Source organism: Francisella sp. SYW-9, from assembly GCF_008711465.1.
Taxonomy (GTDB): Bacteria; Pseudomonadota; Gammaproteobacteria; order Francisellales; family Francisellaceae; genus Francisella.
In genome coordinates this window covers 1-57,671 of record NZ_VXKQ01000032.1, presented here as the reverse complement: position 1 = coordinate 57,671, position 57,671 = coordinate 1, and the positions used below count along the sequence as shown (strand labels likewise).

Below are 57,671 nucleotides of genomic sequence, written 5' to 3'. Positions count from 1 at the left end.
TACTTCTAGTAGTATCGCAACATTTGCTCCTACGATGGGAACTACTTTAGGTATGAATGGTTGTGCTGGCGTATTCCCTGCAGTATTGGCAATTATGGCAATGAATGCTACAGGCATGGATATAACTTTCTCAACAGTTCTGCTAATTTCTGTCATTTGTATGCTTGCTTCATTAGGAGTTTCAGGGATTCCTGGTACAGCATTTGTTGCCGCGGGTGTAGTCTTCTCTTACTTTGGCTTACCTTGGCAGATGATTGCCTTAATAATAGGTGTAGATGCAATTATAGATAGTTTTAGAACACCTCTAAATATTCACGGAACAATGACTACTGCAATTATTGTTGATAGAACTACGAAAGCTACTAAAATTTAACTAAGTTCCACAAAAAGTAAACTGTACTTTTTCTTTACCTATTGGCTCAACCATATATTTACTTTTTATCTCACTAAACTTATAAGGATTTTTTGTAACTTCTAATAAGCTATAGATATTGCCCAAATTTCCTTCTTCAGCTGATTTTATGGCTTTTTCTACTTGGTGATTCCTTGGAATAATAACAGGATTAGTTTTTTGCATAATTGAATAATCCAAATCTAGAGTTTTTAATGACTCTAGCCAGTATTCCAACCCTTTTGCTTTTAAATTCTCAAAGTTCCCATATGCTAAATCATAAAATGTATTTGTATAATCAAGCTTATTTTTAAACATCTCTACAAGTAAATTTGAAATAGTTTCATCATAACTATCAGACTGATTATCCAAACCTAATTTATTAAGAAACATTTTCTTCCATTTAGTTTTATAAATTTCTGAGTAGCCTTGTAATTTTTGTTGAGCTAACTCAATAGCTTCTTCCTGATTTGAGCTAATCAATTTCAATAAACTCTCTGCAAGTCTCGCAATATTCCACCCAGCTATAGATGCCTGATTTGCAAATGCATAGCGACCATTTCTATCAATAGAGCTAAACACAGTTTCAGGATCATAAATATCCATAAAAGCACATGGTCCATAATCAATAGTCTCACCTGAAATAGTCATATTATCTGTATTCATAACGCCATGAATAAAACCTACTCTTTCCCACTCCGTTATCAAGCTAGTTTGTTTATCTATAACATAGTCAAGCAAACTCAAAGCCTCATTACCATTATAAGGAATCTTGTGTCTATTAATAGTATAATCAAGTAACTCTTGCGAATATGTTTCTCCTAAAATTGCAGCGTATTGAAAAGTTCCAACTCTTATATGACTACTTGCAACTCTTACAGCAATCGCACCCTGCTCAAGATTATTCCTTTGGATATTTTCACCTGTAGTTATCAAAGCTAAAATACGACTAGTTGGTATACCTAGGTTATACATCGCTTCACTAACTATATATTCTCTAAGCATAGGTCCCAAGGCAGCCTTACCATCACCTCCTCTTGAGAATTTAGTCAAGCCTGCTCCTTTAAGGTGAAAATCTAATAGCTCTCCTTTTGGTTTTTGGTATTCTCCTATTAATGTAGCTCTACCATCACCAAGCATTGTAAAATTACCAAACTGATGACCAGCATAAGCTTGAGCGATAGGTTTCTCACTGCTATAGCCTAATAATAAACTTAATAATTTCTCTTGAGAATATTTAGAAAAATCTAATCCTAAATCATTTACGAAGTCTTCATTTAAGAGTAATAACTTTGCATCTGGGTACCTATATATAGATTGTTCTGAAAAAAACTCCTCAGATAGCTGAGAGTATGTATATTTAAAGTTTAGCATACTAATAAAGTACTTTACTATTTTAGTATCATTTTAACAAAATATCACAATTTACATAGCTTTTAAGGTAAAATTAAATATAAAGATACATAAATGGTAAAATCATGGAATATCTTAAATTAGCAATAGTTGATTCAGAAAACTATAATAACTTTTCACATATATCTGAAAATAACTTTGATAGAGTTATAATCTTTACCAATAGTCAAGAATTAGAGTCAAACTTCAAAAAGACTGAAATCTATAAAAACTTTGAACTTGTGCCAATAATTTATGGTGAGGGCAACAAGGATAATATGGATGGTTATATTTGCGCTAAAGTTGGAGAATATGTAGAAAGATATCGAGATTTTCGTACTTATCTTAGTATTACAATATATAGTAATGATCGGATATTTAAAGGCATTGCTTCTTATTATACTCGTAAAGGATTCAATATAGCCACAACAGCTCCAACACAGTGCGATACTGGTACAAGCAATACAGACCCTAAAGTGCGTATTAAGAAATTTTTAGCTTGCTATGATAGTGTAGTTAATAGATCCTTTAAAAAACACTTTAATGAAACAAATCAAGATGCCTTTTACCGCCTAATAAGAAGACACTTAGATAAAGATATTCCTAGAGAAATAGCTGACCAATTTATTGATCAAAATATTGTATATTTCTCAAATAAATCAAGAAAAATTGGTGTCGATGACTCAAAAATATAGTATTTCGAAAACTCTGTGTAGCGAGTCTAGATATCCCACTTTTATAATGATAAAATAGCTCAACTTTTATACTTAACTCTTTATAAAATTATGGAATATAGAAAATATATTTGTATCGTTTGTGGATTGATTTATGATGAAGCTGAAGGCTGGCCAGAAGATGGTATTGAACCAGGTACAAAATGGGAAGATGTTCCTGAAGATTGGGAATGTCCTGACTGTGGTGTTGGCAAAGATGAATTTGAACTTTTAGAAGAATAATAATCAAAATGTCATCATCTCTATTTCAAAAGATCTCTTTTGAAAATAAAGATTTCATAATAATGAGAGATGAGCTTAATCACCCTATCTTTTCAGGTAATAAAGCTAGAAAACTTGCTTATATCTTAAATAACCCTAATAACTACACACAGATTAGAACCATTGTTTCTTTTGGTGGTAACCAATCTAATTTTATGTTGGCATTATCTCAACTTGCTAAAATTAAAAATTGGAATTTTCACTATTGGATAAAGCCTCTACCAAAATTTCTTAGACAAAATAAAAATGGTAATTTAAAACTCGCTTTAGAAAATGGTATGCAACTTTTTGAAACTAGCGGATCATTAAAATTAGAAAATATAAAAATTAAATACGAAAATACCAAAGATTTATATTTTTTTGACCAGGGAGGTAGGAACCCTTATGCTGAAGAAGGTATTGCTAATTGCGCATTAGAAATCAAAAACTTCTGTAATGAAAACAAAATCGAAGATTATAGTGTAGTAGTTGCTTCAGGGACTGGCACAACAGCTTTATATTTAGAGAAATATTTAAATCAAAAAGTTTTTACAGTACCTTGTGTAGGAGACTCACAATATTTAAAACAACAATTTAACTATATTGATAAATATCTAAAACACCCTCAAATTTTAGAACCTCAATTCCAAACGAACTTCGGCCAACTAGATATAGAAAACTATAATATTTATAAAAAACTTTTACAGCAAACCTCTATAAAGTTTGATCTACTCTACGATCCTGTAACTTGGAGAGCTCTTTTAGAAAATTATAATAACTTAACTAAACCAATTATATATATCCATTGTGGTGGTACATCAGGAAATATCACAATGATAAATAGATATAGAAGACTCTTAAAGGAATCATCACAAATACTGTGCAACTAAGACTCTATTTATTCTACGTCTTATTTCAACTATATTTGTCTTCACAGATCTGCATAAATTATATGTTGTATTAAGTTTTTGTGCAGTTGAGTTAGTTAATTTTATACTACTCAAATTTGCTCTATTAGACATTTCTATGGCTGTTAAAACTGGTGCTTCTTCTAAACATAGAGGCTCCTGTAAAACTTTTATGATCTGTCTTGCATATGCTTTTATTTGTTCTGTTTTTGTTGAAAAGTCATGCTCATGGTTCATATATTCAAACATCTCATAAGCTATCGACATTCTTATTTTCTCCTCAAGAAATACATAAGCTAATTCGTGTTCAACATTTTTACTTAGTCTTTCATCTTTATCAAAATCTAGTGATCGCCATTGATTTAATAAGACAGTTAATCTCTTAAGCAAAGTTCTAATTATACGAATATTTTGATTAAACCTATTTCTATTTTGCTGGATTTGTCTTTTAATATCTTTTGGTAATCTTTTTGTATGAAGTTGAACTATTGAGCTTTCTAACTGAGAAATATTATCCTCAACATCTTCAGTTATATTTATAATATCTCTAAGCTCTAAGTTTGGAGCTACTTCAGACATAACTAGGAAACATTGTTTATATATCCCCAAAATATGATTATATTTTTGAGTTATCTTGCTCCTTAATTTTTCTATTGATGTAAATAAGTAATCTTTTTTTACATCTTCAAATTTAGAAATAGTTCTAAAGTAATAAATTTTTCTACCTGATAACAGCTCTATAAAAAGAGTAATTGCATTACTAGCATCATCTAAATCAAAAAGATTATATTGTCCTGCACTATTATAAATTTTTGTTAAGAACCCTGCTTTTCTTTCAAGACCTTGTTTTAAGTCTGAATACTCTCCAATCAGTGCTTTTAAAAACTTCTGTTTTAAGTCATTTGGAATATTCTGACTACTTGATATTTGTTTATAAAATCTTCTTAATTTACGTTTATTATCATGATTATCAATAGGAAAACCATTTTCTTGATGTAAATAAATAATCTCTGCAAACTCTGCCATTTCTTTACTAAAGTGAAGATTAAAAATATAAAATATCTCTTTACTTGTTGGATGTGATTTTGCAAGAATTTCATAAGCTACTCTATTATCTCTAACTTGGTCAGTCAGATTAGCTAAACTCATTTTCTTTGATAGATAGAGATTTTGATAAGATTCTTCCATTACACTTAAGAACCTATCTTGCATTTTTTCTTGTTCTCGATGTTTTATCGAATCAAAAATTATCTTACTGATAAAACCAACTAAACCAACAAAAAAAACATAAAATGAGAAGTACATTACAGTCACTAAAGGAACCCCTCTACCATGACTTAAATAATATCCTAATGTAATAGCTATAATTGTCACGGGCCCTGCTGCCCATATTATTGAAAGTATAGTAGCTTTAATATCTGCTCTATGAATAGACGATATTAATTCACTGGAATATGAGTTATTATATGAGTTTCTTTTTTTTAATTTTGTTTTTAACCTTCTATATATATTTAGCATCTGCCTCACTTTTTACTAATACTTTCACTTATATTCTAACAAACAAAATTTATAAGCTTCAAGCAATTATCTCTAATCGATTAAAATGTATTTAAAAAAGTAGCTAACTTTATATATAAATACTTCAAAAACCATTTTTATAAAAGTATATTTAATTTAAAGTAACATAGAAAATATAGGAATATTATGAGTGTTAGCTTTTACATGATACAAATACTGGTATCAATATTTGGAGTATTATTTGCAATCAAAATTACTTCTTTCAAGAAAGAGGCTTGGTACTATTATTTCTTGGGAACATTTATTGGGTTTATCAGTTTTTATAACTTTACTGAATTTAGCATTCTTGACTTTATAAAAAGCTTAGCACCCTTTAGCCATGACTTAGGACTATCTCTACTAGCAATAATTATTCTCAAGAAGTACAGTTTCAAACCACAAATGCTAACAAGGAGCAATATATTACCCGCAGGCATTATTACTATACTTACAACACTATTTATGCTGATATTTAATTACCTAACCTTACCTATGTCACCATTTTATAGTGTTAGTATGTTTATTTCAGACTTATTCGGCATTATAGTGTTTATTGGTTCTGCTCTTTTAATATTTGGATATATTGTAGGCTTACTCATAAATTCTATCTATTGTGTGCAAATGATAATAATGAGCATATACTACCAAATAATATATCCTCAAAGTATTACGATGTTTCTTATAAGTAGTATTTTTAATATAATAAATCTATTTATATTCTCATACGCTTACATCAAGAATAAAAAGGCTCTCAAGAATTAAAGTAGCTAAATTATAGGTGCTTTTGATAATTACTAGTCTATAATTATCTTGTAAAAATAAGTGCATTTAAGATAATTTATGCAAACATATTTTCTTTTATTGACTGTTCAAATATTCACATTAGCATTCGCTATAAGAATTTCTTCTTTCAAAAAAGATGCATGGTATTTTTATTTTCTAGCAACATTTGTAAACTTTATTAGTTTTTATAATTTTAATGACTTTAGCATTTTTGACTTTATCAAAAATCTCAAGCCTTTCTTTAATGATCTAATACTACCTGTATTAGCAATACTCATAGCTTATAAAACCAAGATAACTCCTCAAAGAATCACAAAAAACAATATCTTACAAGCTAGTGCTATAATAATACTATCAACGATATTTATGATCTTTTATAGCTATATAAACCTAAACACACATCTGTCTTATAGCATAATTATAGTTATCACCTATTTCTTTGGATTTTTAGTATTCATAGGTAGTGTTTTGTTAGCTTATGGCTATATCTTAGGACTTCTAATAAGTGCTATTTGTTCACTCCAAGTAGCTTGTATGAATTTATACTTTAGTATTAGTTTTGGATTTTTCCCCTCTGCATATTACCTGATAATAACAACAACTTTTAATATTTTATGTTTTATTACTTTTCTTTACGGTTATAACAAAAACAAAAAACTACTCAAAGATTCAAAGTAGCCAAGTTTTTCGGTACTTTTGATCATTATTAGTCTATAATTGTTGTGATTTTATAAAAATAGGTAAAATTAAATGATTGAAAATTTAAGAAATATTGCGATTATCGCACACGTTGACCATGGTAAAACTACTTTGGTTGATAAGTTATTACAACAATCTGGTACTCTAAATACTCGTGGTCCAGAAGTTGAAAGAGTCATGGACTCAAATGATATTGAAAAAGAAAGAGGAATTACAATCCTTGCAAAAAATACTGCTCTAAAATGGAATGATTATAGAATTAATATCGTAGACACTCCAGGCCATGCTGACTTCGGTGGTGAAGTTGAGCGTGTACTATCTATGGTTGACTCAGTATTGTTATTAGTTGATGCTGTTGATGGTCCTATGCCTCAAACAAGATTTGTAACAGAAAAAGCTTTTGCTCAAGGTTTAAAGCCTATTGTTGTTATCAATAAAATTGATAGAGATGGTGCGCGCCCTGATTGGGTTGTTGATCAAGTATTTGATCTTTTTGATAGGCTTGGCGCTACAGATGAGCAATTAGATTTCCCTATTATTTATGCTTCTGCTATTAATGGTTGGGCTACAAATGAGTTAGGTGAGCAAAAAGAAGATATGACAGATCTTTTTAAAGCTATTGTTGAAAATGTTGAGCATCCGGCTGTTGATGAAGATGGTCCATTCCAAATGCAAATATCTTCATTAGATTACTCTAACTTTACAGGAACTATTGGTATTGGTCGTATCCAAAGGGGTAAAGTTAAAACAAATACTCCTGTAACTATTGTTGGTAAAGATGGTAAAACTCGTAATGGTAGAATCTTACAAATATTAGGTTATATGGGTCTAGATAGAGTTGAAGTACCTGAAGCACAGGCTGGTGATATTGTATGTGTAACAGGAATGGAAGGTTTGAATATATCAGATACATTATGTAGCCCTGATAAAGTAGAAGCATTACCTGAACTTTCTGTAGATGAGCCAACTATTAGCATGACTTTCCAAGTTAACAACTCTCCATTTGCTGGTAAAGAAGGTAAGTATGTAACTTCTCGTCAGATCAAAGATCGTTTAGATAAAGAACTACTTACAAACGTAGCCTTAAGAGTTGAACAGCTTGATGATCCTGATAAGTTCAAAGTCTCTGGTCGTGGTGAGCTTCACCTTTCAATCTTACTAGAAAATATGCGTCGTGAAGGTTATGAAATAGCAGTTTCTCGTCCGCACGTAATCTTTAGGGAAGTTGACGGTGAAAAGCATGAGCCATATGAACAAGCAATTATAGATATCGAAGAAGAACATCAAGGTACTGTAATGGAGAGAATGGGCTTGCGTCAAGGTGAGCTTAAAAATATGGAGCCAGATGGAAAAGGTCGTGTAAAACTTGAATTTATAATACCATCTCGTGGTTTGATTGGTTTTTATACAGAGTTCTTAACTATCACATCTGGGTCTGGAATTTTAAATAAAGTATTTGATCATTATGGACCGATGAAAAAGCAAACTCTTGAGACTCGTCAGAATGGTACTCTAGTTTCTATGCTAGCAGGTAAAGCAGTAGCTTTCGCTCTTTGGAACCTGCAGGAAAGAGGTAAAATGTTTATTTCTCATGGTACAGATGTTTATGAAGGTATGATTATAGGGATTCATAGTAGAGATAATGATCTAGCTGTAAACCCTTGTAAAGGTAAGCAGCTAACTAACGTCCGTGCCTCTGGTAAAGATGATGCTCTTACTTTAGTTACTCCAATTAAGCTTACTCTTGAATATGCTTTAGAGTTTATTGAAGATGATGAGCTTGTTGAGATCACTCCTGAATCTATTAGATTAAGAAAAAAACATCTAACTGAATCTGATCGTAAAAAAGCAGCTCGTGGGGCTCTTTAATTCTTCCTTAAAATATTCCATTCTAAATCTAATTGCTAGATCATTTTAATATAAAAAAATAAAACACTAAACTAACCTATAATTTATAAGTTACAGGATTTTTATGAAAAGATTAGAAAATAAAATTGTCTTAATAACAGGTGGTGCCAGAGGTATTGGAAAAGCAATAACAGAGCTATTCATTAATGAAGGAGCTATAGTTATTTGCTCTGATATAAATGATACCTTAGGGAATGAAACTGTCAAAGATCTTAATTCTACAAACATCGAATATAAGCATTTAGATGTTAGCCTTGAGGATAACTGGATAGATATCACCAGATATATTAAATCTAAATTTGGTAAGTTAGATATTTTAGTAAATAATGCTGGTATTACAGGTTTTATAGAAAGTCCTGGCCCTCATAATCCTGAAGATTTAGATATGGATTCTTGGCATAAGATTCACTCTATAAATTCTGATGGAGTAGCATTAGGATGTAAATATGCTATCAAGCTTATGAAGGAAAGTGGCGGGACTATAGTAAATATTTCTTCTCGCTCTGGAATCGTAGGAATACCTCAAGCTGTAGCTTATGCTTCTAGTAAAGCATCTGTCAGAAATCACACAAAATCAGTTGCCTTATATTGTGCTGATATGCAATATGGTATCCGTTGTAACTCTATCCACCCTGGAGCAATACTAACACCAATGTGGGATGAGATGCTACCCAAAGATAAAGCTCAAAAACAAGCAGCTATTAAAACTATTGCTCAAGATATTCCTTTGAAAGTTATGGGAGAAGCTAAAGATGTAGCTTATGCTGCTTTATATCTAGCATCTGATGAGTCAAAATATGTCACAGGTATAGAGCTAAATGTTGATGGAGGAATTCTTGCTGGAAGTTCAGCTCCACCAAAACAAAATGATTAATTGAAATTAGTTTTATATTTTATAAAGGGAACATTATGATTAATACTAAGCCAACATTCAATTCAGAACCTTATAAAAAAGCTAGACCTTCAGCTCCTACTGAAATTATTGATTATTTAAAGAGTAATACTATAACTCATAAAAAAGCTTGGGACTGTGGCACTGGTAATGGACAAACTGCTATTAAATTAGCTGAATTTATAGATGATATTCATGCTACAGATATCAGTAAAGCACAGTTATCTAAAGCTTTTACTAATCCAAATATCAAATATTTTCAAGCTCCAGAAAATAAAAGCATGTTTGAAAATGAAAGCGTTGATTTAATAACATCTTCTCAAGCAGCTCATTGGTTTGATATACAAAAATTTGAACAAGAATGCTTAAGAATACTTAAGCCCAAAGGCATAGTTGCTATTTGGGCATATCATTATGATATTACTATAAATAAACAAATAGAAATAATATACCAAGATTTCCTTAAGCTAATTTGGCCATATGTTCCTATAGGTGGTAATCATATTACTAACCACTATAGAAATATAAACCTTAGTCTAACTAAACTAAGTACTCCTCAGTTTAAACTAATAAAACAAATGAACCTTTGTGATTTTATAGAACTTTTAAAATCATTCTCTGCATATAAAGAATATGTTGAAAAGTTTGAAGAATGCCCAATTACAAAATTCGGATTTTACGATAAACTTAAGAAATCATGGGGCGAGGCATCTAAAACATATAACGTAACTTGGCCAGTTATTTTTAAATGTTATATGAAGTCCAGCTAAAAAATCTAACTAATACCCTATTGCTAAAGCACCTGCTCGACGCGGATCTGCAGCGCCATATACATATTTACCATCAGACCCTACAGATTCAGCAGCTCCCATGGCTGCATATGGTACTACATTATTACCCATTTTCTTAAGTAGATTGATTGTATCTACAGATATACCTTGCTCTACACCTAACTCTTCTGGCCATAATTGACTATGTACTCTAGGATTATTAACAGCTGATTGCAAATTCATATTATAATCAACCATGTTTAAAATCACTTGAAGAACTGTTGTAATAATGCGACTACCACCTGGCGAGCCTGTCGCTAAGAATGGATTACCTTTTTTATCTAGCACTATAGTTGGTGTCATTGAGCTTAAAGGTCGCTTATTAGGAGCTACAGTATTAGCTTCACCTTGAACTAACCCAAAAACATTTGCTACGCCAACTTTAGCGGCAAAATCATCCATTTCATTATTTAAAAATATCCCTGTACCTGGTGCAATAATACCACTACCATAAGAGTAATTTAGGGTATATGTATTTGAGACCATATTGCCATCTTTATCTATAACACTAAATTGTGTAGTTTGTAGCTTCTCATGATCATCAGGATCAACAGTGCTAATATCTTTACTAGGAATATGTTTATCAGTATCTATTTTTTTAGCTATCTGTTTAGCATATTTTTTAGATAAAAACTTAGCTAAATCCATTTTCACAAAATCTGGATCACCAAGATCTGCATTACGATCATTATAAGCATAGCTCATAGCATTACTCATAAGGTTGATAGTTTTGGCACTATTATTTCCATAATCAGCTAATGGAAAGTTTTCTAAAATATTTAGAAGCTCAATTAAAACTACTCCCCCAGAGCTTGGAGGAGGCATAGAGTAGATAGTATAACCTCTATAGGTACCTTTAACCGGTTTCATCTCTTCAACATTATAATTCTTAAGATCTTTTAAAGTAATTAGTCCACCATTTTTTGCCATACTTTCAGCTATCTTGTGGGCTATTTCACCTTGGTAAAAAGCTTTTTTACCATTCTTTGCAATCAGCTCTAAACTATGAGCAAGCTCTGGCTGCTTTAGTGTCTCTCCAACTTTATAGGCAGATCCATTTTTCTTATAAAAAATTCTCATTGCATCAGGGGACTTTTCTAACCATGGTTTAGCTGTTACTAGTGATTGATGTAAATCATAACTTACAGGAATACCATATTTTGCAAGTTTAATAGCTGGAGCAATTACTTGAGCAAGTTTTAATTTACCGTACTTCTGCTGTGCATCTATCAACCCTGCCACTGTACCAGGAACTCCTGACGCACTATAAGATCCAGAAACTTTACTATAATCAACCTCTCCTTTTTTATTAAGGAACATATCTTTAGTAGCCTTAGAAGGAGCTTTTTCACGATAATTTATAGCTATAGTTTTATTTTTATCTTTTAGATGTATTAGCATAAAGCCGCCACCACCAAGATTACCAGCTCTAGGTAAAGTCACAGCCAAAGCAAAACCAACAGCAACTGCAGCATCTACAGCGTTACCACCCTGCTTAAGTATTTGTAATCCTACCACACTTGCCAAGGCTTCTTGTGATGAAACCATTCCATGTTTTTGTACAACCGGTTGAGCAATCTGCATTTCCTCTTGAATAGGAATAAAATCATAACCGCTAGGTACAGGAGCAGCAATGGTTGATAAGCTTGGTAATAACATTACCAAAGACATAAAAGCTACGAATATTTTTTTCATTAGAAATTATACAGTTGAACGACACGTATATTTACTATAGCAAAAACTTTTTGATTTAAGAAACTCTTGTGAATATTTTAATATTGATTCTATGTTTATATATCTAAATTTTCTCTATTTAATTGACTAATATTGGTTACTCCTGTTAACGTCATTGCAACCTTCATTTCCTGAGCATATATTTTTAACAAGTTTTCAACACCATACTGACCTTTTGCAGCTAAGGCATAAGTTGCAGAACGCCCAAGTAATACCCCTTTTGCTCCTAATGCCAACATACGTACCACATCTAAACCTGAACGCACTCCAGAATCCACTAATATTGTTAAGTCATCTCCTATAGTATCAGCTATCTTTGGTAAAGCTTCAACTGATGAAGCCACCCCATCAAGTTGACGACCTCCATGATTTGAAACAACAATTCCATCAGCACCTAACTTCACAGCACTTTTTGCATCTTCAGGATCTAAGATTCCTTTTATAATTAATGATCCTTTCCAAAAATCTCTTATCCACTCCAAATCATCCCAACAAATCGAAGGATCAAAGTTTTTGGTCAACCAACCAATATAATCTTTAAGATTTATTTTCTTACCAAAATATGTTGATATATTTCCTAAATCATGAGGCCTACCTAATAGCCCGACATCAAAAGCCCATGAAGGATGCATACAAGCTTGTAATATTCTCTTTTGAGAAGAAAACTTACCTGACATACCAGAGTGTGCATCACGATACCGTGTCCCAGGTGTTGGCATATCTACAGTAAAAACTAACTTTGTAATGCCTAGATCCTGTGCTCGCTGTAACATATTTTTCATAAAAGCACGATCTTTAAGTACATAAAGCTGAAACCAGGCAGGCTCTGTTAATGCTGAAGTTACTTCCTCAATTGAACATACCGAGACTGTAGATTGTATTAAATCAATACCACTATTTTTAGCTGCTTTCGCTAGTTGAATCTCACCCCTACGCGCATACATCCCACTTAATCCTACAGGAGCTAATATAATTGGCATAGAAAAATCCTGACCAAACAAAGAGGTTTTTAAACTCAAGTCCTTAACATTCTTTAAGACTCTTTGCCTTAGTTTAACCTTAGATAAATCTGACACATTAGATCGTAATGTTTGCTCTATATTTGCACCACCATCAATATAATCAAAAAGGAAACGTGGAAGTCTTTTTTTAGCTGCTTCTCGATAGTCAGTAGGAGAAGAAATAATCATAAAATTCACCTTATTTTAATATGATTCTCTAGTAGTTAATTAAGTCATTAAACATTATTTCTTTCAAAAAAGAAATATACTATTCTCCATAGCGCTCTTCCTCTAAGGATCTTAATGAGCGACCTCTTGTTTTTGGAATCATAACAGCACCTATAGCGAAACTAACAGCTAAGAAGAAAATCATTATGGTTCCTGATACTTCAAACCCTAAATCAGATATCATTAAAGGTACTACAAATGAAATCAATCCAACCCCTGCTCGTACAACACAAAACATCACTCCCTGAGCTTGTGCACGGTATTTAGTATGAAAAAGCTCATTCGCAAATAAAGCATAAAATGCTTGTGCACTAAATCCAGCAGCGATACCCCAGAAAACTATGAATAATATTAACTCACTTGTCCCCATTCCACCATAAGTTAATATTGCCCAAGCTATAATTCCCATAACTGAACTAATAGTGAATAATAGTTTACGTTTTATTTTATCTCCTAAGCGAATAAAAATCACATAAGTTGAAATAACAGTAAAAATCCACAAGCCTCCCTGAAGTAGATTTGCATACCCATTAGAAAGCCCTCCTATTTTTTGATATATATAAGGCATAAAATACCCCATTGTACCTGCAACTAAATTCCAAAAGAAATAGATACCTATAAGAAAAAAGAATGCCTTAATATTAACCATTAATGTAAATAGCTCTCTAAACGATGCCACAAAAGATAAATGATTTTCTTTAGATTGCTGCTTAAGCTGTTGATCTGACCATATTTTTGATTCTGCTAACTGTTGCTGTAATATCCAAGTAATTATAGCTATAACAAATAGATGGGCAAAAACAATTCGACTACCAAGTAGTCCTAGTGGGGCTAATAATACTGATAAAAATAGAGTAATAGCCGGTCCAGCTGACCAAGCAAATTGACTCCATCCGACTTGAGCTGCTCTTTTATCATTAGGCGCTTCTTCAGCAATATATGTCCAACCTGCAGGTATTAACGCTCCAACAGAAATACCAACAATAATATAACCTGTTAATAACATTGCAAATGAATGAGCAAACATAATCAACAAGATACCCAACATATATATAAGCAAATCATATTTATATATAAATTTGCGACCAAAGTGATCAATCAAATAACCACTAAAAAGTGCCCCAATAGCTGCCCCAAAACCATTTGCACTTAAAGCACCAAGTAAACCGGTCCAAATATCACTAATATGTAAATAATTTACCCATAGAGATAATCCCGCAGCCCCTGCTACAATTGCTCCTGACTCCAAATAGTTAGATGCTACTATTGCAATAGTAGCTTTTTTAAGATTACTTTTATTTTCCATTTTAACCCCTTATGCCTCACATGCTTTTATTTTCCATTCTGAATAATACTCTGATAACCCATTCAAACTAGTTGGTTCACTGATATATGTTTTAACTAAATGACGGCTATTTTGATCCTTTTTAGAAATACATAGACTTACTGCGCCTGATATAGCGCCTGTTACATCCGTAGAAACAGAAACTTTAACATTTTTTTGAAGTTGTGATAGCATTCTACAAAGTAGTGAGTTCCTAGCAAAAGCTCCTTCTATAATAACGTCACTTTTATTCTCAAGAAGCTCTAACTCATAGTTAATCATCATTGCAATATATAGAATTGCTAATGCAGTACCATTCTTTGGTGAGCCTATAATTTCTGATGCTCTTTTTGGAAAAGGTCCACTGCCTCTGCTGAAATTTGGTAAAGCCATAATATTTTGATTAATAATTGCTTGAATATCTGCTTGAGTTACATCCGCATTAGGAGATGCTGATAAAATCTTGCATATTTGTTCAAACTCTCTCCCCCCCATAAATCTAGCACAACATATAGCTTTACCGTGTATATCAATATTTACCAAAGTATCACGTTCTTCACAAATTTGATCAACTGATGAAAATGGTGAAAAACTAACTATCCAAGTACCTGTAGAAATAACTGTTTCTTTTACTTTGCCCGATGTATCCATATATCTTAGATAACTTGCATTGCTATCATGTAGACCTGAAAAAACTAAGCACTCTTGACTAATTCCTGTTTCATTTGAAAATTCTTTAGATATATAGCCCAAAGGTTCATCTGCCTTATGTAGTTTAGGAAAGTACTCTTCCCACCCCATTTTTTTTACAAGACTTGAAAAATCATTTGCTTGAATATCCCATAAGTCAGTATGACATCCTAATGATGTAATCTCAGATATTAGCTTACCTGTCATACGCCATGCCCAATATTGCGGATATAATAAAATAGCAGTATTACTATTTAATTTTTTGGAATACTTTCTCTGCAAAAAAAATAGTTGTTTACCTAAATTTAGTCCTGCTGGTAAATGAGGACTATATGTTTTATTAAAAGCTGGTCTAATTTGATTATACTCTTTATCATAAACACATACTCCTTCCCACTCATAATCCATTATGGGTAATAGTAGTCCTGAAGTACCATATTCACTATCTCTATCTACGACCGCCGCTGTTGCTCCATGTGCCGAGATATTTATTGCTGAAATCTTATATAAAGTAGATATTTGCTTTAGCTGAATAACAAACCATGACCATATACTTTCAATATCTGTATGAGGATAGAGCTCTTGTTGTATTATTTTATTTTTTCTACTTACATCAAAAACCGTATCATATAAATCATTAAGAACTTGAAATTTGACATGTGTTTTACCAATATCTAAAATAGCATAATATTTCATACTTTAAAGACCACCTAAAGATTAAACAATTCCACTACCTGCTTGAGCAGATAATGGTGGACGTTTTGATGCTATAGAACTTTTATAATTTTTAGCTCTATATGCTTGTATAAGATTGATAGCACCATTTTTCTCTAATCTGGATTTTTGTAAAATAGGTGTCACATCTATATTAAAAGCTGACTTAAGTGTTTGACTTGCCATCATTGCATCATTATTTTCTTGGTAATGGTATAAGGCATCACGATCAATTAATAAAGCCTGTAAATATGATCTCTGAACACTATCAGCAGATATCATCAAACTCTCAATAGGATCTGTTACATTATGCGACTGATCAAGCATATAACTAGGATGATTAGCATTACCATTTAAATACTCTGAATCTATTAATTCATTAAATATTAAAAACTGCTGATACGGGTGTAATGAACCACTATCTAAATCATCATCACCATATTTACTATCATTAAAATGAAATCCTCCTAATTTATTAAACTGAGCTAAGCGAGATACAATCATCTCAATATTAACATTAGGTGCATGGTGACCTAAATCAACCAGACATTTTGCCTTGTCTCCTAGTGTCTGAGCACAAAGTATACTAGTTCCCCAGTCTTGTATTACTGTAGAATAAAAGGAAGGTTCAAACATTTTATGCTCAATAAGCATATGCCAATCTTTAGGAAGTGCTTGATATATCTGCTTAGCACTATCTAGATATCGAGATAAAGACCTCGAAAAATGCTGCTGACCTGGAAAGTTAGATCCATCACCTACCCAAACTGTTAAAGCATCACTACCTAATGTTTTACCATACTCTATACATTTTATATTAAAAGCTACTGCAGCATCTCTTACTTCTTTACTAGTATGAGTTAAACTACCATATTTATACGAAACTTTATTTCCTGTAGCATAGTCTTGAAAGGTGTTTGAATTTACTGAATCAAAACCAAGACCCAAACTATTAGCATATTCTTTTAAAGCTTTCATATCATCAACAACATCCCAAGGGAAATGTGGAGATACTTTACTTGTACACTGCGTTAACTGGTTAATAACACTACAATCTTCAAGTTTCTCAAAGATATTACGAGGCTCTGCTATTCCTGGGAAACGAGCAAAACGTGTCCCTCCGGTACCAACCCCCCAACTTGGAACAGCAATAGAAAACGACTTAGCTTTTTCTAAAATAGCATTAATATCGATATTTTGTTTTACTAAATGTGCTCCTAGCTCATTAAATCTCTGCTCTAAATCTTCTAGAAAAGGCTTATTCTGCTCTTGGATAAAATTTTGATTAAATAAATTACTCATACTAATCACCTATGAAAATTAATTAAGTTAATAAATAAATAGATAGCTATCTTGTAAATGAAGGTGCATGCCCAGCATCTACATTTAAGATATTCCCTGTTGACTTAGCTGATAAATCAGAAACTAAAAAGTAAGTTGCTTCTGCAATATCTTCAGGAAAAACATTACGCTTTAATAAGCTACGGTTTCTATAATGCTCTTCTAACTCCTCATCCTTTAAATGATAAGCTGAAGCACGCTCTTCTCTCCATTTACCATTCCAAATTTTTGATCCTCTTAATACAGCATCTGGATTAACTACATTACAACGTATACCAAGCGGTGCCCCTTCTAATGCAACAGCTCTTGAAAGCTGTATTTCAGCTGCTTTAGCCGTGCAATAAGCAGATGCATTAGGCGATGCTACTAAACCATTCTTACTTGCAATAAATACAACTGAACCTCCAACACCTTGATTTTTAAGCACTTTGAAACCTTCTCTCACCGTCAGAAAATATCCTGTATTTAGAATATTCATATTGTGATTCCACATATCTAAAGTTGTATCTTCAAGTGCTGATGAGCTAGCAATTCCTGCATTACAAACTAGAATATCTAACCCACCATACTCCTTCACAGCATATTTATTAGCATTGACAATATCAGACTCTTTTGTAACATCACATACTACAGATCTTACCTGATCATGTCCGTACTGTAGTGAAAGACTTTCTTGAACTTTTTTAAGTGAATTTTCATCAATATCAGCTAAAACTACACAAGCACCTTCTTTCAAAAGTCGCTCAGTGGTCGCGCGCCCAATACCTCCCGCGCCACCAGTAATAAATGCAATTTTACCAGAAAGCATTTTAGGTGGAGGCATACGCTTTAGCTTTGCTTCTTCTAATAACCAATACTCAATATCAAAAGCTTCTTGTTCATCTAGTCCTTGATACTCGCTAACGCCATTAGCCTCTCTAATAACATTTATTGCATTTACATAGAACTCCCCTGCAATACGTGCCGTTGCTTTATCTTTAGCAAAAGTGATCATACCAACACCTGGTATTAAATAAACTACCGCATTAGGATCTCTCATTGCTGGAGAGTTTTCATGTTTGCATCGATTATAGTAGGCTTGATAATTCTCACGATATGCATCCAACTGAGCATCTAATTTTTTAGTAGTTTTTATTAGAGCTTTATCCAAATCATCTGATGGATCAAAATCTACTACTAAAGGACATATCTTAGTACGTAGAAAATGATCTGGACAAGATGTCCCCAAAGCGGCTAACTTATCTAAATCTCTAGAATTAACAAATTCTAATACTTCTTGTGAGCTATTATAGTGGCCTATCTTAGACTGATTTCCTGTAATTTTACCCCTCAATAAAGGCATAATCGTAGTAACAATACTTTCTCTCTCTGATATCGAAAGATTTTTATTATATTTAGCTCCACCAAAGGCTGGTTTAGTATTATTCTTAGCTAACCAATCTGCAGATTTTTGTATAATATCAAGAGTATTTAAATAGCATGACTTAGAAGTATCTCCCCAAGTAAATAATCCATGCCCTTCAAGCACAATCCCTTTTAAATGTGGTTGTGCTTTAGCTAACGCTTCTAGCTTTAGGCCTAAATCAAACCCAGGACGTTGCCAAGGTAACCAGCCAAGTTCTCCATCAAATATCTTTTGCGTGAGTTCTTCACTATTAACCGTGCAAGCTATAGAAATAACTGCATCAGGATGCATATGATCTACATGTTTATATGGAATAAACGCATGTAATGGAGTGTCAATACTAGCTGCGCGAGGATTTAAATTAAAAGTACAATGTGATAAATACCCAACCATTTCATCTTCATACTCTAAACCTCGATAAAGTTTTTTTAACTGCTCTAATTTATCTAAGTATAAAGTTGAAAATCCATCAAGTTTAATTGATCCAAGATCTCCACCTGAGCCTTTTACCCATAAGACACTTTCATTTTTCTGAGTCAAAGGATCTTTCTGTACTATCTTTGTAGAAGTGTTCCCGCCACCATAGTTTGTAATGCGTAAATCAGAACCCAATAAGTTTGATCTGTATTGTAATAATTCTGGTTCAGATAAAGTATTAGCAAATTTATCATCCCATAAGTTTTTTAAGTTGTTTCCCATAAAATTATTTAAAAAATTAATCTTAAATAAATATTATTTTAAATAACCACCTATCTTCAATCTTTTTCATAGCGATATTTTATGAACTAAAGAAAAATTATTTTTTTAAAAAAGTAGCTAGATTCAAATCACTTATATAATTTTATTATATTTTTAGAAAATAGATAATTGATGGAGATGTCTTTATAAGCCTCAAAAGAAATTATTCTAAATTTGATTTAAAAATAATCTCAGCCCCAATAATTTGATGTATTATATCACCATTATTGTTACCTATATTCTCATGCAATAAAGAAAACATTTTCCTCATAGCCAAGTAACTTTGTCTAGTATGGTTTTCTCTAACTGTAGCAAGTATTTTTCCTTTAGATATAAGGTTATAAATATTTGTATTCATCCCTCTTGTAACAGCAAATAATTTAATATCAGGTAGTCGATTATTTATAGCTTCTATAATTTTTGATAAATAACGATTACTATAGATCGCTATAACACCTTCCTTAAGATATTTACTTATAATTAAATCTATATTTTCTAAAATATTTTCAATAAAAATAGGCCCTACCATATTTAAATTCTGAGCTTTTGCTTCTAAATAAAAACCCAATAAATAGTCGTTAGAGGATATCTCGTCACTCTTTGTTTTTAAAATAAGAACTTTTTCATTACTTCTAAGCAACGGAGCAAGAATATTAGCAGAGATTTTACCTGTTTTAATATAATCACTACCAATACTAACAATATTTTCATTAATCGCAGTATCTAATGCTATAAATTTTATTTTTGGATTGGACTCTATTATTTGTTCAATTTGTTTCTTTAATTGAGGTATTATTATAATCCCATCAGGTGATGCTCGCTCTATTACTTTTCTAAGTTGATTAACCTGCTCTTCAGGCTCATCTATATTGGTTTCAATAATATTAATTGAAATATTATAGATTTTAAGCTCTTCATAACCATTCATCAAACCTTTTTTAATATCTGCACAATAATCTTCATTATGTGACTTTATAATAAAAGCATATATTTTCTTGGCTTTTTTTCTAGCCAAAGAGCTTCCTATTATATTTTTATTATAGCCTAGCTCTTTTATTAAATTTAAAACCTTTTGTTTAGTTTCTGGATTGATATTCCTATCATCTCGTAATGCCCTATATACCGTTGCTCTAGATATATTAAGTCTATTAGCTATATCATTTTGAGTTATCATAAAAATTTGATCTAATTATATTAGCTATACACTAAAATAAAAAATATCAATACTCAATATAATCATCAGCAAAAAAACTCTTATAATTTATTGGAGAAGTATACTTATGCTTATATTTTTAACCTAAAATTATCAATAACTCATTAGATAGTTAACTTGTAACTTCTTCATTTTCAGAACTGTTTTGCTTGAAGTCTCGAAGCCATTCTTTCCACCCGTAATATACCAATACCAAAAATATAGCATATTGAAGAGCTGTAATATTATATCCTTTGTATATGAATAAAGGCACTGAAATAATATCTGCTAATGCCCATAAATACCAATTCTCGATTACCCTTTTTATTAATAAATAAATCCCAGCAAAAGAGATTGCTGTTACAAATGAGTCAACATAAGAGTAGGCTGGCAAATTAAGTACCGATACTTGTTTTTGTAAAGCATAAAGAAAAGGAGTAACAATAAGTGTAGCCACACCTATATAAATCGAGATTTTAATCTGATGTTTAGTTGCTTTAGTAACATATACTTGTACTTTACTATCTCCTTCAAGATGTCGCATCCATAAATAGAACCCTATTATAGCAGTAATTAAATAATAAAGATTGAGCAACATATCTCCAAACAATTGCCAAGTATATAGCAAACAAACATAAATTATGGAAGAAATAAAACTAGCCACATAAACTAATATATTTCTTTTATAAGAGAAATATACACTTAACACTCCACAAATAGCCGCTACTGTTTCTAAAGGTGTTTGATAATCTTTTAATAAGGTAACAAGTAACTGATAAATATAATGCATGTTAAATAATCTCTTTTGTTGTTATTATTCTATCTGGACCTATAGCCATTTTCATAGTTGCAAAAGCAACATTATGCACACCGTCTATAGAGTTTGATCTACTCAAGTCTTTTATAATGTATGGTACTATTCCATCATCAAACATATCCATTGCTAGCTTAATTAAACATACATTAGAAAATAACCCAGCAATATATATATCTGGATTATTCAGTTTCAAAATTAATTGTTTTAGCTCTTTAGTATAAACAGTATATGTGGAGTGCCAAATAAACTTTGCTCTTTCTGGCACGTCAATACCATTAATTAAAGATCTATCTTCTTCATTCTGAAAGTTTCTCCATTTCAATTTAGTTTCAAATAGAGATCCTTGTTGATTTTCAAACATAGCAAAACAAATGTCATCAAAAGTTTCGCTAATATTGTTAAAAGTTTTTACCATATTGTTTGGATTTATATCATCAAATCCTTTTTGCATATCTACAATAATTAATAATTTGGACATTACAATTAAATTCACTTGTGAGTTGTTTAATAAAAGCTATCTACTAAGCTATCAAATATCTTTAGCTAGTATAACTTGACCTTCTCCTAATGCTTCTTCCATAGTAGCTAAAGCTACGTCATTAGCAGCATTTCCATGAGGAGACCCACTTAAGTCCCTTACAATATATGGTACTATTCCATCGTCGAACATATCCATAGAAGTTTTAAGCAAACACACATCTGAGAATAAACCGGCTAAATAAATCTTTGTCGGTTTTAATTTTTTAATTATATTTTTCAGTTCATCATTATAAACAGTGTAATTATGATGATTAGAAAAATGAGCATTTTCAGGGACTTCTATACCATCAATAAGCTTTTTATCTTCCTCATTTTGAAAATCCAACCATTTTAACTGTGTTTCAAATAAAGAATTTTTTCTATTTTCAAACATCGCAAAACATACATCATCAAAAGAAAAAGAACATTTATTAAATTTTTTTATTAAATCTCTTGCTTCAGTGCAGTCAAAACCATTCTGTACATCTATAAGAATCAATAATTTAGACATATTCAATCATTCACTTTTTTATTAAAATAATATTAATTATTATAGAGTAATAAATAAAGAAAATCTTTAGCAATTTTTAATATTTTTTTATACTACTAGGCCATGTATAAGATTATTTACCTTCTTTTAAGAAAGTTTACAATTCATTAAATTGCTAAAAATTATAAGGTTTACACTACATTTTAGTTTAGAACTATTTCACTACAGCAGTTTTATATGATAAAAATTACTATTAGTTAAAAGTAATCCTAGATAATTATAAATGATTAGAAAAGCAATAATAATGAATGTTTTCCCTGAAGCATTTGATGAATATATAAAACGCCATAATGAGATATGGCCTGAACTCAAAGATGCTATAAAAGCGCATGGAGGACAAAATTATTCTATTTTTCTCTGTCGCGAAACTAGTCAGTTATTTGGCTATATCGAAGTCAAAAATGAAGCTCATTGGCAAAAAATAGCTCAGACAAAAATAATGCAAAAATGGTGGAAATACATGGATCCTTTAATGGAAACACAAGAAAATAATCAGCCGATTACGAAAGATCTTGAAGAAGTATTTTATTTAGAATAAATCTAATAACTAAAACGCATATTTTTAATATTAAAAACCTAAACTTTAGCAGCATCGTTTACAGTTGATAAACTACTCTTAAGTACAGGTACATTTTGAGAGTTTGTTATAAAACTTTCCCCACTTGAAGCAACTTCTGTACTAGCATTTTTGCTATTAACTCCCAATATATTTAATACTGCCTGGTCATTTTGTTGAGAAGACTCTGACTGAGGGAGTTTCTGCTTTAATATTTTTGCCATACTATAGTCATAATTCTGTAAATATGCATTTCTTAATGCTGTATATGGATCTAATGTAGATTGCTGAAGATTTGTATATGCTGGTAAATATGACACTCCTTGATTTGTATAGTACACACCATACACCGTATAATTTACAGCATATGCTGTAAGTGTGCCAACTCCTGGGGCTAAGAATAAATATGAAAGAGGATTAAATGCAGCATCAACCCCATCAGATAAACCTTCTACTGTTCCAGGACCAAAGATTGGCCATACAATATATGGAGATGCATAACCGGTTTTATATACATCCCATTTATGCAAAGTAACTGCAAAATCTTGATGATAACGTATCGGTAAATCAAACCAACTATTTGCAACATCAAAAATCCCTACAATTCCAAGGGTAGTATTTGATAAGAATCTCAGGCTATCATCTCCAGCATATCCCCACTGGTCTTGAAATATATCATTTACTACCCTACTAGGTTCAAAAAGATTTTGAAAAACATTAAATATACCATTTTGAACAATATTAGGCATAACAAAAGCATAAGCATTAGCTACTGGAGTTAAAACTTTATAAACTTTATTATTAAAATTATATATTTTTCTATTATATTTCTCATATGGATCTCTTTTATTAATAGGGACTTCCCATTTAAAAGAACACCCTGCAAGAGTCGTAGCTAAGACACCCCACAGCAATATTAAACTTATCTTTCTTTTCATAATAAAATAAACTTTTCAATACTAACCTTTTGAAGTAAGCAATTATAAATGATTATTGCTAAATATAAACCCTAAGTTAGAGTCTTAAACTTTTCTTAAAGTTTCTAACCCAAAATCTTTGTGGTGATGCAGCTTCTAATAACTTATCAGATACGATACTTTTTTGATTTAATATTTTCGAAGAAATAATTTTTGCAGCGATTAAAGATGAGCACATCCCTTTAGAGCCAAATCCAGATGAAACATACAATCCTGCTTCATAGCTAACTTTTGGCATCTTAGATTTAGGGTACCCTTTTGATAAAGGTTGATAAAAATCTTGTTCAAACTTATCGTAATCTACCAACTGCCCAATAATAGGCAAATGATCAGATGTTACACATCGCATAGCAACTCTTGAGTCAACAATATTTATACCAGTATCATGATTATTTAATGATATTTGTTTTATTTGAGAGATATTAAACTCATCATCCACATTTCGAAGCTCACCACTAGTATCTGAATTATCCCTAAATGTTGCTCCAATAACTTGGAGATTATCTTTATAGCCTGGAATAATATATCCTTTATCAACTATAGTTTTATCTATATCAAAATATTTTTCTATAACCGTAAGCTGGCCATAAGAAGGATACACAGGAATTTTTTGTAAATAAGAAATATTCTTAAATAGTTGATATCCACCTGCAAAAATTACTATATCAAAATTTCCTTTAAATTTACTAAACTCTAATTGCCAAAGGTTTTCTTCTAATTTTTTAATACCTAATACTTCAGTTCCTAATTCTAACTTAGCATCTGATAATTTAAACCATAGCTGGCAAATACTTTTAGGCACTACAGATAAAGCATTAGGATAGTAAACTGCTTGTTTTGAAATATCTTTATTAATAAATCTGACTAACTCTTGATCAGAAAGCAATTGAGCTAGATTAGAATCCATATCTCTTTTGGCGAATATTTTTTGATATCGTTTTAGATCCTTCTCATCACTTAATATCTGTAATACTCCTTGGTTACATATATCTATTTGATCTTTATGTTTATTTATAAAGTCCAATAATAAACTATAGCCTAAAGTATGAAACTGATCTGAGAAATTATTATCTGAAGTTAAATATGGTTCTAAAATACCAGCAAAATTACCTGATGCTTCACTGGCTACCTCAGAATTTTTATCAAATATAGTTATATCAAAATTATTTGATTTACTAAGCTCATACGCTAATGAGCACCCTGCTAATCCAGCTCCAATGATAGCTACTTTTTTAGTACTCATTTTGATTCTCACAGTTATATTTGTCTAAATGCCATTTAGCTGGATTATCTTTTATATACTCTCTGATCTTTAATAAGGATTGCTCGTCTATTATTATATGATCATAAAAGGATCTCTGCCATTCAAAATCTGATAATCCAAGATTATTTCTGATTTGTTTAGTACATATATTTTTATAAGATTTAATGATCTGAGATAAATTAACCCTATTTGTAGTGGTAGCAAATTGTTCTACCATAGATTCTTCATCTAAATTAGAGAGGACAGAACACTGTTCTGTCCCTACATTAACATTATCTTTTTGCATTATAATTATTGCATGAATATGATTAGGCATAACTACAAACTCATCCAATAAAACTTGCTCATAGAATTTAGAAATATTTTCTAACGCAGCATAAACTATCTTTCCACAGTCATTCAAAGTCATCTGACCATCCGATAATATATCACCAAAATAATTAACCCTTTCCTTGGTACAAATAGTCACATAATAATAACCATTTTGAGAATAATCAAAATTTTCTAGACGATGATTTTTGCATTGAAAAGCTCTTTTACGCTCCAAAGCCTCTTATGCCTTCTCTTTTACGCTTTTGTTCAGCTCTAAGCATACGAGCTTGTTTAGGATCGATAGTTAGATTTCTATATATCTCAACTCTATCTTTATCTTTTACAGGATGATCTAAGTCAACAATTTCACTATATATGCCGACCTTTAGCTCTTCTAAGTTCTCTAGCTCTGGATATTTATGAACTATTTTTGATTGGTCAATAACTTGTCTAATCGTCATAGATTCTTCAGATTCAACAAAAAAAGATTTTTGTTCATTTGGTAAAGCATAAATAACTTCTACTTTCACTATTTATAAACCTCTTCTGCACGTTTACAAAAAGCTCCTAACATCTTATCTGCTAAACCACGAAATACTGGTCCAAGAGCCATTTCTACAAATTTATTTTCAAAAGTAAATTCCATATCTAATGTAACTTTACACGAGCTTTCATCTTGAGGTTCAAATCTCCAGTCACCAATTAAGCTTTTAAAAGGTCCATTCATAAGGTTTAAATGGATATGCTCATTTTTTACCATTGTATTATGTGTAGCAAAGTCTAGCTTAACAAAACCAGATTTAATTTTTAAAGATGCTTTTGCCTCTGTTTCAGTATGCTCAAAAACTTCAATGTCATAGCACATTGGTAAAAATTCAGGGTAGCTGTCAATATCATTTACAAGATTATACATCTGTGCAGCACTATAATTTACAATTGCAGATTTATTAACTTTATTCATTTATTTAATCTTTTGTGTTTTGCTGATAATATATAGCCCTACATTGTATATCTTTTACAAAAAATAATAAAGTTATGAGTAAACATAAGGTCTCTCCAGCAACTATTGCTAGGAATAAAAGAGCCTTCCATGATTATACTATTTTAGAAAAATTTGAAGCTGGAATAGTACTACAAGGATGGGAGGTCAAAAGTATCAGAGCTGGTAAAGTTCAGATGATAGATAGTCATGTGCATATCAAACGTGGTGAAGCATGGCTATTTAACTGCCTAATCACACCGCTACTATCTGCATCTACACATATAATACCAGATGCTTCAGCTACACGTAAGCTACTACTTAATCGTCGTGAAATAGACAAGATCATGGGTAGAGTTGAACAAAAAGGTCTAACATGCGTACCACTTGCCATGTATTGGAAAGGCCCTCGCGTAAAAGTTGAGATAGCTCTAGCTCAAGGTAAGAAAACACATGATAAGCGTCAAGCTCAAAAAGATAAAGATTGGGCTCGTGAGAAAGATAGAATCTTTAAAAAGGCGCATAGATAAATGACCGACATCAAAATAAGCAAGACTGAGAAAAAATTACGTCACTATATTACTAAAGCTATTGCTGATTATAAGCTTCTCAATAAAGGCGATAAAGTTATGCTCTGTCTATCTGGTGGTAAGGATTCTTTTGGACTTCTGAAAGTTCTACATGGTCTTATTAAGGATGGAACTTATGATATAGATCTTCATGTATATACATTAGATCAGTCTCAACCTGGTTGGGATGATAGCAAACTTAGAAAATACCTTGATGATCTAGGTGTAGCTTATGAAATTGAGACAAAAAATACTTACGGCGTAGTGATAGATAAAGTTCCAGAAGGTAAAACTTATTGTTCTTTATGTTCAAGACTTCGCCGTGGTAATATCTATAGATATGCAAAAGAGCATAAAATGGACAAGATCATTCTAGGGCATCATCGTGATGACTTAATTGAATCTTTACTAATGTCTATCTTATATCAAGGACAAATCAAATCTATGCCACCTAAGTTTATTACTAAAGATGGTGAAAATACTGTAATCCGCCCAATGGTATTAGTCCAAGAGCGTGACTTGATAGAATTTGCTAAAGAACAAGATTTTCCAATAATTCCATGTAATTTATGTGGCTCTCAAGAGAATCTTAAAAGAAAAAAGGTTAAAAAGCTTATCCAAGATTTAGCACATGAGAATCCAAAAGTACCAAGTAATATTTTAAATTCACTTTCAAATGTATTACCAAGTCATCTAATGGATAAAAACTTGATCAAACAATAGTTTATTGACTTAATGGTATGGTTTTAATTTACTTTTGATTATTGGTAATCATACTTTAAAGTTTAATGTATAAAATACTTTTTCCAACGATTTTAATATTCTTATTCTGTAATTTTGCTTTAGCTACGGAAAATAATAATATTAAAAAATTTATTAGAAATTCTGATAATACCTATTATAAGGTTAAAACTAAGCATACAGATATTAGTAATCCAGCAAAAGATAAAGCTATTTATACTGTATATTTCTGTAAAGAACATTTTTGGGGAAATGAGCAAGATTGCTATTATACAAATTTAGAGGCTGGTAATAAAAATAAAGAAGTTTCTTCTGAAGACTTCTTGAACTTAAACTTTAAGAAATTACATATAATATCTCTCACCAAAGTAGATAAAATTACTGATAATATTCATTATGAATACATAGCAAAAACTCAAAAACAAAATAATATTTTGCTAAATACTACAAATAATACTCGTTATAATTATTATTACAATAAACCCTATAGTGTAACTCTAGCTAATTTAGAAAAAAATGAAAGCATTAAAGCATACTTAGTTACCTCTGCACCAAAGCTAAATAACACTATAATTAAAGTAAAATCTCTTTATCAAACTAAGTATATGTTTTATACCTTCAATGAATTAAATAATGAATCAGCATCTTTTTCTTATAAATTAAAGCGAATTGGAACAAGAATCATTCTAGTACCCTTTTTTGCACTTTTAATATTAAAGGAAATTACTGTTGGCTTATAACACTGTTCTTTTGAGAAGAAATATAATTATAACCTGACTTCAGAAAAACTTAACACTTGATTTTATTTATTAATTATTTAAACATATCTATTATTCTTAGGCACCCACAAATCAGCTAGCTGTGATGCATCGACTTGTGTAGTAATTTGATTACTACCATCTACACTACCTCCATCAATATCTTCGTCACTTGATGTATTTGCTGCTAATATCTCTGCCATTTTATTTGCATTTGCTCCTAACAACATCTGAAATTCATCATTAGTGTCTATAATAAGTGAATCATTATTAAACTGTGATTCAAAATAGTCATCTACAATCAATGAGGATAACTGATCATGAAAATTAATCTCAAGGTCATTATCTGATCTTGAGATTAATATATCATCTTTTGAAATATCATTTAGCTTTAGTGTATCTGTAGAGCCATCTCCTGCTAGATTGATAGTATCATTACCATCTCCAGTTGAATACTCATAAGTATCAGATCCAGCTCCTCCAGCTAAGATATCATCTCCTTGACCTCCTGTGATTACATCATTACCTGCTCCAGCTTTAATAATATCATCGCCTAAGCCTCCAGATAGCATATCTGAACCTGCTCCAGTTTCTATCCTATCGTTACCAGTGCCTCCATCTATAGTATTATCACCACCATTTAGAGCTTTAACTATATCATTACCATCACCAGCATCTGCTATATCATTCCCTGAACCTAGATAAACTGTATCATCCCCAGCTCCAGCGTGTACAACATCTACTACATCATTAGTACCAACTATCTTTTCTCCTAAATCTGTACCTAATGTTACTGGTTGAATATCTTCTATAGCCTTAAAACTACCATCTGCAAATTCAAAGCCTGATACTTTAGTTTCATAACCACTTTTAGCATAAAACTTCTTAACTAATAATCCTTGTTCAGGATCTGCTCCTACTTGAACAAATAAATCTTCATTTCTTTGTAAGTACAGAACATCATCTTGAGATATATTTTCACCAAATACTATCTTATCTGTCTGATCTGTAACATCTAGCTTAGCTGCTCTGATTGTATCAAGTCCATCTCCAAGATTATAGTTGATAACATTATTTCCTAACTCTCCACTGATATCATCATTACCTAAGCCTCCAGTGATAACATCATCACCAGCCCCTGCTTTAATAATATCATCACCTAAGCCTCCAGATAATCTATCCGCACCTGCTCCAGTTTCTATTCTATCGTTACCAGTTCCTCCGTCTATAGTATTATCACCACCATTTAGAGCTTTAATTATATCATTACCATCACCAGCATCCGCTATATCATTCCCTGAACCGAGATAAACTGTATCATCTCCAGCTCCTGCGTGTACAACATCTACCGCATCATTAGTACCTACTATCTTTTCTGATAAATCTGTACCTATATGGGTTGGTGCTGGCTTATTCATCTGATCTAAGATATCTCTAGGAGAAGCAAATGTACCATTCGCAAATTCAAAGCTACCAATATTACTTCCTTGCTCAATACCAAAATTAACTAGTCTAAATCCTTGTGCTTGATCACCTTTGACATTAATAATTAAATCATTACCATCTTGGTTATAAGTTAAATCTTCTTGAGTGATCCCTTTGCCAAAAACTACTTTATCACTACCTTCATAACCTTCACCCAGTGAGCTAATATTATCAAAACCATCTCCGAGATTGTAGTTGATAGTATTTCCTATACCTGAAACACTAATTGAATCATCACCTTGACCACCTGTGATTATATCTGAGCCTTCGCCACTTGAGATAATATTATCATTAGCATTACCTACTAATGTATCATCTCCAACTGTACCTATTTTGATATCTGATTTATTTAAAACATTACCATTAGCAAATTCAAACTTATCTAATGTACTTCCTTTAAAATTCTTAAGAATTAATTTATCTGTATCTAAGCCATTAAATGTTACATGAACATCATTACCATCATAGGTAAAGTTAAGATCACTCGCTTGTATACCTTCTCCAAACTTAACTGTATCTCTCGAACTCTTATCAAAAACTCTATAACCATACTCACTAGTCAATACCTCAGTGATCGTATCGACTCCATCTCCTTTATTGAAAATGTATGTATCACTTCCATATCCACCAGCTAAACCATCATCTCCTTTGCCCCCAGTTAATACATCATCTCCTGAGTGATTAACTTCATCTCGCTTTGTGTAGTAATATGTACTATTACTAAAACTATCTCCTACTAAGGTATCGTTACCTTCTCCACCTTGAAGTACATCCGACTGATTACCCCCATGTAAATAATCATCTCCTAACCCACCATCTAAAGTGTCATTATGATTATTACCATATAACTTATCATTACCTTCACCTCCTGATAACTCATCATCTCCTGAATTACCTGAAATTACATCATTCCCAGCTCCAGCTAATATAATTTCAGCTCCACCATAACCACTGATGCTATCTGCCTCATCTGTACCCTCTAATACATCTAATGACATAAAGTTATTTCTATCTAACCTACTACCATCTGCAAATTCAAAATTATTGATTGTATTATTTGACATAAAGTCTTTTAATATTAGCTGATCTGTTTCACTACCTCTGAAATTAACTAATAAATCCTTCCCTGATAAAGAAAGTAATATATCTTCTTTATTTATACCTTCGCCAAATACTATCTTATCCCTTGCTGTACTATCATATTTTGTATGAGCATAGTCATTCAATAACATCTCAGTGATTGTATCTACACCATCTCCTTTATTGAAAATGTAAATGTCACTTCCATACCCACCTGCAAGACTGTCATCTCCTTTACCTCCAGCTAATACATCATCTCCTTTATTATATTTTGCTTCTAACTTCCTAGTATCAATCGTATATCTATTATAACCAACCTCTGAGGTGATTATGTTATCCCCTATTAAAGTATCATCTCCTTCTCCTCCATAAAGAATATCTGATTGAGACCCTCCATGTAAGTAATCATCTCCTTCTCCTCCATCTAAACTATCGTCATGGTTATTGCCATATAATCTATCTGAACCTTTTCCACCTGATAACTCATCGTTACCTGAGTTACCTGAGATTACATCATCCCCAACATTTCCTTCAAATAGATCTACTCCTCCAAATCCAGAGAAATTATCATTATCATCAGTACCTTGTACTTCTGTAATTGACATTAACTGATTTGTATCTAGTCTTGTTCCATCTGCAAATTCAAAGTTATTAATCGTAGTTCTAGACATAAAATCTTTTAAGATTAACTGGTCGCCTTCTGCTCCGGTAAAACTTACTAATAAATCTTTACCATCTACTGAAATATTAATATCTTCTTGATTTAAACCCTCACCAAATACTATCTTATCTCTTGCTGTACTATCATATTTTGTATGAGCATAGTCATTTAATAACATCTCCGTTATAGTATCTATTCCATCTCCTTTATTAAAAATATATGTGTCACTTCCATAACCTCCCGCTAAGGTATCGTTACCTCTACCTCCTGCTAATATATCATCTCCTTTATTATATTTTGCTTCTAACTTCCTAGTATCAATCGTATATCTATTATAACCAACCTCTGAGGTAATTATGTTATCCCCTATTAAAGTATCATCTCCTTCTCCTCCATAAAGAATATCTGACTGAGACCCTCCATGTAAGTAATCATCTCCCTCTTCTCCATGTAACTCATCATTATGATTATTACCATATAACTTATCTAAGCCTGAGCCTCCTATTATTTTATCAGCACTATTGCCTCCAGAAATATTATTATCAGCGCCAGTACCTAATATGAAATCAGCCAATCCAGTCCCTGATAAAGAGCCTATAGTATATAATTTACCATCAACTAAAAAATTTATTTTCTCAGCATCGTTTAAAATGACTTCCGCATTCAAAACCTCTGATAGCCCTCTTGGTATTTCATTCTGAAGCACCGACTGGTTATCCCAGCCTTCTTTAAGAAAAGTGACTTCTTTAGCTTCAACAACATTTTTATAAAAATCTAACCCTGTGCTTGGATCTGCTTTAAACTTCTCAACTATAGCATCATTAATACCATCAAAATTAAACGCTACCTCTCCTACGTCATCTAACTCAAATAATATATTCTCTAATAAAAATGGTTGAACCTCTCCTAAAAGACGATTTGTTTCTATAGAATCTTTAATTGAGTTAAACGCATTTGCATAGCCTTCGTTAATAACTGTTGTTCTACCACTATCTGCTAATCTATGAAAATCCCAATCATTTAAGCTAACCTCACTACCTTTTAAAACATCAGCACCTCCAATTCTAAAATCTGAAGTCTCAACGCCTGTACGGATATTTACACTATATTTACCACCACTATTAGTTATCTGATACTTCAGCAATCTCTCTCCATTTAAAGCTTCTAATACAGCTGTCTTTTCAATTATTGTTTTGACTCGATCAGAAACGTCTAGATTAATCTGTGTACCATCTTCTAATGTATAACCATCTAGTAGCTCTAAGGATGTAGTAAAGTTCTCTGCTGATTTTGCCCACTCAAGTAATACTTCATGGATAGCACTATCTGTAACTGGCGCATCACCTGAGTATAATCCTGTAAGTAAATCGTTAAGCTCTGACGATAAACTAGATGCCTCATGTAGACTTCTTAAAGCTCCTTGGCCTGCTATATTAATTGAGCCTTCTAAATCTGGGGATATTTCTAACTCATCTGCAAATCTACTATAAAATTTATTCTCAGCAAAATCTATTGCTCCTACTGCTGTAGTTGTGCCATCTTTAGTTGTAGCTGTAGAAGTCTTACGTAATATACCACCTTCAATATTTTGGTTTACACTATTAGCATTTAAATCAATACTTGAGATACCTGCATCTGCTAGACTAAGTAACTCTCCCTCATCTGTCACACCGTCTTGATCGACATCTTGCCATACCTTAACCTCAGAAAATGCGTCATCATTTGCATCAAATACCCCATCTCCTGAGCTATCAAGATCACTCAAAGCATCAAAGCCATCTTTTGCTTTTGTGCCATCAGATTTTATGGTATTATCACCAAACAATTCTCTACCACTATCTATGGTATTTGAGCCGTCTAAATCACGCACTAATAATCCGTCTTCGGCGTTGACCCACCCAGTTCCAGTTGCCTGGCCGTCTCCTGAGTGGTCAAACAAAACCTCTCCTGTTGCACCCCTAGTCTCAAGCTGGCCGTCGCCATCAAGATCAACGACTAATGGGTCACCGTAGAGTTGGGTGTTGGCATCAATAAATTTATCTGAAATAATACTATCTAAAGTAACGTCTTCTGAACCCTCAACCCCAAATAAATTATCGATTAAATCACTTCTTTGTAATGAATTTACAAACTGCTCTCTATCACTAGCATCTAACTTCTCTGCTGAACTAAATAATAAAGTTGTAATATTAACTACTTTATCATAACTATTATGAAGTGTTTCGCTACTTAAGCCATTTATAGTAACATCTGCTATAGAGTTAAGTAACTTAACATTCTCAGCTCCGCCTAGTGATTCTGTAATATACTCTTTAGTTGCTAAAGCATTATTTTCTATAGTTGGTAATCCATATACTCCTTTAAGTAGATTTTCCATATGTTGCTTATTATCTTTTATCTTATCTAACTCAGCATATGGACCAAAACTTACCAATCCAAATGTAGCTGTATCAATAGTACCTTGCAAATATCCTTCTGCTCTTACTATTAGAACATCAATGTCAGAATCATTCGAACCCATATTATCTATTTGTGCACGAATTTGATCCTCATAACTTAAGATCTTTGCATAATCCTGTGTCCATTTTTCAACATTTACTACTGGCTCTCCATATATAGAGTCTCCATGTTGGTCTACCGCATATATGCCTCCTTCAAAATAGTCAGTATAAAATGTCGACATATCAAGCTCTGAAAATGATAGCGAAGTATGTGATGATGGATTATCAGATATGGAGTTATAAATAAGAAACTTACCATCAACATTACCTAAAACATTACCGACTTCAGAGACGATATCTCCCGTAGTCATATGTAGATTTGTAACTTCTAAAGTTTTTTGTACATACTCTTCACCATACCTTAAACCAATAGCTCGTGTAGCTACAGGACCATTAAACGAGTCTGCTTGCCCTAAAACATCTGGATAATATTTTAACACATAAGCTGTACCCATCTGGGTTAGATAACCAGATTTTGAATGTCCTCCTGGATTAATTGTTTCATAATTAAACTTAGTTTGTACATCTTTAATAAAGTTTTCAAAATCTACCACTTGAGCTATTTCAAAATTAGTCACATATTCATTTGCCGCAAGTTTAGTATTTGCCTTTGCCCAATCATCCCAAAGTTGCTTTACAGTACCAGCAGTACTCCCTCTTGCTGTCAGATAAGCTGTTTCAGGATGTTTTGTATCAACTACAGCAGTAGCAACTAAACCATCATCGCTATGCACAACTTGATCAATCTGATAATGTAATAGGTCTGTAGCTAAATTGCTATTTTTATTCAAAAAACTAGAGATAAATGCATCTTTTTTAACTTCTGGTTTAAGCTCATAAGCACCATTACCATCAGGAATTAAATTACCATTATTATCAAGCTTATAAAGAAGTTGTCCGTATGTTAACCTTTTATCTGGATCGGCCCCATTAATCTCATTAATTTTACTTTTATCATCGAAAAGAGCTGAATATGATAAAGTTTTAAATACTGCTTGTCTGTTTGATATATCTCTTTGAGTACTTCCTGTAGGTGTCAATAAACTCATTATTTATCTCCTTGTGTATTTAAAATCTTTTTAACTTGTGGCCAATATTTTGTATTTGGTAATAATTTATATGCTCTTCCTTGAATTATGTATGTGTCATAGTTATATCTTTCAGCTTTATAACCAGGATTGAGTACTCTTAGGTATTGTGCTAAATCTTTGACATTGTTTACTCTATCAGCTGTTGATCTTTCTTTTATTAATCTTTCTCTATGTTTATTATCGTAATAAGTATTACAAATCTTGTCAAAATCGGGGTTTTTAGGACATGATGATATATGTATATAACCCCATGCATATTGTTGAATTCCTTTGTCCGTATCGCTTTCATAATAGTTCTTTTCTTGTCTTTTCTTGGCTAAATATTGTTTCAAATCAAAACCTTCTGGAAAATCATATATAGACACTCCTATTCCATAACTAAATAAATGTAGTGATTTTGTATATTGATCAAGTAGATAAATATTTTGTAATACTTTTGCTATACCTTCAGGAGTTTTTGGAGCATCAACCATCATAGTAATACCACTACCTATAAATTGATGATACTTTTTTATAAACTCTGGTGACTTGAATGTTAATTTAGCATTTTTACCATATATTTCTGCCATTGCTTTGGAATATGGTCCTACTTGTGTATATTTAGGTCCATATTCTTCTCCTAAAAAACTATAGTCATCTATTTTATACGAGCTGTTATAACCTGTTTTAACTGTTATTGTTTTTTTATATTTTTTGGGAACGACAGGAAGATCAATTCCAACACTTGGATAAACTACAGTATTACTTCCAAATTTATCAGTATATGGCTTAAACAAATCTCCCCAAACAGCCCAATTCATAGACCACCCAAATGAATCCATAAGGGTCTTGGATTTATCAAAGTACGAACCTTTAGAGCTTAGGTCTCTGGTTATATCTTTAGCATCAAAGTTATAACCTCCTAAATTATCTGAATAGCTAACATTTGATACCTCAAACTTATCACCATGATATTTCTGCTCAAGAGCTTTCTCTATCTTTGCTTTGACATCCGGATAACCTTGTATCCAATCTATAAAGCCACAATATCCCATCATTGGAATTGACAAAACAATCATTAACAAAAGTTTTTTCATTTAAAATCTCACAAATAGAAATACACCCTAAGATTTATTCTATGACCTGATAATCGCTAATTCAATTACTTTTGAAGACTTTAATTTCTACTTTTAGATATATAAACTTTTATGACAGATAAAATTAATATTTGTTGATTACAATTACAGTACATTAGCAGTTAATGCTTTAGTAAAAAATTATAGTTAATCCAAATGTCTTTTGAAGATGTCATTCCCGCGGAGGCGGGAATCTCTCAAGTATTTAAAAGATCCCCGTGTCAAGCACGAGGATGACTACTGTTTTTGATGGTGTGTCCTGATTAGATAAACAATCTTTCAAAAGTTATTCGGATTAGCTATATCTACAAAACTAATTCACACTACTAGAAAAATTAGAAATTCTAAAAGTATTTGGACAAGTACTCTGTTTAGCATCAGGTGCTTTAGATAATAAGGCTGCCAAATCTTTCTGAGTTGGATCATCAGCCTTTTTAGGTAAATATATGTATATATCTACTAACATACCCTCTTTACAATTTAGATATACTTTTTTACTAGAATTTACTCCAAAGCTACTATTAAATGCATTATTTAACTGTTCAATAGTGATATCTTTACCAATATTTTGACTAAAGAGTTGCTCTAGTTTTGAATTATTTATTTGTTTTACAAAGTTAGCTGCTTGAGTAAAATATTGATTTTGATCTTGAAGCTGGCAAGTTCCATGCTTATACCACTCATGTCTTTGTAAACATGAAATGGAGTTATAACCAGGCATTACACTATGTAGCAATTTCTGTGTTTTATCATTTAATTTTAAAGGTGCATAGCTACAGAAATTTGCTTGCTCTTTTGTACTACCACAAAAGCCATAATTAATACCACAGGCATCTTGATTTGGCCAAAATCCATGTAATGAAAAGCTTTTAGCTGCTGTATTATTTAATGATAGATTTTTGCACTCTTGTTTATTTGCACCATAGCCATAAGTCTCACAAAAAGCAGGCTCCCAACTCAAAGCTAGCACATAACTATCTGCATAACCTGGTTTATCTATACACTGTCTACTCAAATCATTTTTTAACTTAGCTATACCACAGTTTTTACTAACCCAGCGTAACTGATTTTTATCAGCTTTTGGAATAAAAACTCTAAACCAGTTTGCATCAGTGGGTTTATTTTTTTCTCTAATCGTATAAGTCTGTCCAATTATTACGTGAGTATTACCAGGATTTGTTTGCTTATTTTTAGATATATATGCTTGACAAGATGCTGCTGCTGTAAATATTCCAGAAGCTGGTACAGCATACACTGATGTAGTTATTAGAAGTAAAATACTAATAAGCCAAAGATTAACTCTTATCTTCATTTTGATCATTTGTATTAGTAGATTCAATACTCTTTACAACTTCATCCATATTTATCTCCGGACATAACTCTTCAAGTATCTTAGATGCATTATATAAGACATCTGTATTTTCTAATGCACTTGCCAAAATATCAGCATTTATAACAGGTAGGCCTAGATCATTAATTGTCTTTGATACATCATTACTATTTAGTGTTTTTATTGAGTTTTGGATATTTGTAATTCTAGAAAATAAGTTATCAAAGTTTTGGTTAGCAACCTCTTTACCTGAAGATGCTTTCTTATCAGAGCTCATTTCTTCAAGCTGCATTTTTAGATGCTCAATCTCATAATTTAAGTTATTTATCTTTGTCTCATTACTATTGTTTATAGCTTTTTGTTTAATCCTTTCCTCTTTTAAAGTCGATACAAGGTTATTAAGAAAACTAGCCATCTCATCAGCACTACCAGCAAACCTGTTAAATACCGTTAAGAAATGCAATATTGACTTATCATCTGAAAAATCAGGATATCTTACTCTATGATCGATCTCACTCCAGCCCTCTTCAAATATTGTTCTTACTTGTATTTCACAGAATATTTCTTCTTTGAGAGGTTTCGCTTTAATTACATAATGAGTTGAGCGATAGCCAATAGGATGTTCCTTCACCTCACAATCTTTAGGTTCTGCTACTTCATTATCACCCTTTCTTATATAAACTATCTTTTCATGAGTTTCATATTTTTGATTAATATAATCATAGATATCTTCCCATTCATTTTTAAATAAATGTAATGCTCTGATTCCTATTAAATCTGTAATTATTTTTAGATAATTTGTTACAGATATATTTGCATACTTTTTATTCCCCTCTTTTTTCTTTCTTACTATCTTTTTTAAGAGGTGTGATGCATCTTTTACACGCCATCTAACAGAGTGAACATTATCGCATTGTTGTAGAGTATTTGCTAAATAACTTGCAGTACTTTTAAAATCATCAATTCTACTTAAATAATCGCATATAATTTCTGATAATTCTTTTTCACTAATGCTAGCTTGCTTTAAACAAGCACTAGAAATATTACTGTCTTCTAAAATTTTGTTTATATCCATAACCTATATAAATCCCTTATTACTCGGTTTGTTAATCCAGGTGTTATTTATAACCAGTTTCGTCATCCTATCCTAGGTCACTGAGCGGAGTCGAAGTATGACCATAGGATCTATTTATTAGTCTTAAAATTAGATTCTACGATCAAGTCGTAGAATGACATATTTCTTTCGAATTAACTGTATCTATCGTTACTTATTCTAAATTCTTAAAGACTAGTTTTACATTATATATAGACTAATTCAACTGCTATGGCTAAATGGAAATGATTATAAATTGATACTTTCAAAAAGATTAAATTATATACTAATACCAAAACAATGGTTTTTATAACTATAAAATCCTAATAAGATGAAAATATAAGCTTGCCTAATTACGATATAAGTTGGGTAGCATGTAAAGAAGATTAGACAAGAAACTAAATAAATAATATAGTTATTGTCTAGATATATAAAATTTAAAAAGGAAATTTTATGAAGGAAATAAAAAAAATAAATCATGTTGGAATTAGAGTATCTTGTTTAGATAAATCAAAATTATTTTATGAAAAATTAGGTTTTGAGTTTATAGCTGGTCCTCTAGGACCTGAACCAGTTGCTATAATGGTTCATCCATCAGGGATAAATATAAATTTCATACTAAACTCAACTGATAAAACCCCAAAAAACTATTTAATGGATATCGATGATAAACATACTGGATATACACATATGGCATTAGAAGTATCTGATATGGATTCTATTATAGATAAACTAAAAAAACTTGAGATTACAATTAGTGATGGCCCAATTAATTTAGAAAATGGTACAAGTATGCTATTTATTAGAGATCCAGACCTTAATGTAATTGAATTCAACCAACCTAGTAAATATAAAAAATAGTCAGATATAGCACATATATTTTTCTAACTGCTAATGTATTTAATTAGAACTATTCCTAGAAACCAACTTTTGACAAATTTGTTCTAATGAAATACCTTTCTCTCTAAGTAAAACTAATAAATGAAATAATAAGTCCGCTGTCTCAGAAATTAGTTCATCTTCTGAATCTTGTTTCATTGCAGCAATTACAACTTCAACACCTTCTTCACCAACCTTTTGAGCAATTCTTGGTAAACCTTCTTTAAATAAACTAGTTAAATAACTATTCTCAGGCAAATAATCTTTTCTTTCAGCAATTAGTTTTTCTAATTTATCTATTATATACAAAGAGCTATTTTCTTCATTTTTTGTAAAACATGATTTACTACCAGTATGGCAAGTTGGACCGTATGGTATAGTTTTTATAAGTATAGAATCATTATCACAATCAACAGCTATATCTTTTAACTCAAGAAAATTACTACTTTCTTCTCCCTTAGTCCATAGACGTTTTTTACTACGACTATAGAAAGTAACTTTGCCAATTTCTAAAGTCTTTTCTAAAGATTCTTTACTCATATAGCCTAGCATTAAGACACTATTATCAATTGCTGATTGAATAATAGCTGGAACTAAATTATCCATTTTTTGCCAAGCTATAGACTCTATAATTTTGTTATCCATTTTGTATCCTATTTTACTATTCTTGTCGGTATATTGTTTTTAAAAAGCTCTTGTTTTAGCTCAGGTATCGCAATAATATTATCATGAAATACACTAGCTGCCAAAGCTCCATCAATATCTGTATACTTAAATACATCAATAAAATGCTGAATCTGACCAGCACCACCAGAAGCAATAACAGGTATTGAAACATTTGATTGGACTTCTCTAAGATGCTCTAGATCATAACCACCCTTGACACCATCATGATTCATACAGTTAAGAACTATCTCACCTGCACCACGAGACTCAACTTCTTTTGCCCAGCTAACTGGATCTAATAATGTCTGTACAGTTTTATCAGCACTACCTGTATATTGGCAAACTTTAAACTTACCATCAATAAATTTACTATCTACACCAACCACTACACATTGTGTACCAAACTCATAAACTAGCTCATCTATCAAATCAGGTCTAGCAAGCGCTGCTGAGTTGACGGATATTTTATCTGCTCCTTCATTTAATATTGTGCGAGCATTCTCTACAGACTTTATACCTCCAGCCACACAGAATGGTATATTTATCTTTTTAGCTATCTCCTGTATCCATTTTATCGAAAGTAGCTTATTATCAGGACTAGCTCCAATATCATAAAATACTAGCTCATCAGCTCCTGCTTCTGAGTATTTCTGTGCCAACTCAACAATATCGCCAATGATTCTATGATTCCTAAATTTTACACCTTTAACAACTACCCCATCTTTGACATCAAGACATGGAATTATTCTTTTAGTTAACATTCTAAAGCCTCTTGAAGTGTAAATTTATTTTCATATAGAGCTTTGCCTATGATAACACCATAAGTATTCTGCTCTTTTAGAATTTCTAAATCTTCTAAGCTACCAACCCCACCAGAAGCCATAAATTGAATATCTGGATATATAGATGAGTAGATTTTATATAGCTCAAAATTTGGACCTTGCAGCATACCGTCTCGAGAAATATCAGTACATAAGACATACTCAAGACCATCACCAAGATAAGTCTGTAATATTTCATCTAAAGTTGTTGTACTAGACTCTTGCCAGCCATGCGTTGCTATGTAAGGAATACCATCTTTGATAAACACATCTAAAGCTAAAACTATCTTCTCAGCGCCATATTTCTCAAAAAACTTCTTTGTTAAAGCTATATCCTTAACTGCTAAACTACCAACAACTACCCTATCAACCCCAAGTTCTAGAAGCTTTTCGATAGTTTCAAAATCTTTGACACCACCACCAACTTGTAGAGTCATATTACAGTTTTCTCTAATCTTCTGAATAGTCTCAAATTGACAAGTTTGGCCTTTCTTAGCGCCATCCAAATCTACGACATGGATAAACTCTGCACCTGCTTGTTGATATGTTTTTGCAACATCTTTTGGTTCAAGCTCATAAGTAGTAGTTTTATTGAAATCACCTTTTTCTAAACGAACACATTTGCCATTTATAAGATCTATCGCTGGAAATATATTCATTTATAAAACTCCTTGTATAAAATTCTCTAAAATCTTCATCCCAACATTACCTGACTTCTCAGGATGAAATTGAATACCATAAAAATTATCTTTATTTACTATCGCAGTGAAATCATTTATATAGTCATTAGTAGCTATGCTAAATTGATTAAGCTCAGCATAAAAACTATGCACAAAATATACATAATCATCTTCTGCGATATTTTTAAATAAAAAATGATCCTTATTTATATTTTGTAAGCTGTTCCAACCCATGTGTGGAATACTAAAACCTTGAGTTCTCTTAAAAGCTTTTACTTTTTCAGGAAAAATACCCAAACAATCGGTATTTCCTTCTTCAGAAAAACTATACATAATTTGCATTCCTAAACATATTCCTAATACTGGTTGTGTTAGCTTTGGAATAAGCTTATCTAAATTATTTTTTCTTAAACTATCCATAGCTGATTTAGCATGTCCTACACCAGGTAAAATTACGCAGTCTGATTTTTTGATAACTTCAGCATCATGTGTTAGGACTATTTCTTGCCCTAATTTCTCAAAAGCATATTTTATCGAAGCAAAATTACTCCCACAACAGTCTATTATCGCTATCATAAAACACCCTTTGAGCTTGGAATCTCATCTATACCATTTTTGGCAATCGCTTGTTTAAGCACTTTTCCTAAACCTTTAAAACAAGCCTCTATCATATGATGAGTATTCTCACCTGTTACTTTGATATGTAGTGTAGCTTTTAAACCTTCTGCAAAAGATACAAAGAAATGCTTCACTAACTCTACTGATAAATCCCCAACTATTTCTCGATCAAAATTCGCTTCAAATGAACAGAAATTTCTACCACTTAGATCTAGAGCGATCTCAACCAAAGCTTCATCCATTGGTAGCAAAAAACCATAACGATTAATACCATATTTATCTCCTAGAGCTTGAGCAATTGCTTGTGAAAGAGTAATCGCTACATCTTCAACACAATGATGATCATCGATATGAAGATCACCCTTTGCCTGAATTACTGCGCTTATACCAGCATGTTTTACAATCTGATCAAGCATATGATCAAAAAATCCAAGACCAGTATTGATTTCTCGAGTTCCAGGAACATCTAGATTAACTTTTACAATAATATCCGTCTCATTAGTTACACGCTTGATTTCAGCTACTCTAGGTTTATTTAATATCGCTGTAGTAATATCATCCCAAGATTGATAATTTCCAATACCAAACTGAATAGGATTAACTTTTATATTATGTGCTAATTGAACATCTGTTTCTCTATCACCAATCACATAGCTATCTTTTAGAGAGATCTTTTGCTCAACTAAATAATCCATCAACAAACCAACTTTAGGTTTACGACAATTACAGTTTTCATGGTCAAAATGTGGACAGATTAACACATCTTCAAATACAATACCTTGTGATTTAAATATCTTCATCATCAAGTCATGAGGCGCATCAAAATCTTCTTGAGGAAAAGACTCATTTCCTAAACCATCTTGATTTGATACCATTACAAGTTTAAAACCTGCTTTTTGTAATTTTTTAAGCGCCTCAAAGACACCTTCAAAAAACTCTAATTTCTCGATACTATCGACTTGTTTATCTATGGGCGGTTCAACTATTAACGTACCATCTCTATCAATAAATAAATATTTATTTTGCTTCATAATCACTACTTAATTTTTGTAATACTTCAATTAGTTTTTTATTTTCAACTGATGTTCCAATACTTATTCTTAGCATCTTTTCATCATTAAAAAAATGCGCCATAGAACGCACAACTATATTGTTTGCAATTAAATCATCAAAAACGTGCTTTTTAAAACTAACTAGTAAAAAGTTCGCATCTGATGAATATACTTTATTTACTATAGCTAACTGTTCTAGCTTTTCAAATACTAGCTGTCTCTGCTGTTTTATTTCTTCAACTTGAGCATCTAGCTTAGCTAAGCTCTTACCATCAAGTAAATTTAATATCGTAGTTTCAGTAGTCTTTGGAATTGGATATGGTGCTAAGATTTTTCTTAACCATTCAATCATTTTAGCATTAGAAATTATTGTTCCTAATCTAAGTCCTGCCATACCAAAAGATTTTGATAATGTTCTTAGTACAACTAAGTTTTGATATTTATCGATAATAGTAGTCGCTGACTGTTCACTACTAAACTCTATATATGCCTCATCTACAACAACTATACATTTATCTGCCAAGCTTACTAATACCTTTTCAATCTCAGCTAGTGATAATGATTTACCAGTTGGATTATTTGGAGTACATAAGAAAAGTAACTTACAATTATTAGGAATACTTTCTAAAAGCTTAGCAATATCTAGTTTAAAATCATTCTCTTGTTCAAGCTTTATGGTCTTATACTCAACACCTTGTAATTGTGCCGCGATTTTATACATCCCAAATGTTGGCTCTACTGCAAATACACTATCTTTTTGATATTCGCAATATAGCCTAAATAACAGATCTATTCCTTCATCACTACCACGAGTAACTAACAAATTGTTAGCTTTCACCTTGTAGATACCTGCTAAACATTGAACTAATTGTTGAGGTTGCTGTGAAGGATAACGATTAAATAGATTTTCATCATTATAAGGAGATTCATTAGCATTAAGCCATATGCTCCCTTGAACTTTTAGAGATCTAGCTGATGAATAAGCACTAAACTTTTGTAAATCTTTACGAATTAATTTTTCTAGCTCTTGCATATCTTATAAGCTCTCCAAACGAATTTTAACAGCCATTTCATGAGCTTTTAGACCTTCTATATCAGCTAATCTCATTGCCATTTCACCTATATTTTTCATCCCTTGTTTTGAGACATTTTGAATGCTTATTGCTTTCATAAAATCTATAGTTGCTAAACCACTATAAGCTTTGGCATAACCATAAGTTGGTAACACATGGTTTGACCCAGTAATATAATCACCTAATGCCTCTACTGCCCAAGGACCCACAAATATAGCTCCAGCATTTTCAATACTATCAATATACTCATCTGCATCTTTAATATTTAAAATAAGATGCTCAGAAGCATATTCATTAGCTATATTAATTGCTTGGTTAAGTGTACCTACAATAATAATTGCACTATTTTCTAAAGACTTCTCAATTATAGTTTTTCTTTCAGCTGTACTGACCTGCTTAGAAACTTCATCTCTAACTTTATTAGCTAAAGTTTGACTAGTTGTGATTAGTAGTGCTTGTGAATCTATACCATGCTCAGCCTGAGCTAGTAGATCTGCAGCAACAAATCTAGGATCTGCGCTCTCATCAGCAACTACTAAAACCTCTGAAGGTCCAGCTGGTAGATCTATTGCAGCGCCTTGACTATCATTAGATACTTGTTGTTTTGCTTCTGTAACCCAAGAATTTCCTGGACCATAGATTTTATTAACTTTAGCTACTGTCTCTGTACCGTAAGCTAAAGCAGCTATCGCCTGAGCACCACCTAGCTTATAAATCTTTGAAACCTTACAAATATCAGCAGCTATTAAAATTAGTGGATGAATATTACCATTTTTATCACAAGGAGTAGTTACATAGACTTCTTTACAGCCAGCAATTTGTGCTGGAGCTGCCAACATTATTAGCGTAGAAACTAAAGGTGCTGAACCACCTGGGACATATAAACCAACCTTTTCGATAGGTTTATAAACTTTTTTACAAACCACACCATCATTAGTATCACAAACAGTTGTTTTTGGCTTCATTACTTCATGATAGTTAGATATACGCGCTATAGAGCTTTTAACTAAATTAATATCATCTTGTGAAACTAATGAATAAGCATTCTTAATCTCATCTGTTGAGACTTCAATATCATCTAAACCAACACAGTCAAACTTAGAAGTAAGCTCAAAAAGTGCTTTATCACCATTTTGCTGGACTTCACTTAAAATATCTCTAACGCCTGAGACTAAGCTAGCTTTATTAGCAGAAACTGGGCGAGATAAAAGCTCTACTTGCTTAACTACACTAAGCTCTCGCCAATTATATATTTCAATCATTGTAGTTACTTACTCCAACATTTTTTCAATCGGTAAAACTAATATAGAGCTAGCACCAGCTTCTTTTAACTTCTCTAAAGTTCCCCAGAAAACACCTTCTTTGGTAACTAAATGTACCGCGACTTTATTATCACCATATATAGGCATAATAGTTTGGCCCTCATGTCCTGGTAAAATGTGAGAGATTGTATCAACAGCATTTTTATCAATATGAAACATAATATATTTACGTTCTTGGGCATGTTTTACGCCCTCAATTCGTCTAAGTAATAACTCATAATACTCTTCTAATTCTTCACCAAAACTCTCATTTGAGCGAATTAGAATAGCTTGGCTTTTCATTATAGTATGAATCTCTTTAAGATTATTCTCTTCTAATGTTCTACCAGTAGAAACCAAGTCACATATTGAGCTCGCCATTTGTAAGTTTGGTGCGATCTCAACAGATCCAGAAATAGATAATGGATCAAGACCTAAATCATTCTTATCTGAAAACTCTTGTACTAAATAAGGATATGAAGTTGCTATTCGGGTATTTTTAAGATCATTTAAGTTTTCACTAGCATTATTTGGTACAGCTATAGATAATCTACATTTACCAAAACCTAGTTTTTTCGTTTTGATAATATCATTCTTTTTATTAGTATCTTTTATGCTTAGTAAATACTCTTCTAAAACATTCTCACCTACTATGCCAAAATCACAAACATTACCATTTACTAAAGTTGGAATATCATCATCTCTTACAAAAAGAAAATCAATCGGAGCATTTATTGAATGGCATAACAAATTACTTTTACTTGAGAACTCGACTTTGACACCTATTTTATTAAATAATTCCATTGAATTATCATATAGTCTGCCTTTCTTTTGTATAGCAACTCTTAATCTTTTTCTCATCTTAACTCTCATTTTTTGTTTTGTTATAGATAGTGTTATAACCATTTGTTCCATAAGTAAGGCATCTTGCAACTCTACTAATAGTTGTAAGGCTGACCCCTGTTTCAGCATGGATCTGGCGATATGATTTATCTTTTTTTAATTCTTTAACTACTCTCCAACGAGCAGCCATTGCCATTAAATCTACTGGTGTGCATAAATCTTCTAAGAAAAGCTTTGCTTGCTCTATAGATTCAAAACTTGTGAAAACTTCATAAAGATTCTGAAGATTTTCTTTATTATTTTTTATTTCAGACATTTATTTTTTTAGCTAATACTCTGTGCTAGTGTATTAACATAGTAGTACAGAAAAACAATGATTACAAACCAAATTTTTAGATATTTAAAAAATATTTTTAAATATAGGTTTATAGAGATCAATCATGATAGATCCTGTTAATTAGATATTTGACTACACTTAGTAAATATAGAGTCAAAATATAATGCTAAAATCTTATTTTAATTCCTATAGTAAGTAGATTCTATTGCCACACTTCGCACTTAGCTCGGTGACCAGAAAGATGGCAAGAATAGTTTCAAAAAAAGCAATAGATTATTTATAGATTATTTTTTTGATAGTTTACTCTTCTAGCTTAATACCATTAGTTTCAGGCATCTTAGCTATGATTATAACGATTATAATCGAGGCTATAACTGCATAAATCCCAGGAGCCATCTGACCAAAATAAACTATCAATATACTTGAAACTAGCGGCACTGTACCACCTAATAAAGCATTACTAATATTATAACCTGTACCTACACCACTAAATCTAAGATGAGTTGGGAATAACTCATTAATAGTCACAACGAATGTCGCTGTAGCAGCTGATATAAAAAGCATCAAAATAGACATTACAATACATGATAATAATGCTGAGCCCATACTATTTATTACAAATAAACTAGGATATACCAATATCCCAATACCAATACAAGATACTAATAATACTTTTTTACGCCCTACTTTATCTGAAACTGCTCCCCAAAATGGTGCTGTGGCGAAATAGCATATAGATGCGATCATTGTTACAAACATCGCTGTCTTTGTAGAGTAATGTAAAGTTCCTTCTAAAATAGATGGGATAAAGGCTGCAACCATATAATACACAATCCCTAAATAGCCAGCTAACGCAAATACTATCAATATCTGATATGGATATTCTTTGATTGCTGAAACAACTGGAGTATCATCTAATGCCCCATCTTCTTTGGCTTTGATATACTCAGGAGATTCGCTTTGTAAAAACTGCATTACCAATACAATAATTGCCAAAATCATTCCTATAACAAAACATAATCTCCAGCCATAAGTATGCATTTGCTGCTTTGATAATATCTCAGAAAATACAAATACGATAACAGTACCGAAAAAGACACCGAAACCAGAGAAAAATGTTCCAAATGCAGTAATTAAACCTCTTTTATTATCAGGAGCTTGTTCACTTAGTATAGCTAGTACACCATTGTACTCTCCACCTATTGAAAAACCTTGAATCATACGAGCTAGGATTATTAAGACTACTGATGTAATTCCAATACTGCTATAACCTGGAGTAAACGCAATCATTGCAGATGAAATCGCCATTAGTGTCACAGTTATAATAAGAATCTTCTTACGTCCAATCTTATCACCAAGGTTTCCAAAAAAGATACCTCCAATAGGTCTCATTAAATATCCAGCTGCAAACATACCAAATGTTTTAATTGTTGCAACAGTTGAATTATTATCAGGGAAGAAAGTTGCTGATATATATATAGTAACATAGGCAAATAATGCAAAGTCAAAGTATTCAACGCTTGTTGCAAGGCCTGCAAATAATATATTTTTTATAGATATTTCTTTTTTCATTTCCAATAAGTTTTAGCTAAATTTATGATATATTATTAAATAGAGCGCTAATTTGCAAAGAAACTGTTAAATATTTAGCAATTTATAATAGGTTTTAAAAGAAATGACTAAATTAATAAGAAAAATAATAATAATAAACCTATTCTTCTTTATTGCATCAACTCAAGTTTTTGCTGAAGAAAGTAGTATCATATCCTATATCAAATCAAATATCCCTTTTTATAATGATAATACTAGTAAACTAATAGCTTCGACTACTAGTTCAAAACAAATTGAGTTAAAGCAAAAAGCCATAGCTGATATTGAATATGTTTCAAGAACTGGTGATGATAGCGATAGTGCTGCAAATAAACAGAACTTATATAGTGCTATAACTTATTTAAATCAAGCTCTTAAAGATACTTCAAAAAAATCCACAGAATCACTGCAAATAAGGCTCTCTTTATTTTCTCTAGAGTTAGACTTGCACGATTATAAAAAAGCAGATGAAACTATAATACAACTTTCACGAGATTTTCCTAACGAGCCTGTTGTACACATATATGCAATAGCTTATTTAGATTTACTAAAATTAAAGAACTACAACTTATCATTACAAAATTTACAAAAACTAAAATGGTCAAAAACTGATGACTTTATAAAAACTTTTAAAATAATAAAAAATAGCTTTTACCTACAAATTAATACCAACGCAAATCAAATCCAAATTGAAAGTAACTCTCCTACAGTAATTATTATCAATGGTTATAATCTTAGCTCTGATAGATCAATGGATGATATACTTATAAAAAGATTACAAAAAGGGTTAGAAGTTCATCAACGATATCCAAATGCTAAAATTATAGTTGCTGGCGGTAGACCTAAACTAGGTGTTACTGAATCATATAGAATGAAAGAATGGTTAGTTAAAAATGGGGTGCCAAGTAATATTATAATCCAGGAAGACCAATCCAAAAGTACAGTATGGGGTGCCATAGATAGCTTTAAAATATTAGAAAACTTAAAGCCTAAAATTAAAGACATTATTCTAGTTACATCTGCTTCTGACATTAGAAGAACTAATGCAATATTTGAACAGGAAAATTTAAATACTAAATCAAACTATACTTTCCACAATGTTGTCTCTGGATCACGTGGATATAATATCATGATGCCTATATCAGAAGATGAAAGAGCTATTATTATAAAAGATACTCTTAGAATGGCCGGTATCTGGCAAATGCCTGGAATGGTATTTTAATTATCTTTATCAAACTCATCTATAAACTTTTGCGCAGCACTTATCCTTTCTTTACATAATTTATAGCTTTTAGATGCTTGTTCTAACATAGGAGCTAATTCATCTAATAAAGCTGGATTGTCCTGATTATCTTGGAGCTTTTCATTTATTTGTTCTAAGATTTCATAATTTTTTGCGAATTTCTTACTTTGTGTTGCCATTATTTTTTACCTCTGCTTGAATTTTTCCATCTGAATAAACTATATCTAGTGTTGAATACTTCTGAGCTTGTTTATAATTTGTAATATATTTACCATCTTGAGATACTGTCACACTAAAGCCTCTTTTTAATGTCGGCTCAATAGATACTGAAAGAATCTGTTTATACAAATACTCACTTATCTGACTATAATATTTTGTAATACTTCTTGAGATATTAATTGACTGTTTATAATATTCATCAACAGAATAATTATAGTACTTTACTAAGTTTTGAGTATTATGGCCTATGTTACTATATTGAGATTCAACAGTTTGACTATATAGCTTAATCAGTCCTCTTGATACTGATAAAACACTTTTATAATTATATTTTAAACTTTGGTTAATTTGGTATAAATAGTGATCTATCTTAGTTTTAAAATCACCATACACTCTTTCTAATTGATCTTGGTTTTGCTTAGCTAAATTTTTAACTATTTTAATTATCAAATCATAATCATATTTAGCATTTTTAGCATTCTCTACTATGGTATTTGCTATAAAATTTATCACTTTTGAAGGCGTATCAAAACGTTTTGTACAGATGTCATCTAAAACAGTACTATCACGCTCATGTCCTATACCAACCATCACAGGTAATCTACTATTACAAATACTTTCAGCTGGTAGAATATTATTAAACCAATCTAAATCCGCTTGAGAACCACCTCCACGAATAAGTACAATTGCATCATATTTACTAGCTTTTTGCATAATTTTATTAAAAGCATTTGAGACACTTATTGCACAGTCTTTACCTTGCATTTTTGCTTCAAAGATATCAAAATCACATAATCCTAAAGATTCTAATTTATCTGCTTCCTCAAAAAAATCACCTTTACCAGCTGCTGTTAGACTTGTAATTACAGCAATACTTGTAAATTCTTTAGGTAAACTAAGATTTTTATTTTTTTCTAATATACCTTTTTTCGCTAGATCTTGCAAAATTTCTAATTTACGAGCTTGTCTATCTCCTAATGTAAAAGCTGGATCAATATCTATTATATTTAAGCTAAGTCCAAAGCTAATATGATAATTCACAGATACTTTTAGTAGTACTTTCATATCTGATTTTAGCTGCTCATTAGTTGAAGAGTTAAATTTCCTTAAAATATAATCAGCCTTATTAGCCCAACAGTTACATCTAATCTTAGCTACAGGATATTTACTAACACCATCATGCTCTATTAGCTCACCATAATAGTGTCGACCAGATTTTCTCCATTCTGAAAGCTCTGCAATAATCCAAAAACCTTCATAACTAAAACTCGTTTCTATTGTGCTTTTTATAAGTTCTAAAAATTCACTAAGTTTTAAAGATTCTTGCATAAGAAATGTTTATAGATACTTAATATTTCTAAATTTTACATTCTAGAGATTAATATACAAGAATTATTAGGTTTAGGATTATAAATAGAATATTTTAGAAATGTAAACTATTAGATTTAAAGTGCAGATCTTATAGAACCTCTAACTTTAAATTTACATTCTTGAACATTTGACTTTAGCTTAGCATAATTTTCTGCTGAACAACTTTCAGGTTTTTTGACTGGTAAACAAAAGCTTTTCTTACCGGCATGCTTTTGTAATTGTAAACAATTTAAATCTCCGGTATTTATTTGAGAACCACTATTTGATTGAACATCTGCTGCATACACTGAAGTAACTATAACTATTGATAGAAGAATTAATGCTAACTTTTTCATGATAACCACCTCTTTTTTGTTTGAAGCTTTTAATTAAACTACACTTTAAATGTATCATTCTTTTTAATAAGTAAAGCTATCTTTTTTTAATAACATATATCAAAAAAAGATTTTGCTTATTTAAAGTTGTAATTTATTAAAAGAGAAAAGTATATACTATGCTGAGAATTTAAAATGCTGACCTTAAAGAGCCCAATATTTTAAAATCACACTCTTTAATATTAGATTTTAATTTATCATAACTTTCTGTTGAACAGTCTTCAGGCTTCTTTGAAGATAGACAAATATTTCTATATTTTTCGCTAAATTGCTTCTCTACTCTTAAACAGTTTAAATCACTAACATTTAGTGTATTACCTGCGGCATACATAGAGGTAAAAGTTACAGTACCTACAAATAATGACTTTAATACTCTTTTCATAATTTTCCACCCTTTTATTATTTTTTCTAAGCATTATTAAAAACAAATTATAAGTTTAGATTTAACTATCTAAAACTTAGATGACAAATATAACATCGATTATTAATAAACTAATAAATCATTTTTTAATAAGTAATATTAAAAATTAACTAGGCTTTGTGCACAAAAAGTATAAAGTATATCAAAAATAGCTAAACCGTTGTTATTCAAAGGTTAAAATATATCCATACATAAGCGTTTTAAAGACTAGTGTGATAAAGGCGTATTCTCTAGATTATTTAAGTCAGTACAAAACTTTGATTTACAAGAAGTTATGCTTTATTCAACAATACAAGAACACACAGTGTATGACAAGGATGATAATTAAGCATTTTAGAAGAGTATTCTCTAGGTTTGATAAAGCTATTTCAGTATCTTATCTCTAGGAATGATTAAATTAGCTTGTACTTTTATTTGGTTTGGTCCGGCAAAAGTTTATTTTTGTGCACAGAGCCTAATTAAATCTATATAATCTTAAAATTCAAACTTATCACTACGACTAAGAATGAAAGGAAAATATACATATTACAAATGTTAAATTATACACTCCTTAGTCGCAGCAATAAAAGTTTAACTGATATTCCAAAGTTTTGAAATATGAAGACAAGCAGTTTTTTAAATTCCAAAGCGCATTAAAGCAATTATGTTGTGATACTTTGCTGAACATTACTATAAAAGCTATGGACTAATTATTAATATATTAGATAAACTTAACTCTATATCTTTGAATAAATATGTTTATAAAATCTTTTTGCTTTAATATTTATCCCAATTATACAGATGATTTTGAAAGAATATTACAAATATTAATTGATAAAACAAAAGAACACGAAAGACCTACCAAGTTTGAATATAAAAAAGAATCAAATAGTTTTTTCATTTATGAGATATGGAAAAATGAGAAATCTTTTTTATTACATCAAAAAACTTCTCACTACCTTCATTTCAAAAAAGCTAGAGAATTATATGTCAAATCAAAAAAGGCTATTCGTTATAATTAAATTGATTATTTTAACTAATTAGTTGCTAGATAAAATATTTTGAGTTAAAACTTATGGTATTTTATAGTTAGCAAAAGAAATTTACTATTAAATTATGGTCAAACACTTAGTATTGTTAAAATTACCAAAAACATGTCGAGAATCTAGCATTATTAATGTAATGAATAAGTTTCGAGACCTCTCATTAGAATTAAAATTCAAAAACTTCGTATGCGGATATAACAACAGTAATGAAGACCTAAATAAAGGTTTTAACTATGCTTTTTCTATGGAGTTTGATTCAATTAATGAAAGAGATAATTATGTAAATAACACCTCTCATATAAGTATAGCTAAACAATATCTATTACCGTTAATCAATAATGATATAGAATCCATACTTGTGTTTGATTTATAATATGGCATTTTATTTATACAAATTATTTGACTACCATCCTGAAGGCTTTATTTATGGATAATACTAAATTGATGAAGATTAATATAAAAGATATTAAAGAACTAGAAAGCTTTAAAAAAGGAGTTTCTAAAAAACTCCTGGCTAGAGACGAAAATAGAAGTTTTCAAATTGATTTTATACGTTTAGATCCTAATGCAAAATTAGCAAGTCATCTTCATCCAGATGTAGAATGGGTATATGTTTTAAAAGGATCGATGACTGATGAGCGAGGTAGCTTTACTACTGGAGATTTTTTTATTAACCCTATAGAGTCACAACACTCAGTAGTCTCAGGCCCAGATGGATGTGATATACTATGCTGCTGGTGTGGAGAAATAAAGCTCCTTTAAAATTAAGCTATTTCTTGCTAATCATGCCATTTAGATTTTCTCTATATATATTTGCTCTAGTTCTAATCTCATAAAGCATAAATGTTAACTTATCACGAGTCCATGGTTGGCCTGAATGTTTATCATAAGTATCTGATAATTTATAACCTTCTGGAGCGAATGCTTTTATTCCTAAAGCTTGAGATGTTCTTACTGCTCTTAGCTCATGCTCTTTAAAAGCAACAACTATAGCTGTACCAAGATTACCTATTCCTTTTGCTTCTTTGATTGCCTCTTTGGCAACACCTTTAGTATCTAAATATACTAAATTGCCTTGACTATCAACTCTTGGATAAATAGTATGCAAATCTTTATGTGGTATTCTATTACCGATTGCTTGTGCTATTTCCCACTGAGCATATACTGGAAGATGTCTTTTACTATAAATACTAATAACTAAGTTAGCTAATTCAAAATTCATTTTCCCTGGCTTTTGATTACCATTTTTAGCATATGCATTACCAAATGAAAAAGCTAATATTGAATTAGCTTTTGATATATCTATACTCTTAGCTTTCCATGTTAGTACATTAGACATAATAAACTTAGTCAACTCTTGAGATACATGCTTATCTCCAGTTTGTTCATATAATCTGTTCTGTATGGCGCTAGATAATTGATCTTGATTAACATTAGAGTCACTTGCAAAGCAAGCAACTGTAATAAACATACAGAGTAATAAACCTGCCAGAACCTTTCTCATAAAAATAAATCTCCTATACTTATTAAATTCTTTAATTAAAATATCCCTCTCTTACTAAGAATCGAAAAAGACTAAGATATACCAGGATATTGATCCTATAATTATATGCTATAAGCTACTCTAGAAATATTAAATATAGAGCAAAATAATATATTTTAGATTTTAAAAACTTAATATGGTTTGGAAAATAGATAAGCTATGATAATCATTCTCTATAAAGAGATTTTATGTGAAATAACTTTTAACTAATTATAATTTTATTTAAGAGAGCTATTATAGATCTATAATTAAGAAACACTATCAATACTAGGCATATTATAATAACACTTAAATACCATTCACGCATAAATATACCATCCATAAGCATAGCTGACAGTGGAACCAATGAAAGTATATATACAGCTTTTTCAGCACCTATTTTTAGTATAATGCTTTGAAATAATAGTACAGGAAGTATAAATGTAGTAAATGCTATAATTATAAATACTAAAATACTCTTGAAGCTTATAAAAGAACTATTATATAAACCTCCTGAATAATAGTTGAATGCACATATACCAATAATAATTAATATAGTAGGATAAAATCTTATTGAAAGGATATCACGAGAATTCAAGTTCATTTTCCTAGAAATAGCATATGATGACTTACAGTAAATATATCCAGAAAGCCCCGAAACAAAACATAATATAAAACTATAAACATCATATTTCATAAAGACCCAAATACTTATTAAAACAAGAACTAATGTTGTGAATATTTTGATAATATTTTTATCAAAAAATGTGGCTATTAATATCTCAAACAGACATGCCATCACTAAAATTTCTACAGGCCCTCCTATTATATCTGCATAATATATACTGAACCATTGAATACCAATAGAGCATGATGTTAGTAGCCATAAAAAAGGTGACTTTATAATAGATATATGGACAACACGAAATCTATGAATATTAATGATATTATAAAAAAAAGCTGATGTAATGCTTATAAACAATATTGAAATTAAAGCGTTCTGCTTAGATTGACTATTATGAATAAAAACAAATGAGCCACTTACCATTAAAACATATAAAATAGTTCGAAAATAAATGCTTAAATTCTTATTTTTCATTTAAAATCCTATTATTCATGTTTTGAATTTTCTTAAAATCGCTATCAATAAATGAAGGGAAATCATCATCAGATTCATACTTCAAAGTGAAAGATCTCGCGGCATCTGCAAAGAAAGAAGGGCCATTCTCACGAAAACTATCCGGTTTTATAATTTCTTTATAGTTTATAAGATCTCCTTTAAAGGCAGGTAACTTATAAAAGTCATTAATCCCCTTTTTAACAGTTATAACGAAATTAAAAAGAAGAAAATCCTTTTTTTTATTCTCAAATCCTTCATCAATCAATAAACAAACATAGAATAAGGTCTGATTATATCCATGAATATTAACAAATGACATATCAACAGGATAACCAGCCTGTCGCCAAGCTACTTCAAGGAAAACTGGAGTTTTGGTATGCTTATCAATAAAAACCTCTGCATGAAAGCAACCATCATTATCTAAAGCTTTTATAATATCGTTATTAAATGAATTCAAGAGACTATATCTTTTATCATATTTATCTAAGTTAACTGATCCAGTTATAATATTTTTTTCTAATCCTACACCTGAAGGTATTGTATACTCAGATATTGTAGAGAACATTTTATCTCCAAGCTTTACCGTTTCAATATGAAATAAATCTCCATCAATAAACTCTTCTACTTCAAAATTTTTAGAGCCATACTTATTTCTTTTAAAAGCATTTAACTCCTCTTCTGTAGCTATTTTTGCAACATCTATTGAACCTGCACTATCTATTGGTTTAATAATAAAAGGAGCTCCTATATATTTTTTGATTTCATCAAAGTTATCTTTCATATTAAATCGAATATATTTTGGAGTTCTTATATTATGTTTTTGCATAAAGTCTTTCATTAAAATCTTATCTCTACAAATTCGACCTGTTCCCTTACTCCATTTTTGATTATATTTAGCAAGAATACTCTCAAGACTGTCAATATTAAACTCATCGGGTAATACGATTTCTAAGCTAGTGTATCTATTTTCTAAAAGCTTTAAATTAGAGTCCACTTCTTCTGGATTTAAAATAACTATTACCCCATTATTAAAGACTTTAACTCCTAACTCGATAACCTCATCAAATATAATCTGACTATTAGATATTACATTTTCTAAATTCTTATTAATTAGCAAAATAATATTAGCTTTTCTTCTTATATTTCGTGGGATACAGGAAATATCAGGAACATGCTGAGGTTTACTCGCAAATATAACTATATTTTTCATACAAAAATTTCTTCTAAATTAGTTTCAACTTAAATAATAAAATACCGGGTATTTATGGGATTTTCTTATGATTATTAAGCAATTTAGTATTAAATTTAACTTAAAGCAACTTGTTCACGAGAACATAGATAAATCTATTTGTTTTATATAAAACTGAAGCTAGCTATAAAAGTTTTGATATTAATTATGGGGCTGTCCTAGATAACT

At 31.2% G+C, this 57,671-nt stretch carries 56 protein-coding genes and 1 pseudogene (1 of these 57 running past the window's edge); 19 read left to right on the top strand and 38 right to left on the bottom strand.

What is annotated here, in order from left to right; all coding sequences use genetic code 11:
• Positions 1–373, top strand: the 3' end of a protein-coding gene (locus tag F3D62_RS11585; RefSeq protein ID WP_150468409.1) for a dicarboxylate/amino acid:cation symporter. 908 nt of this gene lie to the left of the window's left edge; 373 of the gene's 1,281 nt are visible here — the last part of the coding sequence; its start codon lies beyond the left edge, outside the window; the stop codon is at positions 371–373.
• Here the strand turns inward: F3D62_RS11585 and F3D62_RS11580 are convergent, their stop codons facing one another.
• Complete coding sequence (locus F3D62_RS11580; protein ID WP_150468408.1) at positions 374–1,765, bottom strand: protein adenylyltransferase SelO; 1,392 nt, start codon at positions 1,763–1,765, stop codon at positions 374–376. It abuts the gene before it with no gap.
• Positions 1,766–1,869: 104 nt separating this feature from the next.
• Here F3D62_RS11580 and F3D62_RS11575 point away from each other — a divergent pair, with 104 nt between their 5' ends.
• The 3 genes from F3D62_RS11575 to F3D62_RS11565 all read left to right on the top strand — a co-directional run bounded on the left by F3D62_RS11575 (position 1,870) and on the right by F3D62_RS11565 (position 3,647).
• The gene (locus tag F3D62_RS11575; protein ID WP_150468407.1) at positions 1,870–2,478 is read left to right on the top strand and encodes a hypothetical protein; all 609 of its coding nucleotides are present in this window, start codon (positions 1,870–1,872) and stop codon (positions 2,476–2,478) included.
• 90 nt (positions 2,479–2,568) lie between these two features.
• The gene (locus F3D62_RS11570) at positions 2,569–2,739 is read left to right on the top strand and encodes a rubredoxin (RefSeq protein ID WP_013922958.1); all 171 of its coding nucleotides are present in this window, start codon (positions 2,569–2,571) and stop codon (positions 2,737–2,739) included.
• Positions 2,740–2,747: 8 nt separating this feature from the next.
• Entirely contained in the window at positions 2,748–3,647 is a 900-nt protein-coding gene (locus F3D62_RS11565; protein WP_191092611.1) for a 1-aminocyclopropane-1-carboxylate deaminase, read from the top strand.
• On the opposite strand, the gene F3D62_RS11560 is transcribed toward F3D62_RS11565, so the two are convergent.
• Positions 3,627–5,183: a hypothetical protein gene (locus tag F3D62_RS11560; RefSeq protein ID WP_150468406.1), complete on the bottom strand. Its 1,557-nt coding sequence runs from the start codon at positions 5,181–5,183 to the stop codon at positions 3,627–3,629. The two genes, F3D62_RS11565 and F3D62_RS11560, sit on opposite strands and share 21 nt — an antisense overlap.
• A 204-nt stretch (positions 5,184–5,387) precedes the next feature.
• Between F3D62_RS11560 and F3D62_RS11555 the strand changes: the two genes are divergently transcribed.
• The 5 genes from F3D62_RS11555 (at position 5,388) to F3D62_RS11535 (ending at position 10,274) form a co-directional block, all read left to right on the top strand.
• Entirely contained in the window at positions 5,388–5,984 is a 597-nt protein-coding gene (locus tag F3D62_RS11555) for a hypothetical protein (RefSeq protein ID WP_150468405.1), read from the top strand.
• Between the two features lie 78 nt (positions 5,985–6,062).
• A complete protein-coding gene (locus tag F3D62_RS11550) occupies positions 6,063–6,683 on the top strand; it encodes a hypothetical protein (RefSeq protein WP_150468404.1) in 621 nt (206 codons plus the stop codon).
• 72 nt (positions 6,684–6,755) lie between these two features.
• Positions 6,756–8,573 (top strand): translational GTPase TypA, encoded by a 1,818-nt coding sequence (gene typA, locus F3D62_RS11545; RefSeq protein ID WP_150468403.1) that lies wholly within the window; start codon positions 6,756–6,758, stop codon positions 8,571–8,573.
• 103 nt (positions 8,574–8,676) lie between these two features.
• Complete coding sequence (locus F3D62_RS11540) at positions 8,677–9,486, top strand: SDR family oxidoreductase (RefSeq protein ID WP_150468402.1); 810 nt, start codon at positions 8,677–8,679, stop codon at positions 9,484–9,486.
• Positions 9,487–9,521: 35 nt separating this feature from the next.
• Entirely contained in the window at positions 9,522–10,274 is a 753-nt protein-coding gene (locus F3D62_RS11535) for a class I SAM-dependent methyltransferase (RefSeq protein ID WP_150468401.1), read from the top strand.
• Positions 10,275–10,283: 9 nt separating this feature from the next.
• Here the strand turns inward: F3D62_RS11535 and ggt are convergent, their stop codons facing one another.
• From ggt to F3D62_RS11485, 10 genes are all read right to left on the bottom strand, one after another.
• On the bottom strand, positions 10,284–12,029 hold the full coding sequence (gene ggt, locus F3D62_RS11530; RefSeq protein WP_150468400.1) for a gamma-glutamyltransferase: 1,746 nt from the start codon (positions 12,027–12,029) through the stop codon (positions 10,284–10,286).
• 95 nt (positions 12,030–12,124) lie between these two features.
• On the bottom strand, positions 12,125–13,258 hold the full coding sequence (gene lldD, locus F3D62_RS11525; RefSeq protein ID WP_150468399.1) for an FMN-dependent L-lactate dehydrogenase LldD: 1,134 nt from the start codon (positions 13,256–13,258) through the stop codon (positions 12,125–12,127).
• 79 nt (positions 13,259–13,337) lie between these two features.
• Entirely contained in the window at positions 13,338–14,603 is a 1,266-nt protein-coding gene (locus tag F3D62_RS11520; RefSeq protein ID WP_150468398.1) for an MFS transporter, read from the bottom strand.
• A gap of 9 nt (positions 14,604–14,612) precedes the next feature.
• Positions 14,613–16,007, bottom strand: a complete 1,395-nt coding sequence (locus F3D62_RS11515) for an FGGY-family carbohydrate kinase (protein WP_150468397.1) — start codon at positions 16,005–16,007, stop codon at positions 14,613–14,615.
• Between the two features lie 21 nt (positions 16,008–16,028).
• The gene (locus tag F3D62_RS11510; RefSeq protein WP_150468396.1) at positions 16,029–17,327 is read right to left on the bottom strand and encodes a TIM barrel protein; all 1,299 of its coding nucleotides are present in this window, start codon (positions 17,325–17,327) and stop codon (positions 16,029–16,031) included.
• A 46-nt stretch (positions 17,328–17,373) separates the two neighbouring features.
• Positions 17,374–19,470: a bifunctional rhamnulose-1-phosphate aldolase/short-chain dehydrogenase gene (locus F3D62_RS11505; protein ID WP_150468395.1), complete on the bottom strand. Its 2,097-nt coding sequence runs from the start codon at positions 19,468–19,470 to the stop codon at positions 17,374–17,376.
• 202 nt (positions 19,471–19,672) lie between these two features.
• The gene (locus tag F3D62_RS11500; protein ID WP_150468394.1) at positions 19,673–20,683 is read right to left on the bottom strand and encodes a LacI family DNA-binding transcriptional regulator; all 1,011 of its coding nucleotides are present in this window, start codon (positions 20,681–20,683) and stop codon (positions 19,673–19,675) included.
• A 151-nt stretch (positions 20,684–20,834) separates the two neighbouring features.
• The gene (pnuC, locus tag F3D62_RS11495) at positions 20,835–21,491 is read right to left on the bottom strand and encodes a nicotinamide riboside transporter PnuC (protein WP_150468393.1); all 657 of its coding nucleotides are present in this window, start codon (positions 21,489–21,491) and stop codon (positions 20,835–20,837) included.
• 1 nt (position 21,492) lies between these two features.
• Positions 21,493–21,996: an isochorismatase family protein gene (locus F3D62_RS11490; protein ID WP_150468392.1), complete on the bottom strand. Its 504-nt coding sequence runs from the start codon at positions 21,994–21,996 to the stop codon at positions 21,493–21,495.
• Between the two features lie 51 nt (positions 21,997–22,047).
• Positions 22,048–22,548, bottom strand: coding sequence for an isochorismatase family protein (locus F3D62_RS11485; RefSeq protein WP_150468391.1), 501 nt, complete (start codon positions 22,546–22,548; stop codon positions 22,048–22,050).
• Between the two features lie 262 nt (positions 22,549–22,810).
• Here F3D62_RS11485 and rhaM point away from each other — a divergent pair, with 262 nt between their 5' ends.
• Positions 22,811–23,125: an L-rhamnose mutarotase gene (gene rhaM / locus F3D62_RS11480; RefSeq protein ID WP_150468390.1), complete on the top strand. Its 315-nt coding sequence runs from the start codon at positions 22,811–22,813 to the stop codon at positions 23,123–23,125.
• 38 nt (positions 23,126–23,163) lie between these two features.
• Here rhaM and F3D62_RS11475 read toward each other — a convergent pair whose 3' ends face one another.
• The 5 genes from F3D62_RS11475 to F3D62_RS11455 all read right to left on the bottom strand — a co-directional run bounded on the left by F3D62_RS11475 (position 23,164) and on the right by F3D62_RS11455 (position 26,657).
• A complete protein-coding gene (locus tag F3D62_RS11475; RefSeq protein WP_150468389.1) occupies positions 23,164–24,081 on the bottom strand; it encodes a VacJ family lipoprotein in 918 nt (305 codons plus the stop codon).
• Between the two features lie 76 nt (positions 24,082–24,157).
• Entirely contained in the window at positions 24,158–25,363 is a 1,206-nt protein-coding gene (mnmC, locus tag F3D62_RS11470) for an FAD-dependent 5-carboxymethylaminomethyl-2-thiouridine(34) oxidoreductase MnmC (protein ID WP_150468388.1), read from the bottom strand.
• The gene (locus F3D62_RS11465; protein ID WP_150468387.1) at positions 25,353–25,931 is read right to left on the bottom strand and encodes a transposase; all 579 of its coding nucleotides are present in this window, start codon (positions 25,929–25,931) and stop codon (positions 25,353–25,355) included. Before F3D62_RS11465 ends, mnmC begins: the two co-directional genes overlap by 11 nt.
• Positions 25,921–26,226: an RnfH family protein gene (locus tag F3D62_RS11460; RefSeq protein ID WP_150468386.1), complete on the bottom strand. Its 306-nt coding sequence runs from the start codon at positions 26,224–26,226 to the stop codon at positions 25,921–25,923. The genes F3D62_RS11465 and F3D62_RS11460 overlap by 11 nt, the downstream gene beginning before the upstream one ends.
• Positions 26,226–26,657, bottom strand: coding sequence for a type II toxin-antitoxin system RatA family toxin (locus F3D62_RS11455; protein WP_150468385.1), 432 nt, complete (start codon positions 26,655–26,657; stop codon positions 26,226–26,228). The genes F3D62_RS11460 and F3D62_RS11455 overlap by 1 nt, the downstream gene beginning before the upstream one ends.
• 74 nt (positions 26,658–26,731) lie before the next feature.
• Between F3D62_RS11455 and smpB the strand changes: the two genes are divergently transcribed.
• The 3 genes from smpB to F3D62_RS11440 all read left to right on the top strand — a co-directional run bounded on the left by smpB (position 26,732) and on the right by F3D62_RS11440 (position 28,725).
• Positions 26,732–27,205 (top strand): SsrA-binding protein SmpB, encoded by a 474-nt coding sequence (smpB, locus tag F3D62_RS11450; RefSeq protein WP_150468384.1) that lies wholly within the window; start codon positions 26,732–26,734, stop codon positions 27,203–27,205.
• Positions 27,206–27,967, top strand: a complete 762-nt coding sequence (gene ttcA / locus F3D62_RS11445; RefSeq protein WP_191092610.1) for a tRNA 2-thiocytidine(32) synthetase TtcA — start codon at positions 27,206–27,208, stop codon at positions 27,965–27,967. It abuts the gene before it with no gap.
• Positions 27,968–28,032: 65 nt separating this feature from the next.
• Positions 28,033–28,725, top strand: coding sequence for a hypothetical protein (locus F3D62_RS11440; protein WP_150468383.1), 693 nt, complete (start codon positions 28,033–28,035; stop codon positions 28,723–28,725).
• Positions 28,726–28,802: 77 nt separating this feature from the next.
• On the opposite strand, the gene F3D62_RS11435 is transcribed toward F3D62_RS11440, so the two are convergent.
• The 4 genes from F3D62_RS11435 to F3D62_RS11420 all read right to left on the bottom strand — a co-directional run bounded on the left by F3D62_RS11435 (position 28,803) and on the right by F3D62_RS11420 (position 39,081).
• Positions 28,803–35,519, bottom strand: coding sequence for a calcium-binding protein (locus F3D62_RS11435; protein WP_150468382.1), 6,717 nt, complete (start codon positions 35,517–35,519; stop codon positions 28,803–28,805).
• The gene (locus F3D62_RS11430; protein ID WP_150468381.1) at positions 35,519–36,637 is read right to left on the bottom strand and encodes a hypothetical protein; all 1,119 of its coding nucleotides are present in this window, start codon (positions 36,635–36,637) and stop codon (positions 35,519–35,521) included. The genes F3D62_RS11435 and F3D62_RS11430 overlap by 1 nt, the downstream gene beginning before the upstream one ends.
• A 352-nt stretch (positions 36,638–36,989) precedes the next feature.
• Complete coding sequence (locus F3D62_RS11425; RefSeq protein WP_150468380.1) at positions 36,990–37,988, bottom strand: ribonuclease T2 family protein; 999 nt, start codon at positions 37,986–37,988, stop codon at positions 36,990–36,992.
• The gene (locus F3D62_RS11420; protein ID WP_150468379.1) at positions 37,972–39,081 is read right to left on the bottom strand and encodes a RelA/SpoT domain-containing protein; all 1,110 of its coding nucleotides are present in this window, start codon (positions 39,079–39,081) and stop codon (positions 37,972–37,974) included. The genes F3D62_RS11425 and F3D62_RS11420 overlap by 17 nt, the downstream gene beginning before the upstream one ends.
• A 471-nt stretch (positions 39,082–39,552) precedes the next feature.
• On the opposite strand from F3D62_RS11420, the gene F3D62_RS11415 reads away from it, so the two are divergent.
• On the top strand, positions 39,553–39,960 hold the full coding sequence (locus tag F3D62_RS11415; protein ID WP_150468378.1) for a VOC family protein: 408 nt from the start codon (positions 39,553–39,555) through the stop codon (positions 39,958–39,960).
• A gap of 39 nt (positions 39,961–39,999) precedes the next feature.
• Here the strand turns inward: F3D62_RS11415 and hisIE are convergent, their stop codons facing one another.
• From hisIE to F3D62_RS11365, 10 genes are all read right to left on the bottom strand, one after another.
• Complete coding sequence (gene hisIE / locus F3D62_RS11410; RefSeq protein WP_150468377.1) at positions 40,000–40,623, bottom strand: bifunctional phosphoribosyl-AMP cyclohydrolase/phosphoribosyl-ATP diphosphatase HisIE; 624 nt, start codon at positions 40,621–40,623, stop codon at positions 40,000–40,002.
• An 8-nt stretch (positions 40,624–40,631) separates the two neighbouring features.
• On the bottom strand, positions 40,632–41,405 hold the full coding sequence (hisF, locus tag F3D62_RS11405; protein ID WP_150468376.1) for an imidazole glycerol phosphate synthase subunit HisF: 774 nt from the start codon (positions 41,403–41,405) through the stop codon (positions 40,632–40,634).
• Complete coding sequence (gene hisA / locus F3D62_RS11400; protein ID WP_150468375.1) at positions 41,399–42,124, bottom strand: 1-(5-phosphoribosyl)-5-[(5-phosphoribosylamino)methylideneamino]imidazole-4-carboxamide isomerase; 726 nt, start codon at positions 42,122–42,124, stop codon at positions 41,399–41,401. The genes hisF and hisA overlap by 7 nt, the downstream gene beginning before the upstream one ends.
• Positions 42,125–42,721: an imidazole glycerol phosphate synthase subunit HisH gene (gene hisH, locus F3D62_RS11395; RefSeq protein WP_150468374.1), complete on the bottom strand. Its 597-nt coding sequence runs from the start codon at positions 42,719–42,721 to the stop codon at positions 42,125–42,127.
• On the bottom strand, positions 42,718–43,794 hold the full coding sequence (hisB, locus tag F3D62_RS11390) for a bifunctional histidinol-phosphatase/imidazoleglycerol-phosphate dehydratase HisB (protein WP_150468373.1): 1,077 nt from the start codon (positions 43,792–43,794) through the stop codon (positions 42,718–42,720). Before hisB ends, hisH begins: the two co-directional genes overlap by 4 nt.
• Positions 43,781–44,848: a histidinol-phosphate transaminase gene (gene hisC, locus F3D62_RS11385; protein WP_150468372.1), complete on the bottom strand. Its 1,068-nt coding sequence runs from the start codon at positions 44,846–44,848 to the stop codon at positions 43,781–43,783. Before hisC ends, hisB begins: the two co-directional genes overlap by 14 nt.
• 3 nt (positions 44,849–44,851) lie before the next feature.
• Positions 44,852–46,150, bottom strand: a complete 1,299-nt coding sequence (hisD, locus tag F3D62_RS11380; protein ID WP_150468371.1) for a histidinol dehydrogenase — start codon at positions 46,148–46,150, stop codon at positions 44,852–44,854.
• 9 nt (positions 46,151–46,159) lie between these two features.
• Positions 46,160–47,050, bottom strand: coding sequence for an ATP phosphoribosyltransferase (hisG, locus tag F3D62_RS11375; RefSeq protein ID WP_150468370.1), 891 nt, complete (start codon positions 47,048–47,050; stop codon positions 46,160–46,162).
• 1 nt (position 47,051) lies between these two features.
• Entirely contained in the window at positions 47,052–47,348 is a 297-nt protein-coding gene (locus tag F3D62_RS11370; protein ID WP_150468369.1) for a YerC/YecD family TrpR-related protein, read from the bottom strand.
• A gap of 321 nt (positions 47,349–47,669) precedes the next feature.
• The gene (locus F3D62_RS11365) at positions 47,670–48,941 is read right to left on the bottom strand and encodes an MFS transporter (protein ID WP_150468368.1); all 1,272 of its coding nucleotides are present in this window, start codon (positions 48,939–48,941) and stop codon (positions 47,670–47,672) included.
• A gap of 103 nt (positions 48,942–49,044) precedes the next feature.
• On the opposite strand from F3D62_RS11365, the gene F3D62_RS11360 reads away from it, so the two are divergent.
• A complete protein-coding gene (locus F3D62_RS11360; RefSeq protein WP_150468367.1) occupies positions 49,045–50,181 on the top strand; it encodes a YdcF family protein in 1,137 nt (378 codons plus the stop codon).
• Here the strand turns inward: F3D62_RS11360 and xseB are convergent.
• The 4 genes from xseB to F3D62_RS11340 form a co-directional block, all read right to left on the bottom strand.
• Positions 50,178–50,381, bottom strand: a complete 204-nt coding sequence (gene xseB, locus F3D62_RS11355; protein ID WP_150468366.1) for an exodeoxyribonuclease VII small subunit — start codon at positions 50,379–50,381, stop codon at positions 50,178–50,180. The genes F3D62_RS11360 and xseB overlap by 4 nt on opposite strands.
• Positions 50,365–51,750, bottom strand: a complete 1,386-nt coding sequence (gene xseA / locus F3D62_RS11350) for an exodeoxyribonuclease VII large subunit (RefSeq protein WP_150468365.1) — start codon at positions 51,748–51,750, stop codon at positions 50,365–50,367. Before xseA ends, xseB begins: the two co-directional genes overlap by 17 nt.
• 116 nt (positions 51,751–51,866) lie before the next feature.
• A complete protein-coding gene (locus F3D62_RS11345) occupies positions 51,867–52,127 on the bottom strand; it encodes a hypothetical protein (protein ID WP_150468364.1) in 261 nt (86 codons plus the stop codon).
• A 169-nt stretch (positions 52,128–52,296) separates the two neighbouring features.
• On the bottom strand, positions 52,297–52,548 hold the full coding sequence (locus F3D62_RS11340) for a hypothetical protein (RefSeq protein WP_150468363.1): 252 nt from the start codon (positions 52,546–52,548) through the stop codon (positions 52,297–52,299).
• 223 nt (positions 52,549–52,771) lie between these two features.
• On the opposite strand from F3D62_RS11340, the pseudogene F3D62_RS13265 reads away from it, so the two are divergent.
• From F3D62_RS13265 to F3D62_RS11325, 4 genes and pseudogenes are all read left to right on the top strand, one after another.
• Positions 52,772–53,059 (top strand): annotated as a pseudogene (locus tag F3D62_RS13265) (hypothetical protein); the annotation flags it as partial.
• A gap of 262 nt (positions 53,060–53,321) precedes the next feature.
• A complete protein-coding gene (locus tag F3D62_RS13260; RefSeq protein ID WP_224732690.1) occupies positions 53,322–53,588 on the top strand; it encodes an antibiotic biosynthesis monooxygenase in 267 nt (88 codons plus the stop codon).
• A 94-nt stretch (positions 53,589–53,682) separates the two neighbouring features.
• Positions 53,683–53,985 carry a Dabb family protein gene (locus F3D62_RS11330; protein WP_150468362.1) on the top strand — a complete coding sequence of 101 codons (303 nt, stop codon included), beginning with the start codon at positions 53,683–53,685 and terminating at the stop codon, positions 53,983–53,985.
• 53 nt (positions 53,986–54,038) lie between these two features.
• A complete protein-coding gene (locus F3D62_RS11325) occupies positions 54,039–54,374 on the top strand; it encodes a cupin domain-containing protein (RefSeq protein ID WP_224732689.1) in 336 nt (111 codons plus the stop codon).
• Positions 54,375–54,381: 7 nt separating this feature from the next.
• On the opposite strand, the gene F3D62_RS11320 is transcribed toward F3D62_RS11325, so the two are convergent.
• From F3D62_RS11320 to F3D62_RS11310, 3 genes are all read right to left on the bottom strand, one after another.
• Positions 54,382–55,116 carry a hypothetical protein gene (locus F3D62_RS11320; RefSeq protein ID WP_150468361.1) on the bottom strand — a complete coding sequence of 245 codons (735 nt, stop codon included), beginning with the start codon at positions 55,114–55,116 and terminating at the stop codon, positions 54,382–54,384.
• A gap of 241 nt (positions 55,117–55,357) precedes the next feature.
• On the bottom strand, positions 55,358–56,233 hold the full coding sequence (locus F3D62_RS11315) for a hypothetical protein (protein WP_150468360.1): 876 nt from the start codon (positions 56,231–56,233) through the stop codon (positions 55,358–55,360).
• The gene (locus tag F3D62_RS11310; protein WP_150468359.1) at positions 56,223–57,464 is read right to left on the bottom strand and encodes an acetyl-CoA carboxylase biotin carboxylase subunit family protein; all 1,242 of its coding nucleotides are present in this window, start codon (positions 57,462–57,464) and stop codon (positions 56,223–56,225) included. Before F3D62_RS11310 ends, F3D62_RS11315 begins: the two co-directional genes overlap by 11 nt.
• Positions 57,465–57,671: the final 207 nt, after the last annotated feature.

What these genes read in the sequence shown, in the direction of transcription:
- F3D62_RS11580 (WP_150468408.1), bottom strand. Translation starts at nt 1,765, where the DNA reads ATGCTAAACTTTAAATATACATACTCTCAGCTATCTGAGGAGTTTTTT.
- F3D62_RS11575 (WP_150468407.1), top strand. Translation starts at nt 1,870, where the DNA reads ATGGAATATCTTAAATTAGCAATAGTTGATTCAGAAAACTATAATAAC.
- F3D62_RS11570 (WP_013922958.1), top strand. Translation starts at nt 2,569, where the DNA reads ATGGAATATAGAAAATATATTTGTATCGTTTGTGGATTGATTTATGAT.
- F3D62_RS11565 (WP_191092611.1), top strand. Translation starts at nt 2,748, where the DNA reads ATGTCATCATCTCTATTTCAAAAGATCTCTTTTGAAAATAAAGATTTC.
- F3D62_RS11560 (WP_150468406.1), bottom strand. Translation starts at nt 5,183, where the DNA reads ATGCTAAATATATATAGAAGGTTAAAAACAAAATTAAAAAAAAGAAAC.
- F3D62_RS11555 (WP_150468405.1), top strand. Translation starts at nt 5,388, where the DNA reads ATGATACAAATACTGGTATCAATATTTGGAGTATTATTTGCAATCAAA.
- F3D62_RS11550 (WP_150468404.1), top strand. Translation starts at nt 6,063, where the DNA reads ATGCAAACATATTTTCTTTTATTGACTGTTCAAATATTCACATTAGCA.
- typA (WP_150468403.1), top strand. Translation starts at nt 6,756, where the DNA reads ATGATTGAAAATTTAAGAAATATTGCGATTATCGCACACGTTGACCAT.
- F3D62_RS11540 (WP_150468402.1), top strand. Translation starts at nt 8,677, where the DNA reads ATGAAAAGATTAGAAAATAAAATTGTCTTAATAACAGGTGGTGCCAGA.
- F3D62_RS11535 (WP_150468401.1), top strand. Translation starts at nt 9,522, where the DNA reads ATGATTAATACTAAGCCAACATTCAATTCAGAACCTTATAAAAAAGCT.
- ggt (WP_150468400.1), bottom strand. Translation starts at nt 12,029, where the DNA reads ATGAAAAAAATATTCGTAGCTTTTATGTCTTTGGTAATGTTATTACCA.
- lldD (WP_150468399.1), bottom strand. Translation starts at nt 13,258, where the DNA reads ATGATTATTTCTTCTCCTACTGACTATCGAGAAGCAGCTAAAAAAAGA.
- F3D62_RS11520 (WP_150468398.1), bottom strand. Translation starts at nt 14,603, where the DNA reads ATGGAAAATAAAAGTAATCTTAAAAAAGCTACTATTGCAATAGTAGCA.
- F3D62_RS11515 (WP_150468397.1), bottom strand. Translation starts at nt 16,007, where the DNA reads ATGAAATATTATGCTATTTTAGATATTGGTAAAACACATGTCAAATTT.
- F3D62_RS11510 (WP_150468396.1), bottom strand. Translation starts at nt 17,327, where the DNA reads ATGAGTAATTTATTTAATCAAAATTTTATCCAAGAGCAGAATAAGCCT.
- F3D62_RS11505 (WP_150468395.1), bottom strand. Translation starts at nt 19,470, where the DNA reads ATGGGAAACAACTTAAAAAACTTATGGGATGATAAATTTGCTAATACT.
- F3D62_RS11500 (WP_150468394.1), bottom strand. Translation starts at nt 20,683, where the DNA reads ATGATAACTCAAAATGATATAGCTAATAGACTTAATATATCTAGAGCA.
- pnuC (WP_150468393.1), bottom strand. Translation starts at nt 21,491, where the DNA reads ATGCATTATATTTATCAGTTACTTGTTACCTTATTAAAAGATTATCAA.
- F3D62_RS11490 (WP_150468392.1), bottom strand. Translation starts at nt 21,996, where the DNA reads ATGTCCAAATTATTAATTATTGTAGATATGCAAAAAGGATTTGATGAT.
- F3D62_RS11485 (WP_150468391.1), bottom strand. Translation starts at nt 22,548, where the DNA reads ATGTCTAAATTATTGATTCTTATAGATGTACAGAATGGTTTTGACTGC.
- rhaM (WP_150468390.1), top strand. Translation starts at nt 22,811, where the DNA reads ATGATTAGAAAAGCAATAATAATGAATGTTTTCCCTGAAGCATTTGAT.
- F3D62_RS11475 (WP_150468389.1), bottom strand. Translation starts at nt 24,081, where the DNA reads ATGAAAAGAAAGATAAGTTTAATATTGCTGTGGGGTGTCTTAGCTACG.
- mnmC (WP_150468388.1), bottom strand. Translation starts at nt 25,363, where the DNA reads ATGAGTACTAAAAAAGTAGCTATCATTGGAGCTGGATTAGCAGGGTGC.
- F3D62_RS11455 (WP_150468385.1), bottom strand. Translation starts at nt 26,657, where the DNA reads ATGAATAAAGTTAATAAATCTGCAATTGTAAATTATAGTGCTGCACAG.
- smpB (WP_150468384.1), top strand. Translation starts at nt 26,732, where the DNA reads ATGAGTAAACATAAGGTCTCTCCAGCAACTATTGCTAGGAATAAAAGA.
- ttcA (WP_191092610.1), top strand. Translation starts at nt 27,206, where the DNA reads ATGACCGACATCAAAATAAGCAAGACTGAGAAAAAATTACGTCACTAT.
- F3D62_RS11440 (WP_150468383.1), top strand. Translation starts at nt 28,033, where the DNA reads ATGTATAAAATACTTTTTCCAACGATTTTAATATTCTTATTCTGTAAT.
- F3D62_RS11435 (WP_150468382.1), bottom strand. Translation starts at nt 35,519, where the DNA reads ATGAGTTTATTGACACCTACAGGAAGTACTCAAAGAGATATATCAAAC.
- F3D62_RS11430 (WP_150468381.1), bottom strand. Translation starts at nt 36,637, where the DNA reads ATGAAAAAACTTTTGTTAATGATTGTTTTGTCAATTCCAATGATGGGA.
- F3D62_RS11425 (WP_150468380.1), bottom strand. Translation starts at nt 37,988, where the DNA reads ATGAAGATAAGAGTTAATCTTTGGCTTATTAGTATTTTACTTCTAATA.
- F3D62_RS11420 (WP_150468379.1), bottom strand. Translation starts at nt 39,081, where the DNA reads ATGGATATAAACAAAATTTTAGAAGACAGTAATATTTCTAGTGCTTGT.
- F3D62_RS11415 (WP_150468378.1), top strand. Translation starts at nt 39,553, where the DNA reads ATGAAGGAAATAAAAAAAATAAATCATGTTGGAATTAGAGTATCTTGT.
- hisIE (WP_150468377.1), bottom strand. Translation starts at nt 40,623, where the DNA reads ATGGATAACAAAATTATAGAGTCTATAGCTTGGCAAAAAATGGATAAT.
- hisF (WP_150468376.1), bottom strand. Translation starts at nt 41,405, where the DNA reads ATGTTAACTAAAAGAATAATTCCATGTCTTGATGTCAAAGATGGGGTA.
- hisA (WP_150468375.1), bottom strand. Translation starts at nt 42,124, where the DNA reads ATGAATATATTTCCAGCGATAGATCTTATAAATGGCAAATGTGTTCGT.
- hisH (WP_150468374.1), bottom strand. Translation starts at nt 42,721, where the DNA reads ATGATAGCGATAATAGACTGTTGTGGGAGTAATTTTGCTTCGATAAAA.
- hisB (WP_150468373.1), bottom strand. Translation starts at nt 43,794, where the DNA reads ATGAAGCAAAATAAATATTTATTTATTGATAGAGATGGTACGTTAATA.
- hisC (WP_150468372.1), bottom strand. Translation starts at nt 44,848, where the DNA reads ATGCAAGAGCTAGAAAAATTAATTCGTAAAGATTTACAAAAGTTTAGT.
- hisD (WP_150468371.1), bottom strand. Translation starts at nt 46,150, where the DNA reads ATGATTGAAATATATAATTGGCGAGAGCTTAGTGTAGTTAAGCAAGTA.
- hisG (WP_150468370.1), bottom strand. Translation starts at nt 47,050, where the DNA reads ATGAGAAAAAGATTAAGAGTTGCTATACAAAAGAAAGGCAGACTATAT.
- F3D62_RS11370 (WP_150468369.1), bottom strand. Translation starts at nt 47,348, where the DNA reads ATGTCTGAAATAAAAAATAATAAAGAAAATCTTCAGAATCTTTATGAA.
- F3D62_RS11365 (WP_150468368.1), bottom strand. Translation starts at nt 48,941, where the DNA reads ATGAAAAAAGAAATATCTATAAAAAATATATTATTTGCAGGCCTTGCA.
- F3D62_RS11360 (WP_150468367.1), top strand. Translation starts at nt 49,045, where the DNA reads ATGACTAAATTAATAAGAAAAATAATAATAATAAACCTATTCTTCTTT.
- xseB (WP_150468366.1), bottom strand. Translation starts at nt 50,381, where the DNA reads ATGGCAACACAAAGTAAGAAATTCGCAAAAAATTATGAAATCTTAGAA.
- xseA (WP_150468365.1), bottom strand. Translation starts at nt 51,750, where the DNA reads ATGCAAGAATCTTTAAAACTTAGTGAATTTTTAGAACTTATAAAAAGC.
- F3D62_RS11345 (WP_150468364.1), bottom strand. Translation starts at nt 52,127, where the DNA reads ATGAAAAAGTTAGCATTAATTCTTCTATCAATAGTTATAGTTACTTCA.
- F3D62_RS11340 (WP_150468363.1), bottom strand. Translation starts at nt 52,548, where the DNA reads ATGAAAAGAGTATTAAAGTCATTATTTGTAGGTACTGTAACTTTTACC.
- F3D62_RS13260 (WP_224732690.1), top strand. Translation starts at nt 53,322, where the DNA reads ATGTTTATAAAATCTTTTTGCTTTAATATTTATCCCAATTATACAGAT.
- F3D62_RS11330 (WP_150468362.1), top strand. Translation starts at nt 53,683, where the DNA reads ATGGTCAAACACTTAGTATTGTTAAAATTACCAAAAACATGTCGAGAA.
- F3D62_RS11325 (WP_224732689.1), top strand. Translation starts at nt 54,039, where the DNA reads ATGGATAATACTAAATTGATGAAGATTAATATAAAAGATATTAAAGAA.
- F3D62_RS11320 (WP_150468361.1), bottom strand. Translation starts at nt 55,116, where the DNA reads ATGAGAAAGGTTCTGGCAGGTTTATTACTCTGTATGTTTATTACAGTT.
- F3D62_RS11315 (WP_150468360.1), bottom strand. Translation starts at nt 56,233, where the DNA reads ATGAAAAATAAGAATTTAAGCATTTATTTTCGAACTATTTTATATGTT.
- F3D62_RS11310 (WP_150468359.1), bottom strand. Translation starts at nt 57,464, where the DNA reads ATGAAAAATATAGTTATATTTGCGAGTAAACCTCAGCATGTTCCTGAT.